Raw genomic sequence first — 56411 nt, 5'->3', positions numbered from 1 at the left:
GACAGCAGGAACGGAACCCGCCAGCCCCACGACGCGAAGTCCTCCTTGGACATGTTCGAGTTGAGTATGAAGAGCAGGCCGGTGGCCAGGATCATGCCGACCGGGACGCCGATCTGCGGGTACGCGCCAAACACGCCGCGCCGGCTCTTGGGGGCGTGCTCCACCGCCATCAGGGCAGCGCCGCCCCATTCGCCGCCGGCGGAGAAGCCCTGGGCAATGCGGAGGATGATCAGCAGGATGGGGGCCCAGACGCCGATCTGCGCGTAGGTCGGCAGCATGCCGATCAGCGAGGTGGCTGCGCCCATCATCAGGAGGGTGAAGACCAGCATGGCCTTGCGTCCGAGCCGGTCACCGAGGTGGCCGGCAACCACTGCACCCAGCGGGCGGAACAGGAAGCTGATGCCGATCAGCGCGAAGGACAGGATCTGGGCCAGGCCCGGATTGGATTCGTTCAGCGGAGCCAGGAAGAGCGGGGACAGCAGGGTACCCGTCAGTTGGGCGAAGATGAAGAAGTCGTACCACTCGATGGTGGTGCCGACCAGCGTTGCTGCGAGGACCTTGCGTTCCTCGTGCTTGCTGCTCGGGCCCGCCTCGGAATCGACGCGTGAAGTTTCGGTCATTGGAACTCCGTGGCTTGGGGCAGCCTGGTTGGGGATAACGGCTGCCGACGGTGGATTTAGGGCGTCCGATTTACTGATCGAACGGTCAGTTAGTATGACGTTACGCGAAGATGTGATGAAACGCACTCTTTTTCTTGATTCTCCGCGCGGATCAGTTAGTTGATGCGAGTCAGTTCCATAGTTGAACTTCCTTTTCGGAATCAGCACAGGGCTTTTCGAAATCCGCACACAGTCCGAGTGAGGGAAGCACCGTCACGGCACCCGGGCAGCGCCCGTGCAGCCGCCTAGGATGGGACCCATGACGCCCACCGCAGTCCCCGCCGGAGCAGCTCAGGCTTCGCCGTCCCAGACCCTGTCGCGCGGAATCCGTGCGCTGGAAATCCTGGCGGCCGCGGAGACTCCCTTGACCATTGCGGAACTTGCCGACGCCATGGGGGTTCACCGTTCCGTGGCCTACCGGATCCTGCGGACCCTGGAGGACCACTCCTTGCTGGTGCGCGATGACGCGGGCAGAGTCCAGCCGGGGCCCGGGCTGGCTGTCCTGGCGCGGGGGGTTGCCCGCAACCTGCAGACGGCGGCGCTGCCGGAACTGACGCAACTCGCGAACTCCCTGACCATGAGTGCCTTTGTGGCCGTCTGGGACCGCGATGACTGTGTCACGCTGGTCACCGTGGACCCGCGGCATACGGGGGCCGCCATCGTCCAGCACCCCGGCTCCCGGCATCCCATCAGCGCGGGTGCCCCTGGCATTGCGATCCAGTCCTCCTATTCAGAAGCTGAGTGGCATGCGGCTGCCCCGGGAATCCCCTACCGGCCCGAGGCCGGAACCGCGCGGCAGCTGGGCTTTGCCGCCAGCCACGATGAAGTCATACCCGGAGTCTCCTCCGTGGCTGTCCCGGTCAGGGTCCCTGCCGGCCGGCCGGCCGCGCTGGCCGTCGTCTATATCCGGGCAGCCCAGAATCCGGACGAAATCGCCGCTGCGCTGATGGCGGGTGCCGCGCGCATTGAGGCCCAGCTGGGCTGACCATTACGCACGCCACCTGGCCGTGACCAGCGCCCGGCGTCGATCAGTGGCGTTTACGGAGAATGACTGCGGCCGCGGCACCAAGCACCAGCAGGCCGCCGGCGGCAATCACAGGCACAACGAACGCGGTGTGGTAGCCATGGGCCTGCGCCAGCTGGCCACCAACTGCGGCCCCCAGTGCGGTGCCCGCCACGATCCCGCTTGCCAGAGCTGTCATCACGGTCCCCAGCCTTTCCACCGGCGCCACCAGGCCTCCGATCGCGAAGACTGTGACCATCACGGGGCCCACGGGCAATCCCAGGACCAGAAGCACCGCAATCATGCCGCCCAACGATCCGGGCACCAGAAGCAGCAGCGCGAGCACCGTCATGAGTGCCGCGCTAATCAGCCACCGGGCGGCGGGAGTGAAGCGCTGGGGCCAGTACGCCACGGACAGGGCTGCGGCGGCCGAACTCAGTCCCATGACCGCATACAGCAGTCCGGCGATTTCCGAGGTGGCGAAACTGGCGGAGAAGGAGCTCAAAGCCGTCTGGGCGGACCCGAAGAAAGTGCCCATGGCCACCATCGCCAGGACGGGCAGTGCGACGACGGTGGGAATCCTCGCAGCCTTGCGCGAAGCTGCCGAGCCCCGGTTCAGGGGAACCGCCTTGTGGGTGGAGTGCACGGCAAAGGCGGGCACCAGCGTGATGGTCATGGCTGCGGTCAAGGCCAACGGCAGCCAAGGGGCCACCAGGCTGGCCAGTATACCCACCAGAGCCGGTCCCAGCACGAACGTCAGCTCATCAGCCGTGCCTTCGTACGACAGGGCCGTGTCCAGATCCCTGCCGCCCTTCGCTCCCTTGCTCCGCGAGGTGAGCGCCATCCAGCGCACCCTGGCCAGCGGCCCTACCTGCGGGCAGCTGGCCCCAGCAAGGAATGCGGCGGCGATCACGGCCACGGGAAAAGACCCGGCTTCGGGCGCAGCCCAAGCCGTCCCGATCAGGGCCAGGACAGCCAAAGTGTTGAGCACCGCCGCCACCAGAAGTACGGGCCGCTGCCCCCTGCGGTCTGCGAGGGCACCAAAAACCGGGGCGCCGAGGGCCGAGCCGATTCCCACAGCACCAGCGGCAGTGCCACCGAGCGCGTAGGAGCCGGTCACGGACGTAACAAGCGTCAGGGCGCCGACAGTAAGCATGGCCAAGGGCAGCCGGGCGAACAGGCCCAAGGGGATAAAGCTGCGGCCTGCGAGGTGCGGGAGCCTGGCGAACCGTCCGGTGGGCGGAGCCAGCGCAGCGGAGGCAGGCGCAGCGGAGGCAGGCGCAGTGTCAGGCGCGAGAGGCGCTTCCAGGGAAGCGGGCAGGGAGGACATTGTTGAAGAGTTCAAGGTTCCGGGCTCGTTCAGTAATGCGCATCGTCCCTCCTCCCGATGCGCGCGACCCGGTAACTATCCAATTATAGAGGCCGGCTGGGGCCAGTCCAGCCCGGCATGGCCGCCGTCACACCAGCGCTTCGGCGGCGTCGGAAATGCGGAGGGTGGAACCGTTCCGGCCCTTGAGGACCTGGAGCTGGGTTCCGATACGCTGTTTCATTTCCCCCACATGACTGACGAGACCCACAACGCGCCCGCCGTCGCGAAGGCCTTCGAGGGCATCCATCACCTGTTCCAGGGATTGTTCGTCCAGGCTGCCGAAACCCTCGTCCACAAAGAGCGTCTCGATCTGGATGCCGCCGGACTCCTGCTGCACAACGTCTGCCAACCCCAGGGCGAGTGAGAGGGACGCCATAAAGGACTCGCCGCCGGAAAGGGTGGAAGTATCCCGGCGGTGCCCGGTCCACTGGTCCACGACTTCAAGGCCCAACCCGGATTTCGCGCCCCGCGCGGCCTTAGCGTCTGAATGCTGGAGCAGGTAGCGGCCATCGCTCATGGCCACCAGGCGTTCGGAAGCAGCCAACGCCACCTGTTCAAGCCGTGCCGCGAGGACGTAGCTGTTCAGGCTCATGCGGTACGTGTTGTCTCCTCGGCCTGCGGCGGTATCAGCCAGGGCTGTCAGCAGCTGGGCGCGTTCCCGCGGAACCCGCCCGGAACCGGCAAGCCGTTCGTAGTCATTGCGGACAGCGGCCAGCGATTCCACACAGCGCACGGCCATACCGGCGGCGAGATCGGCGGCGCGTGCCTCCTCCCCGGCCTGCTCCGCGACGGTTTGCAGCTCGGCAATGAGGGCTTCGTCCACCGCGGGATGGGCTGCGGCCTCCGTCCGTGCCAGCAGCAGATCCTCGGATGCGAACAACTCGGCAATCCGCGCCTGTTCGTCGTGGCCGGCCCGGACCTCAGCCAGCAGGGCATCGGCGTCGGTGGCCGACAGCAGCTGCGCCCGGGCTTCAAGGTCAGAACTGAAACCAGCCTCCGGCAACGCCAGGTCAAGCTGGATCCGCGCTTCCTCGGCCCTGGCCCTGGCCCTGCTGAGCAAGGCCTGAGCCTCCACGGCCTTCTCCAGTGTGGCAGCAGCGTCCTGCAGCGACCGCAGCCGGTGTGTGAGGCCGCGGTGGCCGCCACGCAGGGCGGAGAGCGCCTCGTCAAGCGACGCCAGCTGGTCCACCAGTCCCGACAATTCAACGGTGACCTGCGCGAGTTCGGATGCTGCTCTGTGCCTGGCGGAATCCGCTGCGGTAAATCTGGCTTCGGCTGCCTCAAGCTGCTGCCGGAGGTCAGCGAGGTTTTTCACCGCCAGCTGCGACTCTCCGGCGGCGGTGCGGGCAGTCTCGAACGCTGCAATCGCATCCTCTTCGGGGGTGTCCCCGCCCTGGCCTTCAAGAACAGCCATCAATTGGTTCGCGTCGCCCAACTCACGGGCCCGCGCTGCCAGATCTTTCTCCGCAGACTCGTGGTCGTGCTGGGCGGCTTCCTCGGCCTGGCTGAGGCCCAGTGCTGACGCCGCAGCCTCCGCGGGAGCCGGGTGGTCCGCACTGCCGCAAACGGGGCAGGCTTCCCCCTCGGCCAGCTGGGCAGCGAGTTCGGCGGCGGCGTTGGCGAGTCTTTCCTCGCGCAGGTCCAGCCAGCGGAGTTTCTTCTCGAGCTGGATCTCCCGGGACGCCGAGTGGCGCTCGGTGGCGAGCCCCTGCGCCGCGCGTGCAGCCGTGTAGCGCCGGACGACGTCAAGAAGTTCCTCAGCCGCAGCGGCTTCCTTGGCGTGCAGGATGGCGGCCGAGGCCAGGTCCGCCAGGGGCTCGAGGCCCGCCGTCAGGGTTTCATGCTCCGTGCGGAGGGCCTGCAGCGAAACGCCCAGGTCAATATCCGTTTGTGTAAGTTCCTGCTGCTTCGTGCTGAGCGCGGCGCGCCTGGCAGCCAGCGAATGGAGGCGTTCTTCGTCCGGCAACCTGGCTTCCACCACGGCGAGCAGGGACCGGAGGCGGCTGAGCTCACCGGCGATATCAAGGGCCCCTGCGGCGGAGAGCCCGGCATCGGAGTGGTCCGCATCCAGGGCGCCAAGGTCCAGCTGGTCCAGTTCGGGGTCTTCATCCGCCGCCATGCGCAGCAATGTGATGGCGGATTCCATGGCTCCCGCCGCGTGCCTGACCTGGGTCTGGCTGGACTGGGCAGCCTGGAGCTGGCCCGTGAGCACCTCCGCGCGGCGGTGCTGTTCGAGCCGGGCCGCATGGACCTCCAGGGACGGCAGGGTTGCCTCGGCGGCTGCCTTCCGGGCCTCGGCGGCTGCCAGTTTGCGGTGCCGTTCCCGCTGCGCGGACTCGCTCTCCAGCCGGCTTGAGGTGTGCCTGCTGAAGGCCGCAGCGGCCTCCGCCTCGGCAGCCAGTTCCCCTGCGCGGTGGGCCACTGTTTCCTGCAGCCATTCGATCCGGGCAGAAGATTCCTCCTGGGCAGGAGCTGCGGAATCATCAACGGCCAGCGCGGCGGCCTCGGCTTCGGCCCGCGCCGCCAGCAACTCAAGCTCGCTGTTCAGCCGGGCAACATCGTTCCGCGCGGCCTGCGCCTGCGCCGCCAATTCCTGTTCCAGGGCCTCGAACCGCTGGGTGCCGAAGAGCTTCTGCAGCAGTTCCAGGCGATCGGCTGCCTTGGACCGCAGGAAGGCGGCAAAATCGCCCTGCGGCAGCATCACCACGCGGGTGAACTGTTCCCGGTCCATTCCCAGCAGGGCGGTGATTTCAGCGCCGGCTTCGTCATTGCGTCCGGATCTCTCCGTCCACGTCCCGCTGATGCGTTCCCGGAGGAGCGTTTTGGCCTGCTGTGTGGTGAAGCCGTTCTTCCCCCGGGCACTGGGTTTATCCCAGGCCGGCGACCTGGTGACCTCGAAGTGGCGGCCCTGGGCGGAAAACTCGCAGGTTACCGCCGGTTCGAGCGACGGCTCGGCATGATCGCTGCGCAGGCGCTTACCCTCCTGGCGCGCCCCTGGCACGGATCCGTACAGCGCAAAGCAGACAGCGTCCAGCACGCTGGTCTTCCCTGCCCCCGTAGGCCCGTTAAGGAGAAAGAGCCCGTGGGCGCTCAACCTGTCGAAGTCGATTTCCTCGGTGCCCGCAAAGGGCCCGAAGGCGGAGATGGCAAGGCGGTGGATCCTCATAGCGATCCCTCCGTCAGGCGTACGTTATCCAGCGCCGCGGCGATGGCCGACCGCTCGGCGTCGTCCGCGTCCCGCCCCCGCACATGATCGAGGAATCCGCAGCAGAGCGAGAGATCATCCTGGGCTTCGGCGAGGCGGCTGCTGTAGCTCTTGGACGCCTTGACGGCGCCGCCCTGCGGATCAAAGCCGAGGACCAGCGTGTCCGGAAACCGGGCCCGCAGCCGCTCCATGGCCTGCGCGGGCCGCTGCTCATCGGTCAGGGTGATCTGGCAGTACGCCCCTTCGGCCCAGGAATGTTCCGCGGACTCCAGGAGCTCCGAGATATCGCCGCGGAGCACGGCCAGCTTCCGCGGGGCTTCCCACGACAGTTCCGATACGCCGGTCACACCGTCCGGGCCGACGTCGATCAGCCAGCTTCCCTTGGTGTGCTTGGCTTCGGAGAACGAGTAGGCCAGGGGCGAACCCGAGTACCTGACCTGCGGCGACAGGGCCTGGCGGCCGTGCAGGTGCCCTAGCGCGGTGTAGCTGAATCCGTCGAAGAGGTCCAAGGGCACCGCCCCGACTCCCCCGATGCTGAGGTCCCGTTCGCTGTCTGAGCTGATCCCTCCGCTGGCGAACGTGTGGGCGAGGACCACCGAATGGACGGTGCCCGCTGCGCTGCGCTCCGCGAGGTCTGTCCGGATGCGGTCAGTGGCGGCGCGGGTGACTTCAAAGTGGCTGGCGGTTTCTGCACCGAGTTGTTCGGCGACGAGGCGCGGTTCCAGCCAGGGGACTCCATAGATGGCCAGGACGGCACCGGGCGTCCCGCCGCCACCCGCCTCCAGGGGCAGGACTACCGGATGGTCCAGGTCCGCCAGCCGGGTCCGCAAGTAGACGCCGCCACGTTCCAGCAGCCGGGAGGCGAAGCCCAGCCGGATGGCGGAGTCGTGGTTGCCGGATGTCAGCACCACCGTGGCGCCGGCCGCCGTGAGCCGCACCAGGGCATCGTCCAACAACCCCACGACGTCGACGCCGGGCAGGGCGCGGTCGTAGACATCGCCGGCGATCAGGACGACGTCAACGGCGTTTCCGGTGACGGCGCTGACGAGCTGATCAACAAATGACCGCTGGGCGTCCAGCATCCCGACGCCGTGGAAGGACCTGCCCAAGTGCCAGTCCGATGTGTGCAATAACCGCATATTCTTACGCTAGCGGCTGCCACCGACAGTTTAGGAAACCGCCGCAACAGGCCGTTGCCCAGTCAGGCCAGCTAGCCGCGCTTTCCGTCGAAGAATTCCTGGGCCTCGTCGCGGTTGTCCGGCTCGTCCGCGGCGGAATGAACCGGTGCGGGGTTGGCCGGGGCAGCTGCCTTGGCCGGCACCTCAGCGGCCTCTTCGACGACGTCGGCATCCTCGTCGTCGTCGAAATCCACAACGTCGTCGGCCGCACTGCCGTCATATACTGACCCGTCAGCGGCTGATCCGGCGGCCGAAGCAGTAACGGCAGCAACCGGCTCGGCGAACCCACGGAAGACCAGCCCGGCGATGGCTGCGCCCGCCAAGGGAGCAACCCAGAAGAGCCACAGCTGCTCAAGGGACCAGCTGGAGCTGAAGACGGCCGAGGCCGTGGCGCGGGCGGGGTTGAACGGCGCATTGCCCACGGACAGGCCCAGCTGCAGCAGGACCGCGCAGGCGAGGCCCACGGCTACCGCGGCTGCCGTCTTGTTGACGTTGTTGCGTGCGGTGGTGCCCAGGAAGACTGCAACCAGGATGGCGGCCCCGAGCACTTCCAGCAGGAGCACGCCGGCGAGGGGCGCCTGGATGATGGAATGTTCGCCGAATCCGGCGGTCACGGTGTCGAACGCCGTCCGGCTGTCCTGGATGCCCGGCAGTGTGCGCAGGATGCCGAAGAGTGCGAGGGCGCCCAGGAGCCCGCCCACCAGCTGCGCGCCGATGTAAGCAGCGGCGTCACCGAGCCGGATCCGGCCGGCAACGGCGTGGCCAACGGTCACCGCCGGGTTGAAGTGTCCGCCGGAAACGTAGCCGAAGGCCAGCATCGCCGCGGTCACTGCCAGGCCTGCTGCGAGCGCGGCGGGCAGCGGGCTGGACTGCGGGATGGAGAACAGCGGCACGCCCAGGCCTGCCACCACGATGAAAAGGCTGCCAAAGGCTTCGGCAGACAGCCTGGACACCAGCCCGTGCCGGATTTCGGCACCGCTGCCGGCAGTCAGCCCGGGGGCGGGGTCACGGTGGACGGGCACAGGCGTGGTCATGGTGGGGCAATCCTTTTCGTTGGGGTTTGGTGCCTTTGCATTCTGCCAAGGGATTCTGGGCGTTGGCTGAGTCCGAGCTTAGTGGACGGACGGCGTGGCGCCCCGGCGCGTTCCACCTCCGCCCCACGGTAAATTTACTGTCATGAGCATTGAACCGGGCGCCGTTGCCGCGCCCCCGCTGAAGTCCCGCATCCACGGCTGCCTCCTGGGCGGGGCCTTGGGCGACTCGCTGGGCTACGCGGTGGAGTTCGACTCCGTGGAAGCGATCCGCGGCCGCTTCGGCCCGGACGGCCTGACAGACTTCTCCGCGCTCGACGGCGGCAGTCACTTTTCGGACGACACGCAGATGACGCTGTACACCGTGGACGGGCTGGTGGAGGTGCTCGAATGGGCCAATGACGGCGTGGGTGCCGACGCGAACGCCTGCCTGTGGCTGGCCTATCTCCGCTGGCTGGCCACCCAGGGCGAGTCCTTACCGCCGCAGGCCCCGTCGCAGCCGCCTCGGTGGATCGACGGCCATGAGGTCCTGAGGCACCGCCGCGCTCCGGGAAACGCGTGTATCAGCGGGTTGGCCACCGGGGAGATGGGCACGGTCTACCGGCCGGTGAACCCGGACTCGAAGGGCCGCGGAACGGTGATGAGGTCGGCACCGTTCGGCCTGATTCCCTTCATAGCGTCCGACGCCGTCTATAAGTTGAGTGCCGACGCCGCCTCCCTGACGCACGGCCATCCGTCCGCACGGCAAAGTGCCGGCAGCTTCAGCCTGCTGATCCACCGCCTGGTGGCCGGTGACACCCTGGCGGACGCGGCGGCGGCGGTCCTGGCCGAAGTCCGTGGCCTGAAGGATGTGGCGGCGGAACTTCCCGAGCGGCTTGAAGCGGCCATCCGCTGTGCGGGAACAGGCGACCTGTCGCCGGAGGAACTGGTTCGGCAGCTCGGCGAGGGCTGGGTCGCGGAGGAGGCGTTCGCCGTCGGGCTTTACGCTGTCCTGGCCACAGCGCCGGATGCGGACTCCACACTGTCGCCGCAAGACCATTTCCGGGCGGCCATGGCGCTGGCCGTCAACCACAGCGGCGCCAGCGATTCCACGGGATCCATCGGCGGAAACATCCTGGGCGCCTACTACGGCGAAGAGTGCCTGCCCCCGGAATGGCTCGACGCACTCGAAGGGCCGGACGTCATCCGCGGCATGGCCGACCTTCTGGTGGGCGTTACGACCGCTTGAGCGCGACGTTGTTGCAGGCCTCGCAGATGCCCTCCGGGATCAGGCCCCGGCGCTGCAGCACTCCGAAGATGACGCAGCCCAGGCAGAATCCGGCGAAGGCCTCCAGGGAGGCAGCCGCGATGAGTATTGCCAGCGCAATCCACGCTGCCGGGGCGGCACCGGCAAGGAACAGGATCAGCGCCGTGGTGGAGACTACAGTCCCCATGCCCTGGGCAAAGCGCTTGGGCGGTCCGGGAACCAGGCGAACGCGGCCCAGACGGGGTGCCAGGACCTTGACGGAGAGCAGTGCCAGCGGCGAAATCCGTGGGCCGAAGAGCACCCGCAGCCAGAAGCCCGCGGCGATCAGCACGAGTCCCCAAACGGACCCGCTCAGCAGTGTGGCGCCCGCGAGGAGCACCACCAGGCCGGCGGTGATCCGGGCCGCGTATTCATTGACGGGGTTGGGAAAGGCGAACACGGCGGACCAGTTGATTCCGGTTGTTTGGCCGTCCGTTAGTTTGCTCATCCTGCAAGGCTAGGAGCCGGGCACGCCGCAGGGAAGATTTGTTGCGCCGGATGAACGCAGTGCGGCTCAGCCGTCCACCATCTGCAGGAACTCGCCTTCGGAGAGTACTTCGATGGGCTGGCCGCGGTCGTGGAGCTCCAGGACGCGCCGGGCCTTGCCGGTCAGCCTGCCGGACCGCAGGTCCGAGGCCACAAAGCCGTCACCCACCACCAGCACCGTGGTGCGGGCGGTTACCCGGCTTTCCGGCCGGGCACCCAGCTCGGCCGAACGCACCTTCGCTTCCGGCCGGGCCATGGAGAGCTCGCCGGTGAAGACAACGGTCTGGCCGTACAGCGGGTGGGACGGTTCGGCGTCGGCATTGGGGACGGGGTTGTCGCCCTCCTCCGGCCACCCGGACAGGAACGGGCGCACCAGCGCGGCGCTGTTTCCGCCAGCGGCGCCGGCAAGGGCGGTAAGGCTGGCTTTGGACAGGACATCGTGCGCCGGGTCAAACGCCTCCTGGTGCGGCAGGACCAGGCCCAGCGACAGGTAGAGCTCGGCAATGCTGTTGGCGTTGTTCCGGGCAGCGATGTCGATCAGGATGCCGGCGCAGGCACGGGCGTCTTCTGCGGCATCGTGATGGTTGACCAGCGGCACGCCGGCTTCCTCTGCGGCGAACGGCAGGGAATTGGAGACGAGGGAGTAGCACCGCCGGGCCAGCATCACCGTGCAGACGTAGTCGTAGGCAGGGCCGGGCAGGCCGGAGACCTCAAGCCCTGACCGGATCACTCCAAGGTCAAAGGCCGCGTTATGCGCCGCCAGGATGTCGTCCCCGATGAAGGCGCCAATCTCCGGGAACAGCTCACCGAAGCGGGGACGGCCGGCCACGTCCGTGGCCTTGATGCCGTGGACCCTGACGTTGCGGTACTCGAAGTGGTCGTGGTTGACCGGCGGCCGCATCAGCCACGACGCCTCATCCACCACGCGCCCGCCCCGCACCTTCGTCAGGCCAACCGCGCACGGTGAACCCCGGAAGCCATTGGCCGTCTCGAAGTCGATCGCCGTAAAGTCCAAACCCACGGCCCATACTTTACCGCCGTGCAGGGCCGTTCCCGTGTCACCGGGGCGGCCCTGTCGCGGATATCACGCGGACGACGCCGGGTAGCGAGGGTGCGTCAAGTACCCTGAGTAGGTGAACTTTCTTGCGATCAGCGACCTTGCCGTGCCCATGCTGGGTGGTGCAGGACCGGTCCAGCCGCAGCTGGCATCCTTCCTGCCCGACTGGCTGAACCCCCAGATTTTCTTGGCCGATCCAGCACTTGCGCCCTGGGTGGTGCTGCTGGTCTGCGGAATTGTCTTCGCCGAAACGGGCCTGCTGGTGGGATTCTTCCTTCCCGGCGATTCGATGCTGTTCACGGCGGGGCTGCTGGTGGCAACGGACACCATCCAGTTCAATGTCTGGCTCCTGGCGCTCCTGATCACCATTTCCGCCATCATCGGCAACCAGACCGGCTACCTGATCGGTTCCAAGGCCGGCCCCGCTATCTTCAATAAGCCGAACTCCCGCCTCTTCAAGCGCGAAAACGTGGAGAACGCCCATGCCTTCTTCGAAAAGCACGGCGGCAAGGCACTGATCCTCGCCCGCTTCGTGCCGATCATCCGGACCTTCGTGCCCGTGATCGTTGGCGTGGCCCAGATGAACAAAAAGAAGTTCTTCCTGTTCAACGTGATCGGCGCGGTCCTGTGGGGCAGCGGCGTCACGCTGTTGGGCTACCTGCTCGGTGACAGGGTCCCGTGGGTCCGGGAGAACCTGGACATCATCTTCATCGTCATCGTGCTGGTCTCCGTGATTCCCATCGGCATCGAAGTACTCCGCGGAATTTCCGCCAAGCGCCAGGCGGCTAAGTTCGGCACCGACGCCGTCGAAGAATTCATCGAGGAACACGAACCCGAAACCGAGCGGAAAACCCACCGGGACCACTGAGCCCCACACCACGCAGCCTGTCACTACTCCCCGGCCACTCCCCCCGGAGTTTTTGTCAAGATATCGGCATTTTGAACGGCATTTTGGCGCGATATCTGGACAAAACTCCGTGGCCCTCCGACGGTTCAGTCGGCGTGCCAGCCATCGATCATCACGGTGCCGCGCGGCGAGTTCAGTGTGACGCTGAGCGGCGCGGCGTGGGCAAGCCCCACGGGGGTCGCTCGCACTTCCGGCAGCTTCAACACGTCAAGCGCCTCCTGCGGCACCCCATGCAATACCAACTCCTGCAACGCCAAGAGCGTCGGCGGGAGCTGATCACAGGGATGTGCTCCCGTCCATTCGATCAAAGTCGGCAACGCGCCAGCGCATTCGGTGCGGCCATCGTCGCGTACTGTGATGCGCCACTTCAACAGGCCATGCGGTGTATCGCGCTGCGCTGCCAGCGGTACGCCGGGGTCAAGGGCGCAGTTGGCCAGGCTCTGCCGCAGCATTTCCATCATGCCCGTGCGCGCGACTGCGTGCACCAGTCGGGGAAGTTCGCGCACGGCCTCGCGCAGCGTTGGCTGGTCCAGCCCGAACCAGCGGGGCCGACCCTGCGCCGGCGCTTCAGGATCAATGGCGATGATCTCCAGATAGCACTGCGGGAAGCGCACCGTGCTGATGTCCACCACTCGATTGTGTGTGCCCATCAAGGCGTGCTTGCCGCCACCGGCGGGCTGAACGCCGAACGTGGCCTCGCACCAGGCCGCACCCTGTTCCAGCGAATCTGCGGCGATGACCAGGTGATCGATGCGAGCGTTCACAGCGACATTATATCGGCCCCGCCGCAAATGCTGCCCCCGCGGCCCTGCCGAAGGATGTCGGCGGAAATTACGAATGGCTCCCCGGGAGGTTACTACCGCGCCAGTGCCTCGACAATGGCCGGCACGAGCGCACGGAAGGCCTGCCCGCGGTGGCTGATGGCGTTCTTTTCCGCCGCTGACAATTCAGCGCAGCTGCGGTCCTCGCCGGCGGGCTGCAGCACGGGATCGTAGCCGAAGCCACCCTCACCGCGGGGTTCGCGCAGGAGGGTCCCCTCAAGCTGGCCGTACTCCACCACTTCGCGGCTCCCGGCACCGGGCCCCGGGACCGCCAAGGCCGCAGCGCAGACAAATGCGGCCCCCCGGTGCCCGTCCGGGACATCGGCGAGCTGGTCAAGCAGGAGCCTCAGGTTGGCGGCGTCGTCACCGTGCCGGCCGGACCAGCGCGCGGAAAAGATTCCCGGCGCCCCGCCGAGCACGTCCACGGCGAGCCCCGAATCGTCGGCAATGGCCACCAGGCCCGTGGCTTCGGCAACGGCCCGCGCCTTCAACAGCGCATTCTCGGCGAACGTGACACCGGTTTCGACGACGTCAGGCGCACCTACCGCCGCGGCGTCCACTACCTGGGTGTCGACGTCGAGCCCGGGGACCTGTCCGCGCAGCAGCTCGCGGAGCTCCTTGAGCTTGCCCTTGTTGTGCGTGGCCAGGACAAGGCGCGCTACAGGCGCGCCGCCATGTTCCGCGTTCATGGCGTTGCTGTTCACGGTGTTCAGGTTCACAGTGCGTCTGCGAGGGTTTCGCGCTGGATCGCCGCCAGGGCGGTGGTGCCCAGGAGGGCCAGGTCCAGCAGCTGGTTCAGCTCGTCCCGGTCGAAGGGCGCACCCTCTGCGGTGCCCTGGACTTCCACGAACTTCCCGGATCCGGTGACCACCACGTTCATGTCGGTTTCGGCGCGGACGTCCTCAACGTAGGGCAGGTCCAGCATGGGCACGCCGTCGATGATGCCCACCGAAACCGCTGCGATCGTGTCGATCAGGGGCTGGGCGTTCTTTGCGATCAGCTTGTTGTCGCGGGCGAAGCGGATGGCGTCCGCCAGTGCCACGTAGGCGCCGGTGATGGCCGCGGTGCGCGTTCCGCCGTCGGCCTGGAGGACGTCGCAGTCCAGGACGATCGTGTTTTCGCCCAGGGCCTTGGTGTCAATGATGGAACGCAGCGAGCGTCCGATCAGCCGGGAAATCTCGTGGGTCCGCCCGCCGATTTTCCCCTTGACCGATTCGCGGTCGGAACGGGTATTGGTGGCCCGGGGAAGCATGGCGTACTCCGCCGTGACCCAGCCGCGGCCTTCGCCCTTGAGCCAGCGCGGCACGCCCGCCGTCAGGGACGCCGTGCACAGGACCCTGGTGTTGCCGAACTCAATGAGGGCCGATCCCTCGGCCTGCTTGGACCATCCGCGGGTGATGCTGATGGGGCGGAGCTGGTCGGGGGCGCGGCCATCGGCGCGCACTACGGGCACTGCAGTTGCTTCAGAAGTCATGCCTTTAGCTTATCGACTCACGACGAGCCGTCCCGCCGCAGAGCGTGCAGCGGGCCAGCCATTGCACTGGACCAGAGGGGCAGCGGGTCAGACGGTGTAGTGCACACCGGCCACGGCAACGGCCACGTCGCCGCCGAACACGGGGCGCGCTTCGGCCATAACGGTGGTGGGCGATGTCCAGACGGGGATGTGCGTGAGCAACAGCCGGCGTGCGCCCGCGCTCTCCGCGGCCTCGCCGGCACGCTTTCCGGTCAGGTGGACATCCTTGATGTCGTCGTCGCGGCCTTCCTCAAAGGCGGCCTCGCACAGGAACAGGTCAGCGTCCTTTGCCGCTTCCTCCAGTCCTGCGCAGGAATCGGTGTCCCCGGAATACGTCAGGATCCGGCTGACAGCGTTGCCTTGCTTGTCCGGTTCGGTCACTTCCACCCGCAGGGCGTAGGCCTCCTCCACGGGGTGGTTCACCGCGAACGGCGTCACCGTGAACGGCCCCACCGTGACGGATTCCCGTTCGGTCCAGTTCGTGAAGTCGAATTCCTCGTGCATCCCCGGATCGAGTTCCAGGCCGTAGGCGGTGGCCATCCGGTCCGCCGTCGCGGCGGGGCCCCACACCGGAATCCTGCCGCGTCCCCAGCCGCCGGGCTTCCAGCGGACGGCCACGTGCAGGCCGCACAAGTCCATGCAGTGGTCCGGGTGCAGGTGGGTGAGGAAGATCGCGTCGATGTCCTCAAGGTCCGTGTATCGCTGGATGGCGCCAAGGGCTCCGCTGCCAAGGTCCATCACGATCTTCCACGTCCGCTCGCCGTCGTTGGCGGTCAGGAGGTAGCAGGACGCCGGGGAGCTCGGGCCGGGAAACGAGCCGGTGCAGCCGACGATGGTGAGCTTCACAGGGCAGGTCCTCCGGCCCGATGGGCGCCCACAAAGTTCGAAATCCGAGGTCCCGACGACGACTGCCGGGCGCTGGCGGTCTGCGCAGCCGCGATCATCTCGGGCGTGATCCGCGCCAGGCTGCCGGTGGGGTACTGGGCCGCCACATGGTCCACGTGCCGTACGGACAGGACCTCCGGCCCCAGGAAACGGCGGGCCAGCGTTTCGAACTGGCCGGCGTCACCGGTGGCGATGAAGTGGTGTTCCGGCGGTGTTACAGCAGTGCGCTGAAGGTCGTGGGTTGCGAGGGCCCGGTACACGTCCTTCGCCGTCTCCTCCGCGCTGGACACGAGCGTCACGGCGTCGCCCATGACAAACGAAATGACGCCGGTCAGCAGCGGATAGTGCGTGCAGCCCAGCACCACGGTGTCCACACCTGCCGCCTTCAGCGGCGCCAGGTACTCTTCGGCAATAGCCAGCAAGGCGGGTCCGGTGGTGATCCCGGCCTCCACGTAGCTCACGAACTCTGGGCAGGCCACGGACGTGATCGCCAGGTCCGGCGCGGCGGCGAACGTGTCTTCGTAAGCCCGTGAACCAACGGTGGCGGAGGTTCCGATGACGCCGATACGCCCGCTGCGGGTGGCAGCGACAGCCCGCCGGACGGCCGGCTGGATCACCTCGATGACGGGGATGCCGTATTTCGCCGTGTACCGCTCGCGGGCGTCCCTCAGGACAGCGGCCGACGCCGAGTTGCAGGCAATGGTCAGCAGCTTGACGCCGGAGTCCACCAGTTCGTCCATCACGCCCAGGGCGTTGGCGCGGACTTCGGCAATGGGCAAGGGCCCGTAGGGCCCGTTGGCGGTATCCCCCACATAGAGGATGGACTCGTTGGGGAGCTGGTCGATGATGGACCGCGCCACGGTCAGTCCGCCGACACCGGAATCAAAGATGCCGATGGGGCGGGACCCCACCTGGGCGGTGGTGCTGCTGGCTGCGGAGTCCGATGCGGCTGCGCCTGACGGATCCATGCTCGAGGCTGTAGTCATGATTATTCGAGGATAGGTCTTCCCCGGGGCCGCAGCCATCACATTGTGGCGCCCGACTCATGTCAAATTTGTCACATTGGCGGTCGAATCCCGGAACAGGACAGCAGTTCAGGCCCGTGAGTCCAGGGACTGGAGCATCGCCTGGACCAGTGATTCCTGCAGCCACGTGGTGAAGTTGTACACCAGGGCAAGGTAACTTTCCACGTCCTCGGCCTGGGACCAGTCCTGCATCAGGTGCACGTGTTCGGCGTCCTCTTCATCCCGGATATCCAGGCGTTCCGCCAGCACCAGGCGCACATCGTTCAGGGCCATGGACCAGAACCTTGCCCCTTCGGCGGTGAGGACCACTTCGTCCCTGTCCAGGTCCAGCGCGGCGGCGCGCAGCGCGCCGATCTTGGTTTCCCGCAGCGAGCGCTCGGTGAGCTGGCGGAACTCCAGGGACGCGCCGTCGTCGTTCTTCATCACGTTGGGCAGCAACCGCTTAACGGCACGGTCCGTCGGTTCCTGGACGTCCATATCCAGTCCGATCAGGGCGGCCAGCGGATCCTGGCTGGTGTGTTCGGACGGCTGGAGCATGGAGATGACGTCATCGATCAGGCTGCGGAGCAGTTCCCGTTCGGCGGGTTCCAGGAACCCGGTGATGCCCTTGAGTCCGTATTTGAATGCCTTAGCCACGTTTCCCCTTGCCCTGCCCGGACCCGCCGGATTTTCCTGAGTTTTTGGAGTTTCCACCATTCCCACCGGAGGCCTTCTCCACGGTGGCCCAGAGGCCGAAGCCGTGCATGGCCACGGCATGCCGCTCAACCTGTTCCTTGCTGCCGTGGGCAACAATGGACCGGCCCTTTTTGTGGACTTCCATCATCAGCTTGTTGGCTTTGGACTCGGAGTAGCCGAAGTAGCTTTGGAAGACATAGCTGACGTAACTCATCAGGTTGACGGGATCGTTCCAAATCACCAGGTTCCAAGGGATGTCCGGGGCGGTCAGGGAGTCGGTGGACGCCTCTGTCCCGGTCCGGGTGCCCTCCTGTGTATCAGGGCCGAGCGCAACGCTTAAGGTCATCTGTCCATTCTATGGGGAGTATGGGCCCACGCCGGCGAGGGCCCCGCGGCGAAGCGAAGCGAGACGGGGGAGCCGGTGGGGACTAGAGTGAATTTTGTGAGTATCTCCGCCAGCTGGGACCATCCCCGCACGTCCTTTTACACAGACCACTACGAGCTGACCATGCTGCAGGCGTCCCTGCACTCGGGCGCCGCACACCGCCGGTCGGTCTTCGAGGCTTTTGCCCGGCGCCTGCCGGACGGCCGGCGGTACGGGATTGTGGCGGGAACGGGCCGCCTGCTGGAAGGCATCGCCGACTTCCGGTTCGGCGAAGCGGAGCTGGACTTCCTGGGGCGGACCGGCGTGGTCAACCAGGACACCCTGGACTACCTGGCGAACTACCGCTTTTCCGGTGACATCTGGGGCTACCCGGAAGGCGAGGCGTACTTCCCCAACTCCCCCATCCTGATTGTCGAATCAACGTTTGCCGAAGCCTGCATGCTGGAAACCTACCTGCTCTCGGTCCTGAACCATGACAGTGCCATCGCCTCCGCCGCCTCCCGCATGATCACCGCGGCCGGCAACCGGCCCTGCATTGAAATGGGATCCCGACGCACGCACGAGGAATCGGCAGTCGCGGCAGCCCGCGCCGCCGTCATTGCCGGGTTCGACAGCACCTCCAATCTCGAGGCCGGCTTCCGGTACGGCATCAAAACGGTAGGGACCGCCGCGCACTCCTTCACGCTCCTCCACGACACCGAGCGGGAAGCCTTTGAGGCGCAGATCGCCTCCCTCGGACCCGGCACCTCGCTGCTGGTGGACACGTACGACGTCGAGGCAGCCGTGCGTGCCGCCGTCGAGTTGGCAGGGCCCAAGCTGGGAGGCGTCCGGCTGGACTCCGGCGACCTCGTGGCCCAGGCCCAATGGGTCCGGCGCCTCCTGGACGAGCTCGGCAACGTGAACACCAAGATCGTGGTCACCTCGGACCTGGACGAGTTCGCCATCGCCGCGCTGCAGTCCGCCCCGGTGGATTCCTACGGTGTGGGCACCTCGCTGGTCACCGGTTCCGGTGCACCCACAGCGAGCATGGTCTACAAGCTCGTCAGCCGCACCGACGACTCCGGAAATTTCGTCTCCGTGGCGAAAACCGCCAAGAACAAAACCAGCATGGGCGGCCGGAAGTACGCGCTGCGCAAGCTCAACGAGCGGGGGGTGGCCACCCAGGAAATTGTGGGCATCGGCCACCGCCCCGAAGACGACGGCAACGACCGGCCGCTGCTTCAGCAGTTTATGAAGAACGGCGAGCTGCTGCCGGGCTGGACCGGACACGAGGGTGTGGTCCGCGCCCGCCAACGGCACGCGGACACCATGGCCGAACTGCCCGGTGTCGTCAACCGACTGCAGCGCGGCGAGCCTGCCATCCCCACCATCTACGAGGAGAACTGATGTCCCGCGCCCTGATCATCGTTGACGTCCAGAACGACTTCTGCGAGGGCGGCTCCCTGGCCGTGGCCGGGGGTGCCGGTGTTGCCGGAGCCATCAGCGAGTACGTGGACGCCCATCACAATGAGTTCGACCACATAGTTGCCACCCAGGACTGGCACATCGATCCCGGCGCGCATTTTTCCGACACGCCCGATCACAAGGACAGCTGGCCGCGGCACTGCGTGGCCGGCACTCGCGGCGCCGAACTCCATCCGGACCTGGACAGCGAATACATCCAGGCCTACTTCCAGAAGGGCCAGTTCGCCGCGGCGTACTCCGGCTTTGAGGGCCTGCTGGCTCCTGAGGATGCCGTCCCCACAGGGGAACGGCAGCCGGGCGCCATGCCCGCTGACGCAGATGCCTACGCACCGGCGGACAACGCCATCGGACTGGACGACTGGCTGCAAAGCCACGATGTGGAGGACGTTGTAGTGGTGGGGATCGCCACCGACTTCTGCGTGATGGCCACCTCGCTGGACGCGGTCCAGGCCGGCTACTCCGTCACGGTCATCCGCTCACTCACCGCCGGCATTGCCGAGGACCTGGAGGATGCCGTCGCCGAAATGGAGCTGGGCGGCGTCGAAGTCGCGTAAGTACTACTTCCGGCCGATGAACCAGTCCTGGAGCTTCCGCAGCCTGGACTGAAGCTGTTCCTCGTTCGCCTGGGCCACTGGAGGGCCGCCGCAGACGGTCCGCAGCTTCGTGTGCACCACACCGTGCGGGGTCCCGGTCCGCGCCGACCAGGCCGCCACGTTCTTGGCCAGTTCGTTGCGCAGGTCCATCAGCATCCGGTGGTCCGGTATGGCCGGCGCCGCGGCGGCCGGCTCGGCTGCCGGTGCGCGCCGGTTCTTGCGGTTGAGCTGTTCGTGCTGGCGCTGCCGCAGCAGCGTCCCCACCTGCTCGGCATCCAGCAGCCCGGGGATGCCCAGGAAGTCCAGTTCGTCCTCCGAGCCCACTTCTCCCCCGGTGCCGAACTCGCCGCCGTCGAACAATACGCGGTCGAAGGACGCCTGTGAGTCGAGGGCCTCGAACTTGCCCTTGGTAAGGCTGTCGGACGCCTTGTCCTCCCGGTTGGCCTCTTCCATCAGCGAGTCCTCGGGATTGAACAGGCCGTCGCTGTCCTCTTTCTCGGGGCGGTCCAGCGCGTGGTCGCGTTCGGCCTCCATCGAGTTGGCCAGGGCCATCAGCGTCGGCACGGACGGCAGGAACACCGAGGCGGTCTCGCCCCGCTTGCGGGCACGCACGAAGCGGCCCACCGCCTGGGCGAAGAACAGCGGCGTGGAGGTGGACGTCGCATACACGCCGACGGACAGCCGGGGCACGTCAACGCCTTCGGACACCATCCGGACGGCAACCATCCACCGTTTCTCGCTCACGGTGAATTCCTCGATCTTGCTGGAGGCCTTGGCGTCGTCGGAAAGGATCACGGTGGGCGATTCGCCGGTGATCCTTTTCAGCTGCCCGGCATAGGCCCTGGCATCCTCGTGGTCCGTGGCGATGACCAGCCCGCCGGCGTCCGGAACCGTGCGGCGCACTTCGCTGAGGCGTTTGTCCGCCCCCGCCAGGACAGCGGGAATCCATTCCCCGGCCGGGTTCAGCGCCGTCCGCCACGCCTGCGACGTGATGTCCTTCGTGACCGCGGACTCGCCCAGTGAGGCCGCCATTTCCTCGCCGGCACTGGTGCGCCACCGCATCTGGCCCGAGTAGGCCATGAACATGACCGGGCGCACCACATGGTCACGCAGGGCATTGCCGTAGCCGTAGGTGTAGTCCGCTTTCGAGCGCCGGATGCCGTCCTTGTCCTGCGCGTATTCAACAAAAGGGATGGGCGAGGTGTCGGAGCGGAACGGCGTACCGGTCAGGGAGAGGCGCCGTGCCGCAGGGTCAAACGCTTCGCGGAGGCCGTCGCCCCAGGACAGGGCTTCGCCGCCGTGGTGGATCTCGTCAAGGATCACCAGCGTGCGGGCGGCCTCGGTCTTGGCGCGGTGCAGCATGGGTTTGCTGGCCACCTGCGCGTATGTGACAGCGACGCCAACGAAACCGCGGCCGTGCTGGCCGTCGGAGTTCTTGAAGTTGGGGTCGATGGCGATGCCCACCTTGGCAGCGGCGTCGGCCCACTGCCGTTTCAGGTGGTCCGTGGGCGCCACGATGGTGACGCGGTTGACCGCCCCTGATTCGATGAGCATGGAGGCCACGCGCAGCGCGAAGGTGGTCTTGCCGGCGCCGGGAGTTGCTACGGCCAGGAAGTCGCGGGGATCGGTCCTGAAGTAGAGGTCAAGGGCTTGCTGCTGCCAGGCACGGAGTTTTTGGGCGGTTCCCCAGGCTGCGCGTTCCGGATAAGCCGGTGGCAGGGTGGGGCCGCCAAAGAGCGTCTCCGTCACTACTTGTTGTTGCCCGAGTCCCCTCCGGGACCCTTGCCGCCGTCGTTCCCCGGGCGGAGGCCGTCATAAACCTCTTTGCACATGGGGCACACCGGGAACTTCTGCGGATCCCGGCCCGGCGTCCACACTTTGCCGCAGAGGGCAATGACAGGATCACCCGTCAGCGCGGATTCCATGATTTTTTCCTTGCGCACGTAGTGCGAGAAGCGTTCCCGGTCACCGGGCTCCACTTCCTGGCGCAGCTCTTCGCGCTCGATGGTTGCCGTGGACGTTCCAGCCCCGGAAAGCTCGCGCATCGGGTCGTTTTCGAGAGGGTCCGTCATGCTAGTCATGGCATCCATCTTAGCGTCCCGGGACGGAGGACGTTCGACGGCGGGAGGACCGTTTTGCACTCACTGCACCCGCCGCCGTCGGCTGTTCCGCGCAACGCCGCTAGGCACCCGCCCGTGGTGTGTGGCCGGAATTACAGCTCCTGCCAGTCAGGTTTGTGATCGTACGTGTGCCGGTAGAAGTCGGCGAGCTTCAGCGACGATGCCGCGGCCTGATCCACCAGGATGGTGGCGTGCGGGTGGAACTGGAGGACCGAGGCCGGGCAGATGGCGGCGACGGGTCCTTCCACGAAGTCGCGGACGGACGGTGCCTTCTGTGCCCCGGTAGCGATGAGGACAACGTGCCGGGCCTCGAGAATGGTGCCCAGCCCCTGGGTCACCACATGGTGCGGCACCTCTGCCAGGCTGCCAAAGAACCTGGCGTTGTCCCGGCGGGTCTGCTCGATCAGCGTTTTGATGCGGGTCCGGGATGCGAGCGAGGAACCGGGCTCGTTGAAGCCGATGTGGCCATCCGTACCCACGCCCAGGAGCTGCAGGTCCACGCCGCCCGCTGCCCGCATGGCCTCCTCGTAGGCGGAACAGGCCGCGGGCAGGTCCGCGGCCGCACCGTCAGGCGTATGGACGTTGCCTTCGGCGATGTTGACCCGACTGGTGAATTCCCGCCGGATGACTTCCCGGTAGGACTCCGGATGCCCGTGGTCCAACCCCACGTATTCGTCCAGGGCAAAGGCATGGGCATTGCTGAAGTCCAGCCCGTCACGCTGGTGCCGCGCCGCCAGCTCGTCGTAGACCGGCAGCGGCGATGACCCGGTGGCGAGGCCCAGTACGGCGGTGGGCTTTCGCCGGAGAAGGGCCTCGATGGCATCGGCGACGAGCTGTCCGATCTGTTTGCTGCCCTGGAGGATGACAATTTCCATGTCCGGTCGCCTTTCTTGTGCTTTACCGAATCAGCGGTTGACGGTCAGTTGGGCCAGCAGTTCGGGTCCGCGGGCATCAAGCCACTTTCCACCCAGCCGAATGCCCGCCCCAAACAGCGCCAGTCCCAGCATCAGGCCGACGGCCAGGTTGGCCAACCCGAACATGGCATTCCCCGTGACCAGCTGCGCGATGAGCAGGCCCACCTCGGGCAGGACCAGCAGGCTCAGGACGCCCATGCCGGCAAACTGCACCACCAGGGTCTGCCCTACATTGCCCGGGGGCTTCTTGAACGGGCTGTCCCCGGGCAACGGGACGGCCACCGTGTAGCGTGCCGACACCACGGACGACAAGCCAAGCCCGGTGAACAGGATGCCCAGGCTCAAGCCCAACTGGCCGGGCAGTTCCGACCAGCTGCCGGTAAAGAAGTACTGGCCCACTGCAAAGATCAGCACCACGGGCAGGGCAAAAGCCAGGCAGGCCAACGCCCTGCCCAGCCGGTCGTCCACACCGCGGACGCCCGTGGCCACATGCAGCGCGAATGCCGTGTTGTCATAGGAGACGTCCGCTGAGATGGACCAGGCCAGCAGGAACGCAGCCAGGGGAGCCGCGAACGCCAGGGTGCCGTAATCCCCCGACTGGGTGCCTTGGAACAGCAGGAGGATGGGCAGCAGCGGAATAACCACCAGGGAACCGGAATAGCGGGGATCGCGCAGCCAGTAGGTCAGCGCCCGCGCTGTTACTGCACCGGCCGGTGTGGCCGGCAGCAGGTCGAACAGCCCCAGTTTGCCACCCTTGCGGCTCCCGCTGCCGGCGTAGGGCGGGTTGACCAGGGCCCGTTCAAGGAGCAGTTTCCAGCACCAGGACAGGACTGCGAGGGTTGCAGCGGCGATCACGAGTTTCAGTGCGGCCGCTCCCGGGCGGCCAGCCGCAACATCACCACCGAGGGACCACGCGGCACCAAGTGGCGTCCAGGACAAGGTGGCAGCCAGCTCCGGCAGGAAACCCGTCGAGGCGGTGATGCCCCTGCCCACGCCAGCGACGATCGGGCCCATCAGGACCAGCGGGACCATAAATGCGATGGCGCTGACATCCTTGAACCGGCGCGACGACGCCAGGCTGGCGGTGGCCGTGGTGACCACTTTGGACAGGACAATACATGTCAGAACGCCGACGGCGGCGCCCACCAGTGCGGCAACCGCGGGAAGGGGGCCACGGGCCCAGGTCCACACGGTGGCGAGCGCTGCGAGCGCCGTGGCCAGGCCGGGGATGCCGATCAGCCCGCCGAGGGCCAGCCCCGTGAGCAGTTGGCGGATGGGGATGGCGGAGGTGGTGAAGCGGGCAGGGTCCAGGGTCAGGTCCGCGGCGGACGCGACCACCGGAATGAGGCCCCAGCCCAGGAGGGCCGCTGAACCACCAAGCACCACAACCGTCCGGGCCAGTTCGGGGTCTACAGTGCGCAGCAGGATCAGTGCCACGACCACTAGTCCCACCAGCCCCAAGGCATAGAGACCGCCGAACGCCAGGCCGACGAGCTGCCAGGGGCTGCGGCGAAGGCCGTTCCGCAGCAGGGTCAGTTTGAGCCTTAGGAGGTGCGCAACCATTCCAGGCCTTCCGTGTGGTTGCGTCCGCCGACCAGCTGGACAAACCTTTCTTCCAGCGTTGCCCCGGCGCGGACTTCGTCCACGGTCCCGGCAGCGAGGAGCCTGCCGTCCGCCACCACGGCGACGTGGTCGCACATGCGCTGGACCAGGTCCATGACGTGGCTCGAGACGATCACCGTCCCGCCGGAGGCTACATAACTGTCCAGGATGGACCGGATGTTGGCCGCCGAGACGGGATCCACGGACTCGAAGGGTTCATCGAGCACCAGCAGCCGCGGGGCGTGGATCAGGGCCGAGGCGAGGGCGATCTTTTTTGTCATGCCAGCCGAATAGTCCACCACGAGGGTCCCGGCGTCCTCGTTGAGGTCCAGGGCGGACAACAGCTCCCCCACGCGGGAGGCCACCACGTCTTTGTCCATGCCACGCAGCAGCCCGGCGTAGGTGACCAACTGTTCGCCGGTGAGCCGGTCAAAGAGGCGGACACCGTCAGGGAGGATGCCCATCAGCTTCTTGGCCTCCAGCGGCCGGGCCCAGACGTCCACCCCGTGGACAACGGCTGTCCCGAAGTCGGGCCGCAGCAGGCCGGTGGCCATGGACAACGTGGTGGTCTTGCCGGCGCCGTTGGGCCCCACGATGCCAAAGAATGAGCCTGCCGGGACGTCGAGGCTGATGCCGTCCACGGCGATTTTTCCGCCGAAACGCTTGGCGAGGCCGCGGATGGACAAGGCAGGAACGGGCCCGGCGTGCACCACCGGATCAGTGTGGGGATCAGGATGCGCAGCAGTCATGATGCCAGCCTAGACCCAGGGCCCTGCCGAAGGGGTCCTCCCGCAGGAGTAGGCCAAGGCGTAGGGAAGCCTAGAACGAATGCCGCGGAATGGCCCGTTCGTACTGCGGTGCCCAGGGGAGGTCGTGCCCCAGTTCATACGCCGCCCGGAGCCACCAGTGCGGATCCCGGAGCGCGGCCCGGGCAATAAACACGCCGTCGGCCTGTCCGGTGGCCACGGCATGCTCGGCCTGGCCTGCGGAAGTCAGCAGGCCCACGGTGCCGGTGGGGACCCCGGCTTCCCGGCGGATGCGTGCGGAGAACTCCGTCTGGTAGCCCGGACCCGGCCTGATGTCCTGATGGGCCACGGCTCCTCCGCTGGAGACGTCGATAAGGTCCACCCCGTGCTCCGCCGCCAGGGCGGCCAGCCGGACCGAAGCCTGGACATCGACGCCGCCCGGCGCCCAGTCGGTGGCTGAAATCCGCAGCAGCAGGGGCATGGATTCGGGGATGACGTTGCGGACGGCATCGACCACGGCGAGCATCAGCCGGTTCCGGCCGGCCTCGTCCCCTCCCCAGGAATCGGTCCGGGTATTGATCAGCGGGCTTTGGAACTGGTGCAGGAGGTAGCCGTGCGCGCCATGGATCTCCATGGTGTCGAAGCCGGCGTCAACCGCACGCACTGCGGCCGCCGCGAAATCGGCAATAACGTCCTGGATCTGTGCCTCGGTCATTGCAGCGGGTTCGGCGTAGCCGTCGAAGGCAAGCCCTGATGGACCCACGGTGGGCCAGCCGCCGTCGGATTCCGGGACGCTCCCCCACTGCCCGGCGAAGGGCCAGTAGGTGGAGGCTTTCCGGCCGGCATGGGCAAGCTGGGCACCGATCTTCGCTTCCGCCGCACCATGCCGGTGTACAAAGGACGTGATCCGATGCCAGGCCTCGGCCTGTTCGTCGTTGTACAGGCCGGCGTCACGGGGGCTGATCCTGCCGGCCGGATTCACGGCGGCCGCCTCGGTGAGGATAAATGCGGCGCCGCCTGCGGCGAAGGAGCCCAGATGCATCAGGTGCCAGTCGTTCGGAACCCCCGGGGCGCCGTCGGGACCGCAGCTGTACTGGCACATGGGCGAGACCCAGCCGCGGTGCGTGAGCTCCAGGGAACGGAGCTTGAGCGGCTGGAACAGGGCGGGCACTAGAACAGGACCCGGGCGAGTCCTTGGCGTGCCTTGGCAACCCGGGGGTCGGACGTGCCCACTACATCAAAGAGCTCCAAGAGCCGTACCCGGGCGGTCTCCCGTTCCGGGCCGAAGTTCCGGCCGATGAAGCTGACTACGCGGTTCAGCGCGTCCTCCACGTGGCCGCCGGACACGTCCAGGTCCGCCACGCCCAGCTGGGCGGCCAGATTGTCAGGTTCGTTGGCGGCGAGGGTACGCAAGGCTTCCGAGTCCTCGGCGGAGAGCGGCTGGAGCCGGGCCATCAGCTCCACCTGGGCCAGGCCGGCCTTGGCGTCGGCGTCGGCGGGCATTTCCAGCAGGGCCTGCCGGTAGGCCACGGCGGCGGCCTCATAGTCGCCCGCCTCAATGGCATCGAACGCGGCCTGGTGCAGCGGCGGAAGAGGTGCTGGTTCAGTCTCCATGGGCGCACTGCCCCCGCCGAGGCTGCCCGTAACCCCATTGGCCGCCGCGACTTTCAGCAGTTCATCCAGGAGGGGGCGGATCTGGGATTCCTCGGCACCGCCTTGGAAGAGCGGTACGGGCTGGCCCTTGAGGACGGCGACGGCCGTGGGGACGGCCTGGACCTGGAAGGCCTGTGCCAGCTGCGGGAAGGCTTCGATGTCCGCCGCCCCCAAGACCAGGCGGCCGCCGTAGCTGTTGATGACCCGCTCCAGCGAGTCGAGCATCGCGGCGGATTCCGGCGAGTACGCGGCCCATAGCGCGAAGACCACCGGAACCTGGGCGGAAAGCTCCACGAGTTCCTGGAAATTGCCTTCGGTGACAGTGACCCGCAGCGGTGCCGCGCCGTCGTCGGGCGTTACCGCACCCGCTTCTGCGCTGGCACCCGCATCCCCGGAAACAGGCGGATTGCCGGGAGCCGCAGGAGGCGCCTGGCCCTGTTTCAGGGATGAAAGGTCGACGGCGCCACGCAGGTTAAGCAGGCTGGCAGCGGCTGGAGGGACTGGGCGGGAAGCTGGCGAACTCATGCTTTCCACTCTAGCCACTCCGGCCGCTGCCGGGGGTACTGCATCAGGGACTGGACCCTGCGGGCCTATTTGAAGCTTGCGCCTACCAGCCCGCGCGTTGCGGCCACCAGCTTGATGGGATCCGTAGAACCTGCCGGCGGAACGTAGACCGCCATTGATTCAGCAAAGTTCAGGACCATGCCGGTGGTGGTTTCCTTGCCGCCGGCGAGCGCCGCGGCGTCGTCGCCGATGGTGAGCTTGTCACCGGAGGCTTTGGGCGTGCCATCAAAGCCGAAGTTGATCCGGCCCAGCACCAGCGCCCCGCCGTCGGCCGTCCGGAACACCACAGTGCTTTCCGGTACTACCTTGTGGGTGAAGGAGAAGTTGCCGTTTTCGCCGGACTTGACTACCTCGGCCTGGTAGGAGAGCGTGTCGGCGATGTACGGCGAGGATGCGCCCTCCACCAGCTTGTCCTTGAAGCTCGACTCTGAATTCGTCAGGCGGTCGGCCAGCCCGGCCAGGGCTTCTTCGCCGCTGTACAGCAGGCCGGATTTGTCGTTGGCGGCCAGCGTGTCGGTGCCGTTCCGGCCGATGGCGGGGAACGTAGTTCCCGGCTGCAGCGGGGTGGTCTCGGTCAGCTTGTAGTTCTCCCGCGGGGAGGGCTGGACCAGGGTGAGCAGCTGCGGGACGACGTTGCCGTCACCCTGCGTAACGGCGAGGACTGAACGCGGCCAGCTGCGGTCGCTGGTGACCACCGTGGTGAGGAGCTTGGTGGAACGGACGGGCATCCGGGCTTCATAAGTTCCCACCTGGGAACGGATCTTGTAGTTCTGCGTACGGACCTCAAGCTCCGTCCCGGCTACGCGCTCTGCGAGCTTGGCTGCGTCCTTTGCGGCATCACCGGCGTCGGCGGTGCTGGAGACCTGCTCCAGGATCCTGCGGAACTGGGCGTCCAGGAGGACCGGGGATGCTGCCTGGCCTGCGGCGGCGGAACCGGATTCCGTGGGAGCAGGCGCGGGTGTGGTGGCCGCGTTGGCGACGGCACCCGTGCCGGCTACCACGAGGGCCGTCACTGCGGCGGTGACCATGCCGCCGGACACCATGCCGAGCCGTGAGGCGGACCTTGCCTCGGCCTTGGCCCGGGCGCGCCGGGCGAACAGGCTTCCCGTGCCGTTGCCTTCGCCGTCCCGCTTGCGTGCGGACAGGACCACCAGGGCAATGCCGGCGAGGATCAGCAGGCCGCCAATCACCATGAGCGGGATGGCCCACGGGGTGGAGGTGTCATTCGGGAACGTCATGGAGATCGACGACGGTGCGGGCTTGGTGCCATCGGACGCCAGCAGCAGTGACCATTCGCCGTCAGCGGGCGGCGTCCACGAGTACTCCAGCTCACCGCTCGCGTTCTCAGTGGAAACCCAGAGGTCGGATCCCGACGGATTTGGCGCCGTCGCGTCGCCGTCGGTGTGCTCAACCTGCAGCGACTTCTTGTCCTCGGAAACACCGGTGATGGTGTTGTAGGCCGTCGGGCCCACCCAGGCGTCCACGTCATCAGGCCGGCCGGCCGCGAGCATGAAATTGCCCTCGCCTTCGATCTTGATTTTAACCGTTCCGCCCTGCGCCGTGCGCAGGTTCTGGTCGATGACGGTCAAGGGTGCATCGGCGGCATCTGCCGGGGCGGAAGCCGTAAAGGTCTCGGAGGGAGCCCAGATGGTTTTCTGGCCTATGCCGGCCAGAAGTGTCAGGAGGCCGAGCAGCACGAGTGCAACTGCAGTCTTGAAGCGCAAAGGAAACACCTATCATTCGCGGGGGTTTACTTTCAATAGTAACCGTTTTGTTACCAGAACCCCCGTTTGGGCGCCAGCGGAGTCCGGAATCGGCGGCGCCCGGGCGGCCCGGCGGACGCCCTCGCTCCTGTTGGCAAGGCTGCTGATAGTGTTTGCGATGATCATCACACCGGCCCGCAAATGCGGCGCCACGCACGGAACAGGCCCCAGAATCCAGTGACTGACAAGACGGAAGAGTCCTCCACGGGACACGAAAATCAACCGGCCGCTGGCGCTTTGGAATCCTCGCCGGACATGCCTGCGACGGCGAAGCGACGGGGCTCCGCAGCTGCTGCCCTGGGCCAGCTTGTACGGCGCCTGCGCCAGCCGCTGCCGGGCGCCCAGCCCAGGCTCCGGTTTGAGATCCCGCCGGAATACAACCACACGGAAGAATCTGCCGCCATCGAAGACGGGGGGACTGGCGGGAGAGCGGCGCAGTTTGGCCGTCCGGGTCCCCGGATGTCGATGCAACATCCCCTTTACATGGGCTTCATGGGCACTGTTGGAGTGGGCCTGGCCCTGCTGGTCTACTGGATCGGCTCCAACACCACGCAGCTGCTGCTGTGGATTGTGGCTGCCCTGTTCATAGCCCTTGGCCTGGAACCCGTGGTCGGCTGGCTGGAGAACCGCCGGATTCCCCGCCCGGTCGGCATTCTTCTGGCCGTCCTGGTCCTGGTGGTGGCTGTGGGAGGGTTCTTCGCTACCCTCATCCCCACCATCGTGGAACAGGTCACCCAAATTGTGGTGCAGGCACCCACCTGGGTACGGGACTTCATCGACTCTGAGTTCTTCCGCAACGTGGATGACCAGTTTGGTGTGCGCGACCGCATCAACGAGGAACTCGACAAGTTCGTCAACAACCCCGAGGCGATGGGCGGGATCTTCGGTGGCGTGGTTGGCTTCGGTTCCACCCTGGCCAACGGTCTCTTCGGCACGTTGATCGTCCTGGTCCTGAGCCTCTACTTCCTGGCAGCCCTCCCGGCCATGAAGAAGTGGGGCTACCGGCTGGCGCCGCGGTCTCGCCGGGCCCGAGTTGAGGCCCTCTCCGAGGAGATCACCCGATCCGTCGGCAACTACGTGATCGGGCAGGCCTGCGTGGCATTGCTCAATGCCACGTTCGCGTTCATCGTGATGTCCATTGTGGGTGTCCCGTTCGCCCTCTTGCTGGCCTTCATGGTGGCACTGCTGGCATTCATCCCCTTGGTGGGCGGCATGATCGCCGGCATCGTGGTCCTGCTGGTATCGCTGACGGAGGGCTGGCAGACCGCCGCCGTCTACGGCATCTGCTACTTCGCCTACCTCCAGTTCGAGGCCTACTTCATCTCGCCGCGCATCATGCAGAAAGCCGTGGCCGTCCCGGGCGCCGTGGCCGTGATCTCGGTCATTGCCGGCGGCAGCCTGCTCGGAGTCCTGGGCGCGCTGATAGCTATCCCGACGGCGGCGGCCATCCTACTGCTGATCAAGGAGATCTACATCGTCCGCCAGGACAAGCACTAGCGGACAGGCACTAGCGGGCAGCCACTAGCGGCAGCCGCTAGGCGGCCGCGGTGGCCACCGGGCCGTTCCACACCTGCGGCAGGCCTTCGGGTCCGGAGCCTGCCTCCGTCACCTCGTCGACGATTTCGTTGAGCACGCGGGAAGCGTATTTCTCCCCCACCCAAAGGTGTTTGGCGCCGTCGACACCCACCACCCGGGCCTGCGGCACCAAGCTGAAACGTTCAGCGGCGGCGGCGGGCTGGAGGTAGTCGTCATGCTCCGGCACGAGGACGGTGAGCGGCTTGGCGGAGTCCGCCCAGAGGCGCAGGTGGGCTTCGGTGGCGCGGTGCAGCGGAGGCGACAGCAGGACGGCACCTTCAATCTGGCTCGCCACCGGCTCAACGGCACCGTACATCAGCGCCAGTTCGGTGCCGAAGGACCAGCCCACCAGCCAGCGGTTGGGCAGTTGGCGTGCGACGGCGAAACGTACCGCCGCCTCAACGTCCTGCCGCTCGCCAATCCCCTCTTCGAAGGAACCTGCGCTGGTTCCCCGCGGCGACTCCGTCCCGCGCGTATTGAAACGAAGCACAGCCACGCCGGCCAGGGCCGGAAGCCGGTAGGACGCCTTGCGGTACACGTGCGAGTCCATAAAACCGCCGTGCGTCGGAAGCGGATGCAGGGTGATCAGCGTCGCGGTGATCTGGCCGGACTCGGGCAGCGCCAGTTCCCCCACCAGCGTGTGGCCATCCTCCGTGCGGAGCTGGATGTTCTCGCGCCGGGCCGGCAACACTGTTGAGGCGCGGATGGGCGCGGGCCCTGTTGGCTGGCTGAATTCGAACGACGCCGGATCAAAAGTCATGCCTGCCAGCTTAGCGACTCCCGCCGTCCGCCAGGCGCAGTGCGCTGGCTCTTAACGCGGCTTCTCCGGGGCGGAGCCGTTCGCCGGGGCTATTCCGAGTCAGCGGTAACGGTACGTCCGGGACAGCCAGCAGTTGGTGTGCCAGTGGCGGCGCTCAGCCAGGCCTGCGGCCGCACCAAATATGTGATCGTCCTTCCAGACCACCAGGTGGGCGATGCCGGGGACCACAGCGGTGGAACAGCCAGGGCAAATGTAGGTCTTTTCCGCGTTCCTGGCGGTCATGGTCCTGACCGTCCACTCGCCGTCGGGCGCGCTTTCCCGGCGGGCGATTCCAGCCCGCGCCCGCTCCAAATCCAACTCCGGAACGTCGCCGTTGCCCTTCTTGCCTACCGGCTTTCCGCCAGCTATGCCCGGCTTTCCGGAGGCAGGGCGGCGGGGACGGTTGGAACGCGGCATACCTCCATTCTGCCCCAGCCCCGGTAGTGTGTACGGCGTGCGACTTGTCATAGCCCGATGTTCAGTTGATTATGTTGGCCGGCTCAAAGCCCATCTCCCCCTTGCCACCAGGCTCCTGCTGGTCAAGGCCGACGGCTCGGTGCTGGTTCATTCCGACGGCGGCTCCTACAAGCCGCTGAACTGGATGAGCCCGCCCGCAACCCTGCGGGTGTCCTCGCCGGAGGACATTGACCTGGAGCTTGGCGTCACGGAACAGTGGACCGTCCAGTCCGCCAAGACCGATGACCGCCTGATCATCAACATCCACGAGCAGCTGCACGAATCCTCCCACGACCTCGGGGTGGACCCCGGCCTGATCAAGGACGGCGTCGAAGCCGACCTCCAGCGCCTGCTTGCCGATCAGATCGAGACCCTGGGCTCAGGTTTTTCGCTCGTTCGCCGCGAATACTTCACCGCCATCGGCCCGGTGGACATCCTGGCCCGCGACGCCAGCGGGGCCACCGTGGCCATCGAGCTGAAGCGGCGGGGCGACATTGACGGCGTGGAGCAGCTCACCCGCTACCTTGAACTCCTGAACCGCGATCCGCTGCTGGCCCCGGTCCGCGGCATCTTCGCTGCCCAGCAGATCAAGCCGCAGGCCAAGGTGCTGGCCAACGACCGCGGCATCGACTGCATCACGCTGGACTACGACGCCATGCGCGGTGTGGACGACAGCGACTCCCGGCTTTTCTGAGGGCCCGCAATCCGCTTTTCTGACGCCGAGTTCCGCTTTTCTGACGCCGGATATCCGCACCGATGACGCCTTCGACCCCCTGACAAGGGGATTCATCCGTTTTATACCGCAAAATTTGCCGTATTGGCCGTTAAGACCGTTGACCTGACGGAATCGGCGTGAAATTCTTAGACCAGTCTTTGTGTAGGTGTTTTTCATGCTCGCAAGACATGTTGCGAGCGCGAAGCTCCTGCAGCGCAGGTTCCCAGGAACGGCATTGAAGGATTCTTCTCGCGGAGTGACCGAGTCCGGCACGAGGTGTGCCGGACTTAGACAAGTTCCATAATGAGGAGAAATAAATGGCACAGGGAACCGTCAAGTGGTTCAACGCTGAAAAGGGCTTCGGCTTCATCACCCCGGATGACTCCGATGGCGATGTCTTCGTTCACTACTCGGAAATCCAGACCGGTGGCTTCAAGACCCTCGACGAGAACCAGCGCGTTCAGTTCGAAATCGGTCAGGGTGCCAAGGGCCCCCAGGCTACCGGCGTAACGCTGGTCTAGTCCCCCGCCCGGCGGCCGCCATCTGTGTGGCCTCCAGCGAAGAAAAGATCCCCGGCATCCGTGCCGGGGGTCTTTTCTTTGTCCGCAATGTCTTTGTCCACCGTGACTTTCCAGTGGCAAATCGTTCGGGCCGCTGTGAGGATCAGCTTCCCTGGCCCACCAGGCCCCGGACCAGCCGTGCCCCCTGCCGCAGCGAAAGGCCGGGCAAATAGGCCCGGGTGAGCGCCCGTCCGATCGCCGGCAACTGCAGCGGATCCTGGTAATACAGGTAAAGCGTCCGGTACTCGGGTTTGAAGCGTGATTTGAAAGCCGCCAGGGACCGGAATCCGTAGACCGGTTCGAGGGCGTGGCCCACCACATCGAGGATGCGGACGAGGTTCTCTGCCGGCACCGGCTCCCCCGGCGTTTCGTCGCCGGGCCGGCTGGCGAGCGGGGACCCGGAGAGCGAGATCACCTCCACGGATTCGCGCAACTCCAGGACCGCCGAAGCAATGAGGAACTCCATCACCCCGGGGAATCCGTCAGCACCCCGGCGCATAACGTCCAGAGTGCGGCTGACCAGCGTCCCGCCGTCGTAAACGGGCAACCAGCTCGTTACCCCGTGCACGTGGCCGTCGCCGTCCACGGCCAGGCAGCAGAGCACTTCGTCGTCCATCAGCTCATCCATGCCGCCCAGCGTGAATCCCATTTCCGGAACTGATTTTCCTGCCGCCCATTCCTCCGACACTTCGCTGAGCCGGGCACGCAGGGCGGACGGAAGCCCGTGGTACGTGCCCCAGACGGCTTTGACGCCCATCTTGGCGGCGCGGTTGCGGGCAGTCCTGACGTTCTGCCATTCCTTGCCCGTGAATTCAAGTTGCCGGACGGACAGCCTGGTCTCCTGCGCTACCGACACGCGCTGGAAGCCCCGGTCCTGCAGCAGGGGCCACAGCGTGTCATCGCACGAGTAGAAGGCCGGGATGAGCGCGCGGTTGCCGCAGTAGGAAAGAAACCCTTCGGCAGTCCGCTGACGGGAGTCTGCCGCACCGAAGGGACCGGCCAGCGTCAGGGCAACACTGCCGTGCAGCTGGTAGGCGACGGCGCCGCGTGCATCCGGGCTGAACCAGTACCGGTTGGGCTCCCAGAGGGCCATCCACGACAGTGAATCGCCGCCCTCGTGCAACAGCTTCCGCGCGGCGGCCCTGTCGTCGTGGCCCGAATCGCTGCCATGATGCCGGCCCAGGAGCACGGACCAGACGCCGGCCAGGGCAACCAGCCAGAAGACCGGTCCGGAGTATCCAAAGATCAGGGACTCAAGGCCGTACCGTTCAGCAAACACCCGGTGGTAGAGATTCGGCAGTGGGACCGGCAGATACTGCCTGGACAGTTCGGCCAGCAAGCCCAGCAGGCCGCCGTCGCGCGTCATTCCCCCAGCGGCAAACCAGGCCAGGGCGTAGCTCGCGGCCAGGAGGAGCCAGACGCCACCGACCACCGCCAGGAGCCGACGGCGGGCGGCAGGGATCGTCTCGACGCGGAACTGGCGGCGGTTAGCCCAGAGCAGGACCGCCAGCAGCAGTGGGACGATCACCAAAGGCAGGATGTGGGCAAAACCTGAACCCATGGCGGCTGTGTGCGGCCGCGCGGAATAGTGCGGGATCAGCGCGAACAGGGCCAGGTAGACGGCGGCCATCGCCGTGACGGCCAGCTGAAGGGCCAATGTGATGCGCAGTGCCATGCGGCGGCCGCGGCGCATTCCGTCAGCACAGATGAGGAGCAGAACCACCGGCACTACTGCCAGGGCGAGGCCAAAGGGTCCGGCGAAGCCCGTCCGCCCCACCTCCAGGCAGGATGCCTCCACTGTTGCTCCACAGTTTGCTTCGAGCTGACCCAATGTGGGCATGGGGTTCAACACCACGTCCCGGAGCAGCGCAAGCGGGCCGGTGGGCGTCCGGGCAACGGCGGTAAGAATGGGTCCCACGGCAAACACGGCCACCGTGAGGGCGAGCAGGTTCCTGGTTTCCCGGCCGCTCGAGCGGGGCGGATGAAGCTGGCCGTGGTCGCCCTGGTTCCACCAGCTGGCTGCGAGACCCACCGCTGCACCTACCAGGCCGATGACGGTCTCGGCATGCCCCACATACAGGACCAGCAGGAGCGACACCGAGAGCAGCGCCGTCCGCAACCGGCGCCGCCACAGAACAGGGATCCTGCCGCTCGCGGCCAGCGACGCCGCAAGGATAGCGGCGTAGGGACCGATCAGGCTATTGTCGGCCATCAGCCCCAGCCAGCCGTCTCCCGCATACCTCGCCAACTGGGTCAGGAGCAGGAAGACTGTGACAGCAACAAACTGGCCGCCGAGGAAAAACGCCGCAGTCTGAAGGGGCCCAAGGTTCCTCTCGGCCAGGCCCAGCAGCAGCAGGATCATCAGGGACGCCACCAGGTAGGCCAGCGGGTTCGTGGCAAAGAACAGTGACGTCACCAGTGCCCACCAGTTGCCAGCCTTCAGACCAGGGGCGCTGACGCCTGCGAGGGATAGAAGCTCTTCCGGCGGTCCGCTGAGGAAGCTGCCGGTTGCCGCCCCGACCAACAGGAAAATGCCGAGGATGCTGAGCGTCAGTGGCACCGACCGCAGGTAGCCCCGCATTCTTCGGCCAGCCGGAAGCAGGACGGCTGACCAGAGCAGGGCCGGCGCACGGGATTCGCCAGCTTCCCTCATTTCGCCCACCCCCAGTGAGCAGCCAGCAGCTCAAGCCCGTTGTCCATGCCGGGAGTCAGCACGTCCCACGAATGGCCGGTGTGAGCCACCACGTCCGAGCCCACGGTGAAACCTGCCCCTCGGGCCGCCGCCTCAAGGGTCCGCAGATTTGCCACGAACTCCGGATCGGTGGCCCCGGCCGCGAAATACGCCACGCTGCCAGGATATTTGCGCTCCTTCAACAGCGTCAGCGGTACCTGGGCATCAAAGGCAGCGGTGTCGCCGTGAAAGGCCGCATCAACCGTTTTCTGGCGTTCCTTGGCCAGCGCAGGCTCGCTCTCGCTGGAAAAGGCGAGAACACCCGCGTACAGCTCCGGGTGGCGGGTGGCCATCTGAACTGCGCAGGTGGCACCAAAACTGAAACCGCCGATGGCCCATTGCCGGTGGTCGGAGTCCACGTCCAACGTTCCCGAGATCCATGCCGGCACGTCCACTGCGAGGTAAGTGTCTGCCCTGGCGATGGCGCTGTCCATGCAGAGATTGTTCGCGGACTGGTTGCCATTGGGATCAACCACCACCACAACAGGCGCCACTCCCCCGTGCCGGGCGGCGAAAGTGTCCATGCGTGCCGGGAGCGACCCGCCGGTCAACCAGTCGGCAGGGCCGCCGGGCTGGCCGGGGACCAGAACCAGGACCGGAAGGCTGGGACGATTCGAAGCAAAGTAGGCCGGTGGCAGGTAGATGTACGAGTCGCGTGCCTGGAGACCCGAGGACGTTCCTGGAATGGATGCGGTGCGAACAACGCCGTCGGCAGGGATCTCATTGGAGGGTTTCCATCCGTCCAGGGGCGTGGCAGGGCTGTCCGGCTGGCGCATCAGCTCCTGTTCCAGGGCCGGGATGCGGCTCAGCGCCGTTCCTGTCAGGTCCGCAACTGTCCGGTTGAGGCCGAAATACGCGTTGATCTGAACCGCAGCCAGCAACACCACGGCCAGGAGGGCGAGCACATCGAGCGCACGGCGGCGCCACGACGCCGTGGGGAGCCGGAGCAACACCAGCAGGAGGGCGGCCACGGCCGGGAACACCCAGGCCAAGACGTCGAACGGCAGTTCTTCGGGGAAGGCAGAGGCCCAATAGATAAGGATCCAATGGACCAGGAGCACCACGGCGGCGGCTGCGGTAACAGCGGCGGCAACACTGAGGAACCAGCGGCGGCGGCCAAGGGCGCGCGGAGGCCAGATCAGGGACAGAGCCGCGGCGGCACCAAGGACCCAGGCGGCCCAGTACACCGGTCCGTCGGTCAACCGGATATCAGCAATCCAGTCCACGTGGCTAGCGCCAGGTACCCACGCCGATGACCGGCCCGGCTTCCAGCCAGGAGGACAGCCCCGCGTACGCATCGAATTTCATGGCCAGCCGCAAATCCTGGCCTTCGTACCGCAGTTCGACAATCACGACGTCGGGCTGGACCTTCACGGCCTCGGCCTCGGTGGGCTTGCGGCGGCCCAGCAGCTCCAGGGAGCTGCGCTTGAACTTATGTTTGGGACGCACACTCAGGGACAGCAGGCGGAACCATTCAAGGTCGTTGTCCTGATAACGACAAACCCCCATCTGCCAGCTGTTTCCAGCAACGCAAATGGAGGCGTCCACTGTGCCAAGGGCGCGCCGCAGATTGAAGCGGCGCACCCCCGAAAGGCCCAGTGCGAAAATCAGCAATCCGAAAACGATTGCCAAGGAGATGAACGTAAAAGTCGGAGCGTCCATCAGGGTCGTGCTAGCGGATCCCAGCAGTAACCGCGTCACCCAGTTGGGCGTTGTCAGCAACGATCACCACGCGGTTGTTGTCAACGGAGAAGAATCCGCCGTCAACAACTACGGCAATACGGTTCCCGGAAACCGGCTCGATGGCCAGTTCACCTTCGGCCAGGATCGCCAGCAGGGGCGAGTGGCCGGGCAGGATTCCGATTTCACCATCGCTGGTGCGGGCCTTGACCATCTTGGCCGCTCCAGACCACACGAAGTGATCCGCTGCGACAATCTCAACCTCAAGCTCAGCCATACTACTTGGTCTGTTCCTGGATCTTGGCCCACTGGCGCTCGACATCGTCCAGGCCGCCGACGTTGAAGAAGGCCTGCTCGGCTACGTGGTCGAAGTCGCCGTCGCAGATAGCGGTGAAGCCTTCAACCGTGTCCTTGATGGTGACGGTGGAGCCTTCGACGCCGGTGAACTGCTTGGCGGTGTAGGTGTTCTGGGAGAGGAACTGCTGGATGCGGCGTGCACGCGACACGACGATCTTGTCCTCTTCCGACAGTTCGTCAACGCCGAGGATGGCGATGATGTCCTGGAGTTCCTTGTTCTTCTGCAGGATCTGCTTCACACGGACAGCCGTGGTGTAGTGGTCCTGACCGATGTACTGCGGGTCCAGGATGCGGGAGGTCGACGTCAGCGGGTCAACGGCCGGGTACAGACCACGGGAAGCAATTTCACGGGAAAGTTCCGTGGTTGCGTCGAGGTGTGCGAAGGTCGTGGCCGGGGCCGGGTCGGTGTAGTCATCTGCGGGGACGTAGATGGCCTGCATCGAGGTGATCGAGTGGCCCTTGGTGGACGTGATGCGCTCCTGGAGGAGACCCATCTCGTCTGCCAGGTTGGGCTGGTAGCCCACGGCCGACGGCATGCGGCCGAGGAGGGTGGAAACCTCGGAGCCTGCCTGGGTGAAGCGGAAGATGTTGTCGATGAAGAGCAGCACGTCCTGGTTCTGCACATCGCGGAAGTATTCCGCCATGGTCAGAGCGGAAAGTGCAACACGCAGACGCGTTCCCGGCGGCTCATCCATCTGGCCGAATACAAGGGCGGTGTCCTTCAGGACGCCAGCCTCTTCCATTTCAACCCAGAGGTCGTTACCTTCACGGGTACGCTCGCCGACACCGGCGAATACCGAGGTACCACCGAAGTTGCGGGCCACACGGGTGATCATTTCCTGGATCAGAACCGTCTTGCCCACGCCGGCGCCACCGAAGAGGCCGATCTTTCCACCCTTGATGTACGGGGTGAGAAGGTCAATGACCTTGATGCCGGTTTCCATCATCTCGGTGGAACCCTCAAGCGTCGCGAAGGCCGGAGCCTTGCGGTGGATGGGCCAGCGCTCGGTGATCTCGAGTTCCGACTCAGCCACGTCAAGCGGCTGGCCGAGGACGTTGAAGATGTGTCCCTTGACGACGTCGCCGACCGGCACGGAAATGGGGGCTCCGGTGTCCACCACAGCGGTACCGCGGACCAGGCCGTCGGTTGCCTGCAGGGAGATGGCGCGAATGACGTTATCGCCGAGGTGCAGGGCAACCTCGAACGTGATCGTCTTGGTCTCACCGTTGAGGGTAATCTCCGTGGTGAGGGCGTTGTAAATCGAGGGGATTGCGTCAGCCGGGAATTCGACGTCGACAACCGGGCCAATAACACGTGCAATACGGCCGGTAGCACCGGTCGTCGCGGCTACGTGTTCGGTAGCAGTGGCAGTCATCTCTCTCACTTCACTCAGTAGATGGCGTAGGGGTTAAGTTTACTTTGGTGCAGGTACAGCTGGATCCGGGCTCGTGGAGGCTAGGACGCGTTCAACGCGTCAGCACCGGCCACGATCTCGGAAAGCTCCTGCGTAATTTCAGCCTGGCGGGCAGTGTTGCGCAGACGCGTGAACTTCTTGATGAGGTCCGTGGCATTGTCGCCAGCGGACTTCATTGCCCGCTGGCGGGCAGCGAGCTCCGAAGCTGCTGCCTGCAACATGGCGGCGAAAATGCGTGACTCGATGTAGCGCGGCAGCAGGGCATCAAGAACCTGCTCCGCTTCCGGCTCGAATTCGTAGAGCGGCAGGAGGTCCGACTCGGACGCAGCCTGCTCTTCGACGACCTCGAGCGGAAGCAGACGGATAACCGTCGGCTCCTGCGTCACCATGGACTTGAAGCGGGTATAAACGACATGGATCTCGTCGACGCCGCCCTCTTCGTAGTCTGTCGCGAAGGCTTCGAGCAATGCCGCGCCGACTTCACGTGCAGTTCCAAACTCCGGCGCATCGGTGTTGCCGGTCCACACGCGCTCGTAAGGAAGGTTGCGGAAGTCGAAGTACGCCTGTGCCTTGCGGCCCATCACGTACGTCTTGACTTCTTTGCCCTCCCCGTGGAGCAGCTCGGTGAGACCAACCGCCTGCTTAAGCACAGTTGCCGAGTAGGATCCTGCAAGGCCGCGGTCAGCACTGATGACCAGCACGGCCGCCCGGCGGATCTGCGCCGGCTCGGTGACCAGCGGGTGGTCGATTTCGCTCTGGCTTGCGACAGCAGAAACGGCACGCGTAATCGCGTTTGCGTAAGGCAGTGAAGCCGCTACGCGTGCGCGGGCCTTGCCAATGCGCGAGGTAGCGATCAGTTCCATCGCCTTGAAGATCTTGCGCATCGACGTGGTCGAGCTGATCTTCTGGCGGTAGACCCGAATCTGGGCTCCCATACTTTTCCTTTCCTAAGATCCCGATGGCCGGGGCTGCCGGAACCGCAGGGGTTCCGGCAGTCCCTGCCAGCGAAACTAGCGCTTCTGCTTGACGATCTTTTCCTGGTCTACATCGGTTTCCGAGATAGCTTCGTGCTCCTCGTGGCCGGCGCCTACCAGGCGGTTGTCACCCTCACCGAAGAAGCCCTTTTTGAAGGCCACAATCGCAGTCTTCAGTGCAACAGCGGTGTCATCGTCCATAACGTTGGTCTGCGCCAGCGTTGTCAGGATGGAGGACTTGTGCTTGAGGTGCTCCAGGAATTCGGTCTCAAAGCGGTTGATGTCCTCAACCGGAACCTCATCGAGGTGGCCGTTGGTACCTGCCCAAATGGACACAACCTGGTTCTCGATCGGGAACGGTGAGTACTGGCCCTGCTTGAGCAGTTCCATCAGGCGGGCACCGCGGGTCAGCTGCTGGCGCGATGCGGCATCGAGGTCCGATGCGAACATGGCGAAAGCCTGCATGTCTCGGTACTGGGCCAGTTCCAGCTTCAAAGTACCGGAGACCTTCTTCATGGACTTGACCTGCGCAGCACCGCCAACGCGGGACACAGAGACACCCACGTCGACGGCCGGACGCTGGTTGGCGTTGAAGAGGTCCGACTGCAGGAAGATCTGGCCATCGGTAATGGAGATCACGTTGGTCGGGATGTAGGCAGAGACGTCGTTTGCCTTGGTTTCGATGAGCGGCAGGCCGGTCATAGAGCCGGCACCGAGCTCGTCGGAGAGCTTGGCACAACGCTCCAGCAGACGGGAGTGCAAGTAGAAGACGTCGCCCGGGTAGGCTTCGCGTCCCGGCGGGCGGCGCAGCAGCAGTGAAACTGCACGGTAGGCCTCGGCCTGCTTGGAGAGGTCATCGAACACGATGAGGACGTGCTTGCCGCCGTACATCCAGTGCTGGCCGATGGCCGAACCGGCGTACGGTGCCAAATACTTGAAGCCTGCAGGGTCAGACGCGGGGGAAGCCACAATGGTGGTGTATTCCAGTGCGCCGTTGTCCTCGAGGGTCTGACGGACAGCCGCGATGGTGGATGCCTTCTGACCGATTGCCACGTAGATGCAACGCACCTGCTTGGTCACATCGCCGGAAGCCCAGTTGGCCTTCTGGTTGATGATGGTGTCGATCGCGATAGCCGACTTGCCGGTCTGGCGGTCACCGATGATCAGCTGACGCTGTCCGCGGCCGATCGGGATCATGGCGTCGATAGCCTTCAGACCGGTCTGCATCGGCTCGTGAACCGACTTACGCTGGGTCACGCCGGGCGCCTGGAGTTCCAGTGCACGGGTGGTTTCGGCCTTGATTTCGCCGAGGTCGTCGATGGGCTGGCCCAAGGGGTCAACCACGCGGCCGAGGAAGGCGTCGCCTACCGGTACGGACAGAACCTGACCCGTGCGGTGGACTTCCTGGCCTTCTTCGATTCCGGTGAAGTCACCGAGTACGATGACACCGATCTCGCGGACGTCAAGGTTCTGGGCCAGGCCCAGTGTGCCGTCTTCAAAGCGAAGCAGCTCGTTCGCCATGACCGAGGGAAGGCCCTCAACACGGGCGATGCCGTCACCTGCGGTTGTTACACGGCCAACCTCTACGCGCTCAGCGTTTCCGGGTTCGTAGGACGCCGCGAACTCGTTCAACGCATTACGGACGTCGTCGGCGTTGATGGTCAATTCGGCCATCTGCAGTCCCTGCTCTCCTGTTTTCGTGATCATCGTTGCTCACGATGACCGGGGTTTCGTTTCGTTAAGTTGTGCTTGTCCGGCTATCCGGCCAGTTGGCGGTGAAGCTGTCCCAGCCGGGTGATAACCGAAGCGTCGAGCACTTCGTCACCCACCTGGACACGGATCCCGCCGATCAGTTCAGGATCAACGGTGATGTTGATCTTGAGCTCGCGACCGTACAGGGAATTAAGCCCTGCCTGGAGGCGGGCGAACTGCGTCTCCGTCAAGGGACGGGTGACGCTGACCGTTGCAATCCAGCGCTGTTGCCGTTTGGCTGCCAGCTCGGCGAACCGGGCTACGAGCCGCGTCGGCTTGATGCCGCGGGGCTGGGAAACTGCCTGCGCGATGAGGACTTTTGCTTCCTCGCCTGCGCCGGGATGCAGCTTCTGCGCCAACCCGGTCTTCGCTGCAGCACTGGCCTGCGGCTCAGACAGAGCACGTTGTACCTCGTGGTTGGAGGCAACGGCCTGGTTGAAGGAGAACAGATCGTTCTCCAGCTCTTCCAGCCCAGAGATTCCGGAGGCGGAAACGGCCGACTTGTTTTCAGCAACGGCGATAACCACCGTTGCGGCAAGCGTCTCGAGTGCATCGCCGATATCTCGGGCCGATGCCCAGCGTGAACTGGCCAGTCCGCCCGCGATGTCCGCAGCCTCAGCGGAGACTTTTCCGCCAACAAGCTGCCTGACAAGCTCCGACTTTTCGTCACCGGTGCGGGACGGGTCAGTCAGGGCGCGGCGCAAGCCAGCCGAGCTGTCCACCGTTCCCAGGATTCCGAAGAGTTCCTTAGCCAACTGCAGCGAGGCCAACGGAAGCTTTGCTTCCAGTTGGGTCAGCGCCGTGGTCAGCGATTCGCTCGATACACCTGACATTACTTAGCTGCACCTGCGTTCTGGTTCTCCAGATCTGCCAGGAAGCGGTCAACCACACGGGCAGAACGCTCGTCGTCGTTGAGTGCTTCGCCAACGATGCGGCCTGCCAGCGTGGTGGCCAGCGTGCCTACCTCGGAGCGCAGAGACACAACTGCGGCCTGGCGCTCCGATTCGATCTGCACGTGTGCCTGTGCCGTGATGCGGGCAGACTCAGCGGCAGCCTTTTCCTTCAGATCTGCAAGGATCTGGGCGCCTTCAGCACGGGCTTCCTCGCGGATGCGGTTGGCCTCGGCACGGGCATCGGTCAGCTGCTGCTTGTACTCTTCGAGTGCTGCAGAAGCCTCTGCCTGCGCCTTTTCTGCCTTGGCAATGCCACCTTCAATGGCCTCGGCACGCTCTGCAAACGTCTTCTCGAACATCGGGACAACGAACTTGACCACGATGTACATGAGGACAGCAAAGCCGGCGAGAACGACGCCCATTTCCCAGACGTTGGGAACGAGCGGGTTGGTCGCCTCGGCACCTTCCACGGCGGCTGAGATGATCGTTTGATACATAGTTCACCCGTCCTTATCTACTCGGTTCTGGATGTTCGCTTGGTTCTGAAGTCAGACTAGAGAACGAAAGCGAAGACCAGGCCGAGGATGGCGAGGGCTTCAGTCAGCGCGAGGCCGAGGAATGCGATCGGCTGCAGGACGCGCTGGGCTTCCGGCTGACGTGCTACGCCGTTGATGTAAGCAGCGAACACGAGGCCAACACCGATACCACCGCCGATTGCGGACAGTCCGTAGCCGATGAGGTTGAGGGAGCCGTTGATGGTGCCTTCCATTTTTCTTCCTTTCAAGATGCCATCTATGTGGCAGGTTGTTTGGGTTGCTTCATCCCCGTGAGGGGAAGTTTGTGGGTGCCTAGTGGCTGTCCGCGTGCAGGGCGCCTTCGATGTAAATGGCGGTCAGCAGCGTGAAGACGTAGGCCTGCAGGGCCATGATCAGTGCTTCCAGCATGTACATGGCAACTGCGCCGGCGATGACCAGAAGGGAGGTTCCCTTGAGCAGGATGTTCTCCTGCATCACCAGGAACTCAATGCCGGAACCGGCGATCATGACGATCAAGTGTCCTGCCAGCATGGTGGCAAAGAGACGGAGGCTGTGTGTGACCGGCCGGACCAGGAAGTTCGAGATGATCTCGATCGGGATCACAATCGGGAGAATGTAGACCGGGACGCCGGACGGCACGGTGGCCAGCTTGAAATACTTCAGGCCGTTCTTCTTGATGCCGATGGCAATCCAGGTGACGTACACAATGCCCGCGAGGACATAGGCGCCGCCAACGTGCGAGAAGCTTGGGAGCTGGATCACGGGAATGGCGCCGTAGATGTTGTTCACCAGAATGAAGAAGAAAAGGCTGAACAACAGCGGGACATACTTCATGAAATCTTTGCCGCCGATAATGTCTTTTGCAATGCCGTTTCGGACAAAGCCATAAGCCATTTCACCAGCGAACTGGAGCTTGCCGGGAACAAGCTGCTGCTTCCGCGCAGCTAGCAGAAAGAATGTGGCGATAATGACGACCGACAGGATTACCAGCAGCATCTGCTTGGAGAATCCGTCAGCCACCCCCCACGGCAGGATTGCCGGCAGGTGCATTTCTTCAATTCCAGGAGGATTGAACTCTCCTGAATCTTGGGCCGGGAGCGCAAGCGCGATCAACGCGTTTCCTCTCTGCAGTGTCCATCATTGGGCGTTGGTCGAGGACCCGCGGAATTGTGCTCCGCAGCTCCCCCTGTGAAATTATTTGGCATTTGTGTTTCCGTCCGCGGACGGGCCGCTGTCTGCGCCGCTCTTACCTGCCGTGGTTCTGGAACTGGTAAGGCCATGCATGTGGGAAAGATAGAAACCTCCGAGAGCTCCAAGCAGAGCGCCTGCGAGCACGATCCAGCGGGTTTCCCACAGATAATCCAGACCCCACCCTATCAAACTCCAGACGATGATTCCGCCAATAATGTAGCTAAAGACGGCCATTCCGGCGTTGTATCCGCCGTCGTTGTTTTCGGCCGACACCCCCGGCGTGGGCGCAGCGTTCTTGGCCACGGAGGAACCGTTTTTCGCTGTTCGTTTCCGATCAGGCATCGTTCGGCTCCTTGGACTCGGGGTCGTTGTAAATCTGCAGGCGCGCCTTGCTGAAGCCATAGATTTCGGCAGCCTGCCAGAAGACAACAGTGGCAACGGCACCAATCAGGAACCATCGGTCGTGAAGCCAGGCAGGTGCTCCGATCACAAACAGGACAACCGCGAAACCCACGACCTTGACAAAGTAGGTGGCCGCGAACATTCCGATGGCACCGGAGGGGTTGTTGCGCCCCACGAAGTGGCCCACGAGAAGACTGATGGCGAAGAAGAGCATCACCAGGAGGCCGCCCAAAGTACTGGACAGAACGCCGCTGGGGCCGTTCAGGATCACAGCCGGGATGCCCGCCAGAATCAGTGCGCCTGCACCGGCAGCTGAACTGAGTGCGAGGAGGCGAAGCCACAGCGAGCGCGTGGGACCGGAAACACCAACGGGTCCGCTGCCGGACGAACGTCCGGGTTCGGCGTTGGAGGTCATAAGATCCCAATCGTCGGCGCCCTGGGGCTGGGTGGAGGGGCAGCTTGGGCTGCCCCTAAATTCTACACGAGATAGAAATAAATCCGAACGCCGTTACGCCGGCGACTGGTCACTGTGGCGGCGCAGGTAAGGCCAGGCCGTAATCAGGCCCATGACCAGCGTGGCGAAGATGTCGGCGGCCAATACAACTTGCCAAGGGAAGACTGCAAAGGCCAATCCCCCGAAGGACAGGACGGCGGTCCAGAGGTACATCAGGATCACGGCCGTCCGGTGCGAGTAACCGATATCCAGCAGCTTGTGGTGGAGGTGGCCTCGGTCTGCGGACCATGGCGAACGTCCCCGCGCTGTCCGGCGGACGACGGCGAGGCCCAGGTCAAGCAGTGGCAGGAACAGCACGGCGAAGGGCAGCAGAATCGGTATGACGGTGGAGATACCGTTGGCGCGGTCGTACAGCCCTGACGTGATCTGGCCTGTGGAGACGATGCCGGCGGCTGCCATCAGCAGGCCGATCAGCATGGCACCGGAATCGCCCATAAAGATCTTGGACGGGAACCAGTTGTGCGGCAGGAAGCCGATGCAACTGCCAACGACGACGGCGGTGAGCAGGGTGGCCAGGTCCGAATAGTCCAACAGGACGGCATTCCGGTGCACCCAGTACGCCGTGAAGAAGAAGGCAGTTCCGCCGATGATGGCCACGCCGGCGGCCAGCCCGTCGAGGCCGTCAATGAAGTTGAAGGCGTTCATGGTGGTGACGATGAGCCCGGCCGTCAGCACGACGCGGAGCAGTTCGTTCTCCAGATAGATCGGCTCCGGAACCCACGGGACGATGGTCATTCGGACGCCCCAAATGGCCACCACCAGGGCTGCGGCGCTCTGGCCGATGAGCTTCACCCACCAACGGATATCCAGGAGGTCATCCGCGATCCCCACGAGCACGATCAGGGCCGCGCCCGCCAGGACGCCCCACGGCGAGAAGTTGTTCCGGTAGATGTCCTTGACGAAGAAGGACTGGCTGGCCACGAGGAGGGCCACCAGCACGCCGAGGAAGATGGCAACCCCGCCCAGCCGGGACACCGGCGTCGTATGCATGTCACGGCTGCGGATGGGGGCGTGGAGTTCAAGCCGGTGCCCGATGACGCGGGCACCCCAGGTGGCTCCGTAGGACACGACGGCAGCCGTCAGCCCCATAAGCAGGTACATAATCATGCGATAGCGGCCGTTTCGTCGGTGTGCGGCGCAACCCTGCGGGTGCGCACAGGCATGGACAGCGGCCCGAACAGGAGGTCCTCGATCGATGGGCTCACTGGCGGGGAATCTGACTTTCGATAAATGAAACTTCTCCGTCGCCGGGCGCGCAGCAGGCAGTGCTTGGTGCCTTACAGGGCTGTATTAGAGTGGACTCTAGTCAAGATACTAGCGCCAACGGCTCCATGGCTTCGCGCCACACTGGCGCATTGCGAGCGGGGAATCCCCTGAAGGCCATGCTGAAAGGAATCCCCATGACCGTCCGGGTTGCAGTTGCCGCCGTGACATTTAACCGTCATAAAGAGCTCTCCGTCCTGCTGGACGCCATTAATGCGCAGTCCGCGGCTGTGGACACCATCTGCCTTGTCGACAGCGGCACGGACGCGGCACGCGACGTTGCCGCGCAGCATGAAAATGTCGATTACGTCCGTTCCGAAGCGAACCTCGGTGGGGCAGGCGGTTTTGCCCTCGCCGCGCTGAAGGCCGTGGCCAGCGGTGCCAAATGGGTCTGGATGATGGACGACGACGCCGAGCCGGCAGATCCCGAATGCCTCGCCACGCTGCTGCGTGAGGCAGAGGCCCGCGACCTTGAAGCCGTGGTCCCGCTGGTGGTTGCCCCGGGCCATCCCGACCGGCTGTCCTTCTTCTTCCGGCTGGATGGGAAAGTCACCCACGACCGGGCCGAACTGGAAAAAGTAGGTTTCCTACCCGACGACGGACACTTCTTCAACGGTGCCCTGATCAGGTCCGACGTGTTTTTCAAGGTGGGCCTGCCGGACATGCGCCTCTTCATCCGCGGCGACGAGGTGGACTTCACCATCCGCCTCCGCAAGGCGGGCATCCGGTTCGGCACGGTGACCACCACCGCCATCACCCACCCGCATGCGTTTTCCGAGACGAAGCACGTCTTTGGTGCACGATGGCATGTGATCGTGCCGGATTCGGCGTTCAAACGTTACTACTACTACCGCAACCGCGGGTACCTGATCCGGCGCTATTTCCGGGTTAAGTCGCTGGTGGCCGACGTCGGCGGCTATCTTGGCTATTTTGCGCAGCGCCGTGACCTGAAGGGACTGCTCGCCTGGGCAAGTTCCTTCACGAAAGGACTGCGTGCCAAGGGCTTCGCGCCGCTGGAGGACCAGAAGTTCTAGGACACGCGCCGCAGCCGGCGGCGGGCCAGCAACCACAGCAGCACCCACGGCTCGCCAAACACGCGGTACGCCACGCGGCGGGGATGCAGCAGCAGGCGCCATGCCCATTCCAGCCCGAGCCTCCCGAGCCATCGAGGTGCAAGTTTCTGGATTCCGGCCAGCTGTTCGATCGCGCCGCCCACGGTGCAGTAGATGGCCGGCGGGAGCGTGCCGAGCCGGCGCTGCAGCACTGTTTCCTGCAGCGGCATGCCCAACCCGAGCAGGACTAGCTGGGGTTGCTGCTCTGCGAGCCAGCGCACAGCGGCCGTTTCGACGTCGTCGTTCCAGCCTTCGCCGGGCAGGCCCGCTACCGTGGCACCGGGAACAATGCTCCGGAGCTTTTCGACAGCCAAGGCGTTCGCCTCGGCGCCGGCGCCAACCACCGCCATCCGCTTCAGGCCGGCAACCCTGCCGAGGGACGGCAACCAGTCCGTGGAACCCAGCCGGTACTCCATGACCGGCCCCACGGCATTCCCCGTCCGGCTCCACAGCCAGAGCACCGGCGCCCCATCGAGGAGCACCACGTCGCTCTCCTCATAAACGGAACGGAAGCCGGCGTCGGAATGTGTCAGCGTGACACTGTGCAGGTTATGTCCGACGACGGTCCGTTTGGTCCCGTCGGCGACGAACCCCGCCAGCACCTCAAGCAGGTCGTCAACCTTGAGCGGCGTGGCGTCCACGCCCAGGACGGGGATGTGCTGGCGTGCCAGGCTCACCCGTCAGTCTCCCGAACCGGCGCGGACGGCTCGTCGGCAGCTTTTTCAGCTGCCGACTCTTCAGCGGCCGGCTCTTCAGCGGCTGATTCGGCCGGCAGAGCGACTTCTTCAGATTCTTCCTCGGGCTCAGCCATCGGAATCTCGCCCAGGCCCAACACGCCCGGAACGTGCTCCCGGAGCTGCTCCAGGGACACGGCGCCGCTGCGCACGACGCGCAGGAGCGTCCCGGTGGCATCCACGATCGTGGAGGGCACGGCATCGGTTCCTTCCACCGGCCGGAAACCGCCTTCGAGGTAGACCTCCACGGACTCCGCGAGCTGGGCACGAGCCTCCGCGGCGGTCTGTGCCGGCGGCTGGCCGGTCCGGTTGGCGGAGGACACGGCCAGCGGACCGGTCAGCGTCAGGAGTTCCTGGGCCACCTCGTCGGCGGGCATACGCAGGGCCACCGTTCCCTGGGTCTCGCCCAGGTCCCAGTCCAGTGACGGCTGGGCGTGCAGGATCAGGGTCAGTCCCCCCGGCCAGAACGCCTCGGCGAGCTTGCGGGCATCAGCGGAAACATCTGTGGCCAGGCCGTCCAGCGCGTTGATCCGGGGAATCAGTACCGGCGGCGGCATGGTGCGGCTGCGCCCTTTGGAGGCCAACAGCATGGTGACGGCCTGCGGCGAAAAGGCGTCGGCGGCAATTCCGTAGACCGTGTCCGTGGGGAACACCACGCACTTCTTTTCGCTGATGGCACGCTGGGCATGCTCCAGGCCAAGGGCGCGCTGATCCTCGGACGTGCAGTTGTAGGTTGTGGTCACTGGCCTATTCTTTCATCACTCGTGGTGCGGACCGGCAAGGACGGCGCTCGTGGCGCGTTCCTTGCCGTTGAGGTCCAGGTGTGTGGTGATCTCCCGCCAAGCACCCGTCCGCTGCATCATGCCGGCGATCCAGCCGGCCTGGACTTCCGCGTGTTCCATCACGAAGTAGCCGCCGGGAACCAGCAGCCGGGCAGCCGCGGCGGCCGCCGCCGTCGGAAGTTCCATGCCGTCCGCTCCCCCGCCGTACAGGGCTTCGGGAGGATCGTGCAGGGCAACTTCGGGTTCATTCGGGATGGCTTCGGCGGGAATGTAGGGCGGGTTGGAGATTACGACGTCGAAGGTTCCGTTGAGTTCCGGCAGCGCGTCGCGGAGGTCCCCCAGCACCAGCTTGACGCCCAGGGGCGCCAGGTTCCGGGCCGCCCACGCGTGCGCGAACGGACTGTATTCCACGGCGTGGACTTCAGCGCCGGGCACCTCGTGGGCGATGGAGCCGGCTATTGCGCCCGAGCCCGTGCCCAGGTCAACAATCCGCGGGTGTGCCATTCCCTTGACGTGGTCGATGACCAGCTGCACAACGGACTCTGTTTCCGGCCGGGGGATAAAAACCCCCGGCCCGACGGCGAGCTCCAGATACCTAAAGTGCGCCACTCCGGTGATGTGCTGCAGCGGGATCCGTTGGGCCCGTTCAGCGACAAGTTCGGCATAGCCAACAGGCGCTGGAGTGTCCCCCAGCATCATCGCCCGGAGCCTGCCGAGCCCCACACCGAGCAGGTGGTCCGCCAGGAGTTCCGCGTCGACGCGGGGGCTGGGGACTCCGGCGTCCCGGAGGATCACCGTGGCCTCGCTGACGGCAGCCGCGAGGGACTGCCCAGACCCGAGTGTCATGGGTGCCGGCGGCTAGTCGCCGATGGCGTCCAGGCGTGCCTGTTCGTCCATCTCGATGGCGGACTGGATGACCGGTTCCAGGTCACCGTTCATGACCTGGTCCAGGTTGTATGCCTTGTAGCCGGTGCGGTGGTCCGCGATCCGGTTTTCCGGGTAGTTGTACGTGCGGATGCGCTCAGAACGGTCCATGGTGCGGATCTGGGACTTACGCTGGGCCGAGTTCTCGGCGTCGATAATTTCCTGCTGGTGCGCCAGGATGCGGGCGCGGAGCACGCGCATGCCTGCTTCGCGGTTCTGCAGCTGGGATTTCTCGTTCTGCATGGCCACCACAATGCCGGTGGGAAGGTGCGTGATGCGGACAGCTGAGTCCGTGGTGTTCACGGACTGGCCACCGGGACCCGAGGAGCGGTAGACGTCGATCTTGAGGTCGTTCTGGTTGATGTCCAGCTCTTCGGGCTCGTCAACTTCGGGAAGGACCAGGACGCCGGCAGCAGAAGTGTGGATGCGGCCCTGGGATTCGGTGACGGGCACACGCTGCACGCGGTGGACGCCGCCTTCGAACTTGAGCCGCGCGTAGACGCCCTCGGCAGGATCGTTCGAGTTGCCTTTGACGGCCATCTGGACGTCCTTGTAGCCACCGAGATCGGATTCGTTGGCCGAGATGAGTTCAGTCTTCCAGCCGCGGGATTCCGCGTACCGGGTGTACATCCGCAGGAGGTCGCCGGCGAAGAGCGCGGCTTCGTCGCCGCCTTCGCCGCCCTTGACCTCCAGGATCACATTGCGGGCGTCGTCGGGGTCCCGCGGAATGAGGAGCCTGCGCAGCTTCGCAGAAGCCTGCTCCAGCGCTTCTTCCAGCACGGGAACCTCGGCAGCAAACTCAGGGTCCTCCGAGGCCATTTCCTTCGCAGCGGCGAGGTCGTCCTCCAGGGCATGCCACTTGTTGTATGCCTCCACGATGCCATTGAGCTGCGCAGAACGCCGCCCCAGCTTCCGGGCCAGCCGCTGGTCAGCATAGACAGCAGGATCACCAAGCTGCGCCTGGATAGCATCATGCTCATCAAGCAGGCCCTGTACGGACTCAAACATTTCAAAACCTCTTTCGACTCTTACAAGTCTAGTTTCACGGGACTTAACGACGAACCGCCCAAAACATGCCGGCCATCAGGCCGGCATGTTTTGAGCGGTGAGCGCAGCTACTTGTCGTTATCCGACTTCGCGCCAAGCGTTGTCTTCTGGACCTGCATGAGGAACTCGACGTTGCTCTGGGTCTCCCGGATCTTGTTGGTCAGCAGCTCAAGGCTCTGCTGCGTTTCGAGTCCGGAAAGGACGCGGCGCAGCTTCCACATGATCTTGACTTCCTCGGGGGAAAGCAGGTTCTCTTCGCGGCGGGTACCGGACGCGTTGACGTCCACGGCCGGGAAGATGCGCTTGTCCGCCAACTGGCGGGACAGGCGGAGCTCCATGTTGCCCGTGCCCTTGAACTCTTCGAAGATGACCTCGTCCATCTTGGAACCGGTCTCCACGAGCGCGGTTGCCAGGATGGTCAGCGAGCCACCGTTTTCGATGTTGCGGGCTGCACCGAAGAAGCGCTTCGGCGGGTACAGCGCGGCAGAGTCCACACCACCGGACAGGATACGGCCGGAGGCCGGTGCTGCCAGGTTGTAGGCGCGGCCCAGGCGGGTCATGGAGTCCAGGAGGACCACCACGTCCATGCCCATTTCCACGAGGCGCTTGGCGCGTTCGATGGAGAGCTCGGCCACCGTGGTGTGGTCATCGGCGGGACGGTCGAAGGTGGAGGCAATGACCTCACCCTTGACCGTGCGCTGCATGTCCGTCACTTCTTCGGGGCGTTCGTCAACAAGCACCATCATGAGGTGGACCTCAGGATTGTTGGTGGTGATGGCGTTGGCGATGGACTGCAGGATGAGCGTCTTGCCGGCCTTCGGCGGGGAGACGATCAGGCCGCGCTGGCCCTTGCCGATCGGGGCAACCAGGTCGATGACGCGGGGGCCGATCTTCTTGGGATCCGTCTCAAGGCGCAGGCGCTCGGACGGGTACAGCGGAACGAGCTTCGCGAATTCGACGCGGTCCTTGAGCTCCTCGGGGGTCTTGCCGTTGACCGAGGTGACGCGGACCAGGGCGTTGAACTTCTGCCGTGCGGTCTGCTGGCTGCGGTCCTCGCCGTCACGGGGTGCACGGATGGCACCCACGCAAGCGTCGCCCTTGCGCAGGTTGTACTTCTTGACCTGGGCCAGGGAGACGTAAACGTCGTTCGGACCCGGCAGGTAACCGGAGGTGCGGATGAACGCGTAGTTCTCCAGCACGTCCAGGATGCCAGCGACGGGCAGCAGGACGTCGTCCTCGGTGACCTCGACGTCGTCGACGTCCGGTCCCTGGGTGCGTCCCCGACGGCGGTCGTTGCGGTCGCGGAAACGGTCGTTACGCGAGTTGTCCCGGCTGTCCTGGCCGCCACCGGAGCGGTCGCCCCGGTCATTGCGGTCGTTCCGGTCGCGGCGGTTGCGGCGGTTCCGGCGGCTGCCGCCGTCGGAATCGTCGTTGTCGCGGCTGTCATCACGACGGGCGCCGTCGCGCTGGCCGGCGTCACGGCTGCCAGCGTTGTCGCGGCCACCATCGGTGGTCTCGCGGGCGGTGGTTTCACGGGCTGTGGTGTCACGGGCCGTGGTTTCACGGGCTGCGGTGTCACGGGCCGTGGTGTCCCGGGCGCCACGGGTGCGGCCGCTCTCGCGGCGGTCAGCACGCTGGCCGTCGCCGGATTCGGCGCCCTGGGTTTCCGTGCGCTGGGAATCGGCACGCTGGGTTTCGGTGCGGTCAGCCTGGCGCTGCTCAGCGGCGGGCTGCTCGGCCGGAGCCTCAGTGGCTTCTGCCTGCGTAGACGTGGCAGCCGCATCGCCGCGGCGCCGGTTCCGGGTGCGCGGCTGGCGGCGTTCGCCCTCAGCTGCTGCGCCGGCCTCAACGGGCGCTGACGCCGGAGCCTCAACGGGCGCGGCGGCCGGAGCTTCAATGGCCGTTGCTGCGGCGGGGGCCGCAACTACTCCGTCACTGACAGCGCGGCGGCTGCGTCCACGGCCACGGGCACGGGTCCCCTCAGTGGCCGGGGCCTCCGAGGTTTCGCTGGCGGCAGCCACCGGTACGGTAGCGGCCGGGGCTACGTGGTTTTCGGTAGCCTTCTCGGCAGCCTTGGCCGGGGCCTTGCTGGCTGACGTGCCTGCGCGATGGGCGGAAATGGCGGTCACCAGATCCCCCTTACGCATGCGGGATCCACCGGAAATCCCCAGCTGGCTGGCAAGTGCCTGCAGCTGGGCGAGCTTGAGGCCGGCGAGGCCACTGCTCTTGGCGGGTACGGCCGTTGACGATCCGGCAGCAGAAGTTGATGGTTCCACAGCTGAAGACAGCTCAGTGGTTTCGGTCACGAAGGATCCTTCCCCCTCGACGGCGTCCAGACTGGGAGCTGGACGCGATGATTTGATCTGGGCTGCAGTTCAGATCTGCAGCCGCATTTTCGGTCTTGCCGGTTGGATTTCGGCCAGCAGGGCCGGATACTGATTCACCTCACGCACCGATTAATGGCGGGGCGCTGGGCTGACTATTCAGGGGCAGACAATTCAGCTGCAGATTCCTGCGACAGACCAAGCAGGCGGCACCGGAAAATATTGCGCAGTAGGAGATCACTAACAACTGAATGCAGCTGCCGATCAGATAGGCGGAATTACCGCCGGTGCAAGTCCACCTTAGCACCTTCGACGTCCACTGCCAGCTTTAGCACGCGCCAGCCGATGCCCGGCGTGTTCGCCTCTGTAAAGGACTCAATAAACCCAAGGACCTCGGCGGCTTCGGCTTCGCCGTCGGCGAGAACCAGGACCGTAGGTCCGGCACCCGAAACCACTGCCGCGTGGCCCGCGTTGCGCAGTGCCCTGATGAGGGACGCGCTGGGCCGCATCGCCTCGGCCCGGTAGCTCTGGTGCAGGTAATCCTCGGTGCCGGCGTGCAGGAACTCGGGCTTCTGGGTCAGCGCATGGATCAGCAGCGCAGCCCGTCCGGAGTTCATGGCCGCGGCATGATGGCCCACAGACGCCGGCAGCAGGGCGCGCGCGGCCTCGGTGGACAATTCAAAATCGGGGACGGCCACGATGGGAATCACGGAACCGGCCACGGTAGCGCACGTGCTGCTGTACCGGTCACTGTCCTGCCATGACAGCGCCAGTCCGCCGAAAATCGCGGGCGCGACGTTGTCCGGATGGCCTTCCATCTCGCTGGTCAACTGCAGGATCCAGTCCCGCCCGCGACGCGCCGCTTCGGGCACCATGGCATTGGCGGCCGAGACGGCCGCCACCACTGCCGACGCCGATGATCCCAGGCCCCGGCCATGGGGGTTGACGTTCGTCGCCGTGATCCTGAGGCCGCCGTGCCGGTAACCAAGCCGGGAAAAGGCAGCCTCCATCGCCCTGACCACCAAGTGGCTGGCGTCCTGCGGCAGCGTGTCCGCCCCCTCGCCGCTGAGCTCGAAGACGAGCTCAGCGGATACGAGGCTTTCCACCGTCAGGGTGTCGTGCAGTGCCAGGGCGAGGCCCAGGCTGTCGTAACCCGGTCCGAGGTTGGCGCTGGTGGCCGGGACCCTGACGGTGACGCGCTGGCCTGCTTCGATGACGGGCAGGTCAACGGCGGTGGGCGAGGTGGTTTCCAAGGCTACTTTTCTTCCAGTCCCAGTTCAGCTGCGACTGTCACGACGTCGTTCGAGACCTTGACCGGCTGCACTTCACTGCCGTCCTCGGTCCGGAGGGCCCACTGGGGGTCCTTGAGGCCGTGGCCGGTCACGGTGATGACGATGGTCTTGCCGGTGGGAACTTCACCGGCGGCGTGCTTCTTGAGCAGGCCGGCCACACCGGCGGCGGAGCCGGGCTCCACAAAAACGCCTTCGCGGGCGGACAGCCAGCGGTGGGCATCCAGGATCTGTTCGTCAGTCACGGCGTCGATGAATCCGCCGGACTCGTCACGGGCCGCGATGGCACCGTCCCAGGACGCCGGGTTGCCGATCCGGATGGCAGTGGCGATGGTGTCCGGCTCCGTGATGGGATGCCCCGCCACGAACGGTGCGGCGCCGGCGGCCTGGAAGCCCCACATCTGGGGGGTCTTGGTGGACACGGCGGGCAGGGTTCCGGCCGTGTCGGATTCGAACGGGGCCGAGTACTCCTTGTAGCCCTTCCAGTACGCCGTGATGTTGCCGGCGTTGCCTACGGGCAGGACGTGGATGTCCGGAGCATCGCCGAGCGAATCAACAATCTCAAACGCGCCCGTCTTCTGGCCCTGGATGCGGGCCGGGTTCACGGAGTTGACCAGGAACACCGGGTAGGACTCCCCCAGCTTCCGTGCAATGTCCAGGCAGTTATCGAAGTTGCCGTCCACCTGGAGTAGCGTGGCGCCGTGCGCGATGGCCTGGCTCAGCTTGCCCATGGAGATCTTGCCTTCGGGGACCAGCACGGCGCATTTCAGTCCCGCTGCCGTGGCGTAGGCCGCGGCGGACGCTGAGGTGTTGCCGGTTGAAGCGCACACCACGGCCTTGGCGCCGGACGCGACGGCGGCCGTCATGGCCATGGTCATGCCCCGGTCCTTGAACGACCCGGTGGGGTTCATCCCCTCGACCTTCAGGTACACCGTGGAACCGGTGAGCTCGGAGAGCTTCTGCGCGTGGACCAGCGGAGTGCCGCCTTCGCCCAGCGTGATGACCCTGGTTGATTCCGTTACGGGCAGCCGGTCAGCGTATTCGCGGATAACGCCGCGCCATTGGTGAGCCACTTAGACTCCTTCTACCCGCAGAACGGATGTTACTGAATTGATGACGTCCAGGCCCTTGACGGCCTCGACGGTGGCTGCGAGGGCAGCCTCTGATGCGCGGTGGGTAACGATCCGCAGTTCGGCGGATTCCACGTTGGACTCTGCGTCCCGGTGGATGGTCTGCCGCATGATTTCGATGGACACGCCGTGCTCCGCGAAGAGCTGGGCGATCCTGGCCAGCACGCCGGGCTGGTCGGCGACGTCCAGGCCGATGTAGTAGCTGGTCATGACCGCGTCGATGGGCAGGGCCGGGACGTGGCCCGTGGTGGTCTCCGTGCGTCCCGGGCCGCCCAGCACAATGCGGCGGGCGGCCGAGACAAGGTCACCCAGGACGGCAGACGCCGTCGGAGTTCCGCCGGCGCCCTGGCCGT

At 65.5% G+C, this 56411-nt stretch carries 55 protein-coding genes (2 of these 55 only partly in view); 9 read left to right on the top strand and 46 right to left on the bottom strand.

Going from position 1 to position 56411, the window contains the following annotated elements; all coding sequences use genetic code 11:
- A protein-coding gene (locus tag ACVWY0_RS01295; RefSeq protein WP_485835108.1) for an MFS transporter crosses the window boundary here: on the bottom strand, positions 1-620 show its 5' portion. It extends 715 nt beyond the left edge of the window; only the first 620 of its 1335 coding nucleotides appear in the window; the start codon lies at positions 618-620; its stop codon lies beyond the left edge, outside the window.
- A 298-nt stretch (positions 621-918) separates the two neighbouring features.
- On the opposite strand from ACVWY0_RS01295, the gene ACVWY0_RS01290 reads away from it, so the two are divergent.
- Entirely contained in the window at positions 919-1644 is a 726-nt protein-coding gene (locus tag ACVWY0_RS01290) for an IclR family transcriptional regulator (RefSeq protein ID WP_485835107.1), read from the top strand.
- 43 nt (positions 1645-1687) lie between these two features.
- Here ACVWY0_RS01290 and ACVWY0_RS01285 read toward each other — a convergent pair whose 3' ends face one another.
- The 4 genes from ACVWY0_RS01285 to ACVWY0_RS01270 all read right to left on the bottom strand — a co-directional run bounded on the left by ACVWY0_RS01285 (position 1688) and on the right by ACVWY0_RS01270 (position 8448).
- The gene (locus ACVWY0_RS01285; RefSeq protein ID WP_485835197.1) at positions 1688-2992 is read right to left on the bottom strand and encodes an MFS transporter; all 1305 of its coding nucleotides are present in this window, start codon (positions 2990-2992) and stop codon (positions 1688-1690) included.
- A gap of 127 nt (positions 2993-3119) precedes the next feature.
- On the bottom strand, positions 3120-6197 hold the full coding sequence (locus ACVWY0_RS01280) for an AAA family ATPase (RefSeq protein ID WP_485835106.1): 3078 nt from the start codon (positions 6195-6197) through the stop codon (positions 3120-3122).
- Positions 6194-7375 (bottom strand): exonuclease SbcCD subunit D, encoded by a 1182-nt coding sequence (locus ACVWY0_RS01275; protein WP_485835105.1) that lies wholly within the window; start codon positions 7373-7375, stop codon positions 6194-6196. Before ACVWY0_RS01275 ends, ACVWY0_RS01280 begins: the two co-directional genes overlap by 4 nt.
- A gap of 71 nt (positions 7376-7446) precedes the next feature.
- Positions 7447-8448 carry an aquaporin gene (locus ACVWY0_RS01270; protein ID WP_485835104.1) on the bottom strand — a complete coding sequence of 334 codons (1002 nt, stop codon included), beginning with the start codon at positions 8446-8448 and terminating at the stop codon, positions 7447-7449.
- A 142-nt stretch (positions 8449-8590) separates the two neighbouring features.
- Here ACVWY0_RS01270 and ACVWY0_RS01265 point away from each other — a divergent pair, with 142 nt between their 5' ends.
- On the top strand, positions 8591-9673 hold the full coding sequence (locus ACVWY0_RS01265; RefSeq protein WP_485835103.1) for an ADP-ribosylglycohydrolase family protein: 1083 nt from the start codon (positions 8591-8593) through the stop codon (positions 9671-9673).
- Here ACVWY0_RS01265 and ACVWY0_RS01260 read toward each other — a convergent pair.
- Both ACVWY0_RS01260 and ACVWY0_RS01255 read right to left on the bottom strand, forming a co-directional pair.
- The gene (locus ACVWY0_RS01260) at positions 9660-10178 is read right to left on the bottom strand and encodes a DUF4395 domain-containing protein (RefSeq protein WP_485835102.1); all 519 of its coding nucleotides are present in this window, start codon (positions 10176-10178) and stop codon (positions 9660-9662) included. The genes ACVWY0_RS01265 and ACVWY0_RS01260 overlap by 14 nt on opposite strands.
- Before the next feature lie 66 nt (positions 10179-10244).
- Positions 10245-11237, bottom strand: coding sequence for a 3'-5' exonuclease (locus ACVWY0_RS01255; RefSeq protein WP_485835101.1), 993 nt, complete (start codon positions 11235-11237; stop codon positions 10245-10247).
- A gap of 127 nt (positions 11238-11364) precedes the next feature.
- Here ACVWY0_RS01255 and ACVWY0_RS01250 point away from each other — a divergent pair, with 127 nt between their 5' ends.
- Positions 11365-12141 (top strand): DedA family protein, encoded by a 777-nt coding sequence (locus ACVWY0_RS01250; protein ID WP_485835196.1) that lies wholly within the window; start codon positions 11365-11367, stop codon positions 12139-12141.
- A 125-nt stretch (positions 12142-12266) separates the two neighbouring features.
- Here ACVWY0_RS01250 and ACVWY0_RS01245 read toward each other — a convergent pair whose 3' ends face one another.
- From ACVWY0_RS01245 to clpS, 7 genes are all read right to left on the bottom strand, one after another.
- Entirely contained in the window at positions 12267-12944 is a 678-nt protein-coding gene (locus ACVWY0_RS01245; RefSeq protein WP_485835100.1) for a VOC family protein, read from the bottom strand.
- Positions 12945-13036: 92 nt separating this feature from the next.
- Positions 13037-13690, bottom strand: a complete 654-nt coding sequence (gene rdgB, locus ACVWY0_RS01240) for an RdgB/HAM1 family non-canonical purine NTP pyrophosphatase (RefSeq protein ID WP_485835195.1) — start codon at positions 13688-13690, stop codon at positions 13037-13039.
- 26 nt (positions 13691-13716) lie between these two features.
- The gene (gene rph / locus ACVWY0_RS01235; RefSeq protein ID WP_058932038.1) at positions 13717-14475 is read right to left on the bottom strand and encodes a ribonuclease PH; all 759 of its coding nucleotides are present in this window, start codon (positions 14473-14475) and stop codon (positions 13717-13719) included.
- A gap of 87 nt (positions 14476-14562) precedes the next feature.
- Positions 14563-15360: an MBL fold metallo-hydrolase gene (locus ACVWY0_RS01230; RefSeq protein WP_485835099.1), complete on the bottom strand. Its 798-nt coding sequence runs from the start codon at positions 15358-15360 to the stop codon at positions 14563-14565.
- A complete protein-coding gene (gene murI / locus ACVWY0_RS01225; RefSeq protein WP_248760027.1) occupies positions 15357-16424 on the bottom strand; it encodes a glutamate racemase in 1068 nt (355 codons plus the stop codon). Before murI ends, ACVWY0_RS01230 begins: the two co-directional genes overlap by 4 nt.
- Positions 16425-16493: 69 nt before the next feature.
- The gene (locus ACVWY0_RS01220) at positions 16494-17060 is read right to left on the bottom strand and encodes a DUF2017 domain-containing protein (protein ID WP_485835098.1); all 567 of its coding nucleotides are present in this window, start codon (positions 17058-17060) and stop codon (positions 16494-16496) included.
- Positions 17053-17445 (bottom strand): ATP-dependent Clp protease adapter ClpS, encoded by a 393-nt coding sequence (gene clpS / locus ACVWY0_RS01215; protein WP_485835097.1) that lies wholly within the window; start codon positions 17443-17445, stop codon positions 17053-17055. The genes ACVWY0_RS01220 and clpS overlap by 8 nt, the downstream gene beginning before the upstream one ends.
- A gap of 96 nt (positions 17446-17541) precedes the next feature.
- Between clpS and ACVWY0_RS01210 the strand changes: the two genes are divergently transcribed.
- Together ACVWY0_RS01210 and ACVWY0_RS01205 are read left to right on the top strand one after the other, a co-directional pair.
- Positions 17542-18870, top strand: a complete 1329-nt coding sequence (locus tag ACVWY0_RS01210) for a nicotinate phosphoribosyltransferase (protein ID WP_485835096.1) — start codon at positions 17542-17544, stop codon at positions 18868-18870.
- A complete protein-coding gene (locus ACVWY0_RS01205; protein WP_248760022.1) occupies positions 18870-19502 on the top strand; it encodes an isochorismatase family protein in 633 nt (210 codons plus the stop codon). The genes ACVWY0_RS01210 and ACVWY0_RS01205 overlap by 1 nt, the downstream gene beginning before the upstream one ends.
- Positions 19503-19505: 3 nt before the next feature.
- Here ACVWY0_RS01205 and ACVWY0_RS01200 read toward each other — a convergent pair whose 3' ends face one another.
- The 8 genes from ACVWY0_RS01200 to ACVWY0_RS01165 all read right to left on the bottom strand — a co-directional run bounded on the left by ACVWY0_RS01200 (position 19506) and on the right by ACVWY0_RS01165 (position 28864).
- Positions 19506-21290 (bottom strand): DEAD/DEAH box helicase, encoded by a 1785-nt coding sequence (locus tag ACVWY0_RS01200; protein WP_058932030.1) that lies wholly within the window; start codon positions 21288-21290, stop codon positions 19506-19508.
- Positions 21290-21631: a DUF3039 domain-containing protein gene (locus ACVWY0_RS01195; protein WP_056349372.1), complete on the bottom strand. Its 342-nt coding sequence runs from the start codon at positions 21629-21631 to the stop codon at positions 21290-21292. The genes ACVWY0_RS01200 and ACVWY0_RS01195 overlap by 1 nt, the downstream gene beginning before the upstream one ends.
- Before the next feature lie 122 nt (positions 21632-21753).
- Positions 21754-22536, bottom strand: a complete 783-nt coding sequence (nagB, locus tag ACVWY0_RS01190) for a glucosamine-6-phosphate deaminase (protein ID WP_485835095.1) — start codon at positions 22534-22536, stop codon at positions 21754-21756.
- A 30-nt stretch (positions 22537-22566) separates the two neighbouring features.
- The gene (locus ACVWY0_RS01185) at positions 22567-24138 is read right to left on the bottom strand and encodes a transporter (RefSeq protein ID WP_485835094.1); all 1572 of its coding nucleotides are present in this window, start codon (positions 24136-24138) and stop codon (positions 22567-22569) included.
- Positions 24120-24926: an ABC transporter ATP-binding protein gene (locus tag ACVWY0_RS01180; RefSeq protein ID WP_485835093.1), complete on the bottom strand. Its 807-nt coding sequence runs from the start codon at positions 24924-24926 to the stop codon at positions 24120-24122. The genes ACVWY0_RS01185 and ACVWY0_RS01180 overlap by 19 nt, the downstream gene beginning before the upstream one ends.
- Positions 24927-24996: 70 nt before the next feature.
- Complete coding sequence (locus ACVWY0_RS01175; protein ID WP_485835092.1) at positions 24997-26094, bottom strand: NADH:flavin oxidoreductase/NADH oxidase; 1098 nt, start codon at positions 26092-26094, stop codon at positions 24997-24999.
- On the bottom strand, positions 26094-27101 hold the full coding sequence (locus tag ACVWY0_RS01170; RefSeq protein ID WP_485835091.1) for a tetratricopeptide repeat protein: 1008 nt from the start codon (positions 27099-27101) through the stop codon (positions 26094-26096). Before ACVWY0_RS01170 ends, ACVWY0_RS01175 begins: the two co-directional genes overlap by 1 nt.
- 65 nt (positions 27102-27166) lie before the next feature.
- Positions 27167-28864: a DUF8094 domain-containing protein gene (locus ACVWY0_RS01165; protein WP_485835090.1), complete on the bottom strand. Its 1698-nt coding sequence runs from the start codon at positions 28862-28864 to the stop codon at positions 27167-27169.
- Between the two features lie 216 nt (positions 28865-29080).
- Between ACVWY0_RS01165 and ACVWY0_RS01160 the strand changes: the two genes are divergently transcribed.
- Positions 29081-30400, top strand: coding sequence for an AI-2E family transporter (locus ACVWY0_RS01160; RefSeq protein WP_485835089.1), 1320 nt, complete (start codon positions 29081-29083; stop codon positions 30398-30400).
- 37 nt (positions 30401-30437) lie between these two features.
- Here the strand turns inward: ACVWY0_RS01160 and ACVWY0_RS01155 are convergent, their stop codons facing one another.
- Positions 30438-31238 (bottom strand): alpha/beta hydrolase, encoded by an 801-nt coding sequence (locus ACVWY0_RS01155; protein ID WP_485835088.1) that lies wholly within the window; start codon positions 31236-31238, stop codon positions 30438-30440.
- A 99-nt stretch (positions 31239-31337) separates the two neighbouring features.
- A complete protein-coding gene (locus tag ACVWY0_RS01150) occupies positions 31338-31694 on the bottom strand; it encodes a hypothetical protein (protein ID WP_058932022.1) in 357 nt (118 codons plus the stop codon).
- Between the two features lie 37 nt (positions 31695-31731).
- Between ACVWY0_RS01150 and nucS the strand changes: the two genes are divergently transcribed.
- Both nucS and ACVWY0_RS01140 read left to right on the top strand, forming a co-directional pair.
- Positions 31732-32427 (top strand): endonuclease NucS, encoded by a 696-nt coding sequence (nucS, locus tag ACVWY0_RS01145; RefSeq protein ID WP_485835087.1) that lies wholly within the window; start codon positions 31732-31734, stop codon positions 32425-32427.
- Between the two features lie 338 nt (positions 32428-32765).
- Positions 32766-32969, top strand: a complete 204-nt coding sequence (locus ACVWY0_RS01140) for a cold-shock protein (protein WP_011692441.1) — start codon at positions 32766-32768, stop codon at positions 32967-32969.
- A 142-nt stretch (positions 32970-33111) separates the two neighbouring features.
- On the opposite strand, the gene ACVWY0_RS01135 is transcribed toward ACVWY0_RS01140, so the two are convergent.
- The 14 genes from ACVWY0_RS01135 to ACVWY0_RS01070 form a co-directional block, all read right to left on the bottom strand.
- Entirely contained in the window at positions 33112-35661 is a 2550-nt protein-coding gene (locus tag ACVWY0_RS01135) for a bifunctional lysylphosphatidylglycerol flippase/synthetase MprF (RefSeq protein WP_485835086.1), read from the bottom strand.
- On the bottom strand, positions 35658-36965 hold the full coding sequence (locus ACVWY0_RS01130) for an alpha/beta hydrolase (protein ID WP_485835085.1): 1308 nt from the start codon (positions 36963-36965) through the stop codon (positions 35658-35660). Before ACVWY0_RS01130 ends, ACVWY0_RS01135 begins: the two co-directional genes overlap by 4 nt.
- A 4-nt stretch (positions 36966-36969) precedes the next feature.
- Positions 36970-37401, bottom strand: coding sequence for a DUF2550 domain-containing protein (locus ACVWY0_RS01125; RefSeq protein WP_252600084.1), 432 nt, complete (start codon positions 37399-37401; stop codon positions 36970-36972).
- Between the two features lie 10 nt (positions 37402-37411).
- Entirely contained in the window at positions 37412-37696 is a 285-nt protein-coding gene (locus ACVWY0_RS01120; RefSeq protein WP_485835084.1) for a F0F1 ATP synthase subunit epsilon, read from the bottom strand.
- Between the two features lies 1 nt (position 37697).
- On the bottom strand, positions 37698-39152 hold the full coding sequence (atpD, locus tag ACVWY0_RS01115; protein WP_252600085.1) for a F0F1 ATP synthase subunit beta: 1455 nt from the start codon (positions 39150-39152) through the stop codon (positions 37698-37700).
- Between the two features lie 80 nt (positions 39153-39232).
- Positions 39233-40126 carry a F0F1 ATP synthase subunit gamma gene (locus tag ACVWY0_RS01110; RefSeq protein ID WP_354252233.1) on the bottom strand — a complete coding sequence of 298 codons (894 nt, stop codon included), beginning with the start codon at positions 40124-40126 and terminating at the stop codon, positions 39233-39235.
- 75 nt (positions 40127-40201) lie between these two features.
- Positions 40202-41839 (bottom strand): F0F1 ATP synthase subunit alpha, encoded by a 1638-nt coding sequence (gene atpA, locus ACVWY0_RS01105; RefSeq protein WP_485835194.1) that lies wholly within the window; start codon positions 41837-41839, stop codon positions 40202-40204.
- A gap of 83 nt (positions 41840-41922) precedes the next feature.
- Positions 41923-42750, bottom strand: coding sequence for a F0F1 ATP synthase subunit delta (locus tag ACVWY0_RS01100; RefSeq protein WP_485835083.1), 828 nt, complete (start codon positions 42748-42750; stop codon positions 41923-41925).
- A complete protein-coding gene (locus ACVWY0_RS01095) occupies positions 42750-43307 on the bottom strand; it encodes a F0F1 ATP synthase subunit B (RefSeq protein ID WP_185260923.1) in 558 nt (185 codons plus the stop codon). The genes ACVWY0_RS01100 and ACVWY0_RS01095 overlap by 1 nt, the downstream gene beginning before the upstream one ends.
- 56 nt (positions 43308-43363) lie before the next feature.
- Complete coding sequence (atpE, locus tag ACVWY0_RS01090; RefSeq protein ID WP_056349415.1) at positions 43364-43579, bottom strand: ATP synthase F0 subunit C; 216 nt, start codon at positions 43577-43579, stop codon at positions 43364-43366.
- A 79-nt stretch (positions 43580-43658) separates the two neighbouring features.
- Positions 43659-44459, bottom strand: coding sequence for a F0F1 ATP synthase subunit A (gene atpB, locus ACVWY0_RS01085; RefSeq protein ID WP_056349417.1), 801 nt, complete (start codon positions 44457-44459; stop codon positions 43659-43661).
- 81 nt (positions 44460-44540) lie between these two features.
- Positions 44541-44879: a hypothetical protein gene (locus ACVWY0_RS01080; protein ID WP_485835082.1), complete on the bottom strand. Its 339-nt coding sequence runs from the start codon at positions 44877-44879 to the stop codon at positions 44541-44543.
- Positions 44872-45354 carry a Cg1360 family ATP-synthase-associated protein gene (locus ACVWY0_RS01075; protein WP_485835081.1) on the bottom strand — a complete coding sequence of 161 codons (483 nt, stop codon included), beginning with the start codon at positions 45352-45354 and terminating at the stop codon, positions 44872-44874. The genes ACVWY0_RS01080 and ACVWY0_RS01075 overlap by 8 nt, the downstream gene beginning before the upstream one ends.
- Before the next feature lie 93 nt (positions 45355-45447).
- Entirely contained in the window at positions 45448-46560 is a 1113-nt protein-coding gene (locus ACVWY0_RS01070) for an MraY family glycosyltransferase (protein WP_252565138.1), read from the bottom strand.
- A 293-nt stretch (positions 46561-46853) separates the two neighbouring features.
- On the opposite strand from ACVWY0_RS01070, the gene ACVWY0_RS01065 reads away from it, so the two are divergent.
- A complete protein-coding gene (locus tag ACVWY0_RS01065; protein ID WP_485835080.1) occupies positions 46854-47750 on the top strand; it encodes a glycosyltransferase in 897 nt (298 codons plus the stop codon).
- Here ACVWY0_RS01065 and ACVWY0_RS01060 read toward each other — a convergent pair.
- From ACVWY0_RS01060 to ACVWY0_RS01025, 8 genes are all read right to left on the bottom strand, one after another.
- Positions 47747-48505 carry a WecB/TagA/CpsF family glycosyltransferase gene (locus ACVWY0_RS01060; protein WP_485835079.1) on the bottom strand — a complete coding sequence of 253 codons (759 nt, stop codon included), beginning with the start codon at positions 48503-48505 and terminating at the stop codon, positions 47747-47749. The genes ACVWY0_RS01065 and ACVWY0_RS01060 overlap by 4 nt on opposite strands.
- Positions 48502-49305, bottom strand: a complete 804-nt coding sequence (locus tag ACVWY0_RS01055; protein ID WP_485835078.1) for an L-threonylcarbamoyladenylate synthase — start codon at positions 49303-49305, stop codon at positions 48502-48504. The genes ACVWY0_RS01060 and ACVWY0_RS01055 overlap by 4 nt, the downstream gene beginning before the upstream one ends.
- A gap of 15 nt (positions 49306-49320) precedes the next feature.
- Positions 49321-50190, bottom strand: a complete 870-nt coding sequence (prmC, locus tag ACVWY0_RS01050; protein ID WP_485835077.1) for a peptide chain release factor N(5)-glutamine methyltransferase — start codon at positions 50188-50190, stop codon at positions 49321-49323.
- Between the two features lie 12 nt (positions 50191-50202).
- Positions 50203-51276: a peptide chain release factor 1 gene (prfA, locus tag ACVWY0_RS01045; RefSeq protein ID WP_058932004.1), complete on the bottom strand. Its 1074-nt coding sequence runs from the start codon at positions 51274-51276 to the stop codon at positions 50203-50205.
- Positions 51277-51383: 107 nt separating this feature from the next.
- Positions 51384-53621: a transcription termination factor Rho gene (rho, locus tag ACVWY0_RS01040; RefSeq protein ID WP_485835076.1), complete on the bottom strand. Its 2238-nt coding sequence runs from the start codon at positions 53619-53621 to the stop codon at positions 51384-51386.
- A 296-nt stretch (positions 53622-53917) separates the two neighbouring features.
- Positions 53918-54892: a homoserine kinase gene (thrB, locus tag ACVWY0_RS01035; protein WP_485835075.1), complete on the bottom strand. Its 975-nt coding sequence runs from the start codon at positions 54890-54892 to the stop codon at positions 53918-53920.
- Between the two features lie 2 nt (positions 54893-54894).
- A complete protein-coding gene (thrC, locus tag ACVWY0_RS01030) occupies positions 54895-56001 on the bottom strand; it encodes a threonine synthase (RefSeq protein ID WP_141140976.1) in 1107 nt (368 codons plus the stop codon).
- Positions 56002-56411: the 3' portion of a homoserine dehydrogenase gene (locus ACVWY0_RS01025; protein WP_252565120.1), read on the bottom strand. The gene runs 907 nt beyond the window's last position; only the last 410 of its 1317 coding nucleotides appear in the window; the start codon falls outside the window, past its right edge — the gene reads right to left on this strand; its stop codon occupies positions 56002-56004.

This window comes from Arthrobacter sp. UYNi723 (assembly GCF_054057635.1).
This window is presented reverse-complemented; position numbering and strand designations above follow the sequence as displayed.

What these genes read in the sequence shown, in the direction of transcription:
- ACVWY0_RS01170 (WP_485835091.1), bottom strand. Translation starts at nt 27,101, where the DNA reads ATGAGTTCGCCAGCTTCCCGCCCAGTCCCTCCAGCCGCTGCCAGCCTG.
- ACVWY0_RS01285 (WP_485835197.1), bottom strand. Translation starts at nt 2,992, where the DNA reads ATGTCCTCCCTGCCCGCTTCCCTGGAAGCGCCTCTCGCGCCTGACACT.
- rdgB (WP_485835195.1), bottom strand. Translation starts at nt 13,690, where the DNA reads ATGAACGCGGAACATGGCGGCGCGCCTGTAGCGCGCCTTGTCCTGGCC.
- prfA (WP_058932004.1), bottom strand. Translation starts at nt 51,276, where the DNA reads ATGTTTGAGTCCGTACAGGGCCTGCTTGATGAGCATGATGCTATCCAG.
- ACVWY0_RS01140 (WP_011692441.1), top strand. Translation starts at nt 32,766, where the DNA reads ATGGCACAGGGAACCGTCAAGTGGTTCAACGCTGAAAAGGGCTTCGGC.
- ACVWY0_RS01265 (WP_485835103.1), top strand. Translation starts at nt 8,591, where the DNA reads ATGAGCATTGAACCGGGCGCCGTTGCCGCGCCCCCGCTGAAGTCCCGC.
- murI (WP_248760027.1), bottom strand. Translation starts at nt 16,424, where the DNA reads ATGGCTGCGGCCCCGGGGAAGACCTATCCTCGAATAATCATGACTACA.
- ACVWY0_RS01275 (WP_485835105.1), bottom strand. Translation starts at nt 7,375, where the DNA reads ATGCGGTTATTGCACACATCGGACTGGCACTTGGGCAGGTCCTTCCAC.
- ACVWY0_RS01270 (WP_485835104.1), bottom strand. Translation starts at nt 8,448, where the DNA reads ATGACCACGCCTGTGCCCGTCCACCGTGACCCCGCCCCCGGGCTGACT.
- ACVWY0_RS01120 (WP_485835084.1), bottom strand. Translation starts at nt 37,696, where the DNA reads ATGGCTGAGCTTGAGGTTGAGATTGTCGCAGCGGATCACTTCGTGTGG.
- ACVWY0_RS01095 (WP_185260923.1), bottom strand. Translation starts at nt 43,307, where the DNA reads ATGTATCAAACGATCATCTCAGCCGCCGTGGAAGGTGCCGAGGCGACC.
- ACVWY0_RS01185 (WP_485835094.1), bottom strand. Translation starts at nt 24,138, where the DNA reads ATGGTTGCGCACCTCCTAAGGCTCAAACTGACCCTGCTGCGGAACGGC.
- ACVWY0_RS01070 (WP_252565138.1), bottom strand. Translation starts at nt 46,560, where the DNA reads ATGATTATGTACCTGCTTATGGGGCTGACGGCTGCCGTCGTGTCCTAC.
- atpD (WP_252600085.1), bottom strand. Translation starts at nt 39,152, where the DNA reads ATGACTGCCACTGCTACCGAACACGTAGCCGCGACGACCGGTGCTACC.
- ACVWY0_RS01100 (WP_485835083.1), bottom strand. Translation starts at nt 42,750, where the DNA reads ATGTCAGGTGTATCGAGCGAATCGCTGACCACGGCGCTGACCCAACTG.
- ACVWY0_RS01080 (WP_485835082.1), bottom strand. Translation starts at nt 44,879, where the DNA reads ATGCCTGATCGGAAACGAACAGCGAAAAACGGTTCCTCCGTGGCCAAG.
- clpS (WP_485835097.1), bottom strand. Translation starts at nt 17,445, where the DNA reads ATGACCTTAAGCGTTGCGCTCGGCCCTGATACACAGGAGGGCACCCGG.
- rph (WP_058932038.1), bottom strand. Translation starts at nt 14,475, where the DNA reads ATGACTTCTGAAGCAACTGCAGTGCCCGTAGTGCGCGCCGATGGCCGC.
- ACVWY0_RS01125 (WP_252600084.1), bottom strand. Translation starts at nt 37,401, where the DNA reads ATGGACGCTCCGACTTTTACGTTCATCTCCTTGGCAATCGTTTTCGGA.
- ACVWY0_RS01135 (WP_485835086.1), bottom strand. Translation starts at nt 35,661, where the DNA reads ATGAGGGAAGCTGGCGAATCCCGTGCGCCGGCCCTGCTCTGGTCAGCC.
- ACVWY0_RS01150 (WP_058932022.1), bottom strand. Translation starts at nt 31,694, where the DNA reads ATGCCGCGTTCCAACCGTCCCCGCCGCCCTGCCTCCGGAAAGCCGGGC.
- ACVWY0_RS01075 (WP_485835081.1), bottom strand. Translation starts at nt 45,354, where the DNA reads ATGACCTCCAACGCCGAACCCGGACGTTCGTCCGGCAGCGGACCCGTT.
- ACVWY0_RS01110 (WP_354252233.1), bottom strand. Translation starts at nt 40,126, where the DNA reads ATGGGAGCCCAGATTCGGGTCTACCGCCAGAAGATCAGCTCGACCACG.
- ACVWY0_RS01260 (WP_485835102.1), bottom strand. Translation starts at nt 10,178, where the DNA reads ATGAGCAAACTAACGGACGGCCAAACAACCGGAATCAACTGGTCCGCC.
- ACVWY0_RS01195 (WP_056349372.1), bottom strand. Translation starts at nt 21,631, where the DNA reads ATGGATGCCATGACTAGCATGACGGACCCTCTCGAAAACGACCCGATG.
- ACVWY0_RS01065 (WP_485835080.1), top strand. Translation starts at nt 46,854, where the DNA reads ATGACCGTCCGGGTTGCAGTTGCCGCCGTGACATTTAACCGTCATAAA.
- ACVWY0_RS01290 (WP_485835107.1), top strand. Translation starts at nt 919, where the DNA reads ATGACGCCCACCGCAGTCCCCGCCGGAGCAGCTCAGGCTTCGCCGTCC.
- ACVWY0_RS01155 (WP_485835088.1), bottom strand. Translation starts at nt 31,238, where the DNA reads ATGACTTTTGATCCGGCGTCGTTCGAATTCAGCCAGCCAACAGGGCCC.
- ACVWY0_RS01180 (WP_485835093.1), bottom strand. Translation starts at nt 24,926, where the DNA reads ATGACTGCTGCGCATCCTGATCCCCACACTGATCCGGTGGTGCACGCC.
- nagB (WP_485835095.1), bottom strand. Translation starts at nt 22,536, where the DNA reads ATGGAAATTGTCATCCTCCAGGGCAGCAAACAGATCGGACAGCTCGTC.
- atpA (WP_485835194.1), bottom strand. Translation starts at nt 41,839, where the DNA reads ATGGCCGAATTGACCATCAACGCCGACGACGTCCGTAATGCGTTGAAC.
- ACVWY0_RS01205 (WP_248760022.1), top strand. Translation starts at nt 18,870, where the DNA reads ATGTCCCGCGCCCTGATCATCGTTGACGTCCAGAACGACTTCTGCGAG.
- prmC (WP_485835077.1), bottom strand. Translation starts at nt 50,190, where the DNA reads ATGACACTCGGGTCTGGGCAGTCCCTCGCGGCTGCCGTCAGCGAGGCC.
- ACVWY0_RS01280 (WP_485835106.1), bottom strand. Translation starts at nt 6,197, where the DNA reads ATGAGGATCCACCGCCTTGCCATCTCCGCCTTCGGGCCCTTTGCGGGC.
- atpE (WP_056349415.1), bottom strand. Translation starts at nt 43,579, where the DNA reads ATGGAAGGCACCATCAACGGCTCCCTCAACCTCATCGGCTACGGACTG.